56 protein-coding genes, 1 tRNA gene and 1 other RNA gene (2 of these 58 cut by a window edge) are annotated in these 55,096 nt (G+C 60.7%); 21 read left to right on the top strand and 37 right to left on the bottom strand.

What is annotated here, in order from left to right:
• A protein-coding gene (locus tag LQ231_RS16940; RefSeq protein WP_230172373.1) for an MFS transporter crosses the window boundary here: on the bottom strand, positions 1 to 1,188 show its 5' portion. It extends 105 nt beyond the left edge of the window; only the first 1,188 of its 1,293 coding nucleotides appear in the window; it begins with the start codon at positions 1,186 to 1,188; its stop codon lies off the left edge, out of view.
• 104 nt (positions 1,189 to 1,292) lie between these two features.
• Here LQ231_RS16940 and LQ231_RS16935 point away from each other — a divergent pair, with 104 nt between their 5' ends.
• Positions 1,293 to 1,526, top strand: coding sequence for a hypothetical protein (locus tag LQ231_RS16935; protein ID WP_230173440.1), 234 nt, complete (start codon positions 1,293 to 1,295; stop codon positions 1,524 to 1,526).
• Here the strand turns inward: LQ231_RS16935 and LQ231_RS16930 are convergent, their stop codons facing one another.
• The 9 genes from LQ231_RS16930 to tkt all read right to left on the bottom strand — a co-directional run bounded on the left by LQ231_RS16930 (position 1,527) and on the right by tkt (position 12,863).
• The gene (locus tag LQ231_RS16930) at positions 1,527 to 2,438 is read right to left on the bottom strand and encodes a PhzF family phenazine biosynthesis protein (RefSeq protein ID WP_230172371.1); all 912 of its coding nucleotides are present in this window, start codon (positions 2,436 to 2,438) and stop codon (positions 1,527 to 1,529) included.
• 32 nt (positions 2,439 to 2,470) lie between these two features.
• Positions 2,471 to 2,896: a PACE efflux transporter gene (locus LQ231_RS16925; RefSeq protein ID WP_230172370.1), complete on the bottom strand. Its 426-nt coding sequence runs from the start codon at positions 2,894 to 2,896 to the stop codon at positions 2,471 to 2,473.
• A gap of 270 nt (positions 2,897 to 3,166) precedes the next feature.
• Complete coding sequence (locus tag LQ231_RS16920) at positions 3,167 to 4,063, bottom strand: fructose bisphosphate aldolase (RefSeq protein WP_230172351.1); 897 nt, start codon at positions 4,061 to 4,063, stop codon at positions 3,167 to 3,169.
• Between the two features lie 295 nt (positions 4,064 to 4,358).
• Entirely contained in the window at positions 4,359 to 5,561 is a 1,203-nt protein-coding gene (locus LQ231_RS16915; protein WP_230172349.1) for a phosphoglycerate kinase, read from the bottom strand.
• A 108-nt stretch (positions 5,562 to 5,669) separates the two neighbouring features.
• The gene (locus LQ231_RS16910; protein WP_230172347.1) at positions 5,670 to 7,499 is read right to left on the bottom strand and encodes a potassium/proton antiporter; all 1,830 of its coding nucleotides are present in this window, start codon (positions 7,497 to 7,499) and stop codon (positions 5,670 to 5,672) included.
• Positions 7,500 to 7,769: 270 nt separating this feature from the next.
• On the bottom strand, positions 7,770 to 8,147 hold the full coding sequence (locus LQ231_RS16905) for a response regulator (protein ID WP_230172345.1): 378 nt from the start codon (positions 8,145 to 8,147) through the stop codon (positions 7,770 to 7,772).
• A gap of 2 nt (positions 8,148 to 8,149) precedes the next feature.
• Positions 8,150 to 9,472, bottom strand: a complete 1,323-nt coding sequence (locus LQ231_RS16900; RefSeq protein WP_230172343.1) for a PAS domain-containing protein — start codon at positions 9,470 to 9,472, stop codon at positions 8,150 to 8,152.
• A gap of 320 nt (positions 9,473 to 9,792) precedes the next feature.
• Positions 9,793 to 10,803: a type I glyceraldehyde-3-phosphate dehydrogenase gene (gene gap / locus LQ231_RS16895; protein ID WP_113142109.1), complete on the bottom strand. Its 1,011-nt coding sequence runs from the start codon at positions 10,801 to 10,803 to the stop codon at positions 9,793 to 9,795.
• 77 nt (positions 10,804 to 10,880) lie between these two features.
• A complete protein-coding gene (gene tkt / locus LQ231_RS16890; RefSeq protein ID WP_230172341.1) occupies positions 10,881 to 12,863 on the bottom strand; it encodes a transketolase in 1,983 nt (660 codons plus the stop codon).
• Between the two features lie 41 nt (positions 12,864 to 12,904).
• On the opposite strand from tkt, the gene LQ231_RS16885 reads away from it, so the two are divergent.
• From LQ231_RS16885 to LQ231_RS16865, 5 genes are all read left to right on the top strand, one after another.
• A complete protein-coding gene (locus LQ231_RS16885) occupies positions 12,905 to 13,105 on the top strand; it encodes a hypothetical protein (protein WP_162742661.1) in 201 nt (66 codons plus the stop codon).
• 100 nt (positions 13,106 to 13,205) lie between these two features.
• Positions 13,206 to 13,478 carry a DUF4164 domain-containing protein gene (locus LQ231_RS16880; protein ID WP_007608697.1) on the top strand — a complete coding sequence of 91 codons (273 nt, stop codon included), beginning with the start codon at positions 13,206 to 13,208 and terminating at the stop codon, positions 13,476 to 13,478.
• A 78-nt stretch (positions 13,479 to 13,556) separates the two neighbouring features.
• Positions 13,557 to 13,943, top strand: coding sequence for a cell division protein ZapA (locus LQ231_RS16875; protein ID WP_230172340.1), 387 nt, complete (start codon positions 13,557 to 13,559; stop codon positions 13,941 to 13,943).
• Positions 13,944 to 14,024: 81 nt separating this feature from the next.
• Positions 14,025 to 14,183: non-coding RNA, 6S RNA (ssrS, locus tag LQ231_RS16870), on the top strand.
• A gap of 26 nt (positions 14,184 to 14,209) precedes the next feature.
• Positions 14,210 to 14,851, top strand: a complete 642-nt coding sequence (locus tag LQ231_RS16865; protein WP_230172339.1) for an FMN-binding negative transcriptional regulator — start codon at positions 14,210 to 14,212, stop codon at positions 14,849 to 14,851.
• A 32-nt stretch (positions 14,852 to 14,883) separates the two neighbouring features.
• On the opposite strand, the gene LQ231_RS16860 is transcribed toward LQ231_RS16865, so the two are convergent.
• Complete coding sequence (locus tag LQ231_RS16860; RefSeq protein ID WP_230172338.1) at positions 14,884 to 16,128, bottom strand: cyclopropane-fatty-acyl-phospholipid synthase family protein; 1,245 nt, start codon at positions 16,126 to 16,128, stop codon at positions 14,884 to 14,886.
• Between the two features lie 165 nt (positions 16,129 to 16,293).
• On the bottom strand, positions 16,294 to 18,339 hold the full coding sequence (locus LQ231_RS16855) for a methyl-accepting chemotaxis protein (RefSeq protein ID WP_230172336.1): 2,046 nt from the start codon (positions 18,337 to 18,339) through the stop codon (positions 16,294 to 16,296).
• Positions 18,340 to 18,492: 153 nt separating this feature from the next.
• Between LQ231_RS16855 and LQ231_RS16850 the strand changes: the two genes are divergently transcribed.
• The 3 genes from LQ231_RS16850 to LQ231_RS16840 all read left to right on the top strand — a co-directional run bounded on the left by LQ231_RS16850 (position 18,493) and on the right by LQ231_RS16840 (position 20,872).
• Positions 18,493 to 19,074: a 5-formyltetrahydrofolate cyclo-ligase gene (locus LQ231_RS16850; RefSeq protein WP_113142103.1), complete on the top strand. Its 582-nt coding sequence runs from the start codon at positions 18,493 to 18,495 to the stop codon at positions 19,072 to 19,074.
• A gap of 9 nt (positions 19,075 to 19,083) precedes the next feature.
• Positions 19,084 to 19,908: a TIGR00282 family metallophosphoesterase gene (locus LQ231_RS16845; protein ID WP_230172335.1), complete on the top strand. Its 825-nt coding sequence runs from the start codon at positions 19,084 to 19,086 to the stop codon at positions 19,906 to 19,908.
• 112 nt (positions 19,909 to 20,020) lie between these two features.
• Positions 20,021 to 20,872: an MBL fold metallo-hydrolase gene (locus LQ231_RS16840; protein WP_230172334.1), complete on the top strand. Its 852-nt coding sequence runs from the start codon at positions 20,021 to 20,023 to the stop codon at positions 20,870 to 20,872.
• A 2-nt stretch (positions 20,873 to 20,874) separates the two neighbouring features.
• Here the strand turns inward: LQ231_RS16840 and LQ231_RS16835 are convergent, their stop codons facing one another.
• Positions 20,875 to 21,378, bottom strand: coding sequence for a pyridoxamine 5'-phosphate oxidase family protein (locus LQ231_RS16835; protein ID WP_230172332.1), 504 nt, complete (start codon positions 21,376 to 21,378; stop codon positions 20,875 to 20,877).
• Between the two features lie 157 nt (positions 21,379 to 21,535).
• Between LQ231_RS16835 and LQ231_RS16830 the strand changes: the two genes are divergently transcribed.
• The gene (locus tag LQ231_RS16830; RefSeq protein ID WP_113142099.1) at positions 21,536 to 22,282 is read left to right on the top strand and encodes a YebC/PmpR family DNA-binding transcriptional regulator; all 747 of its coding nucleotides are present in this window, start codon (positions 21,536 to 21,538) and stop codon (positions 22,280 to 22,282) included.
• Between the two features lie 67 nt (positions 22,283 to 22,349).
• Here the strand turns inward: LQ231_RS16830 and LQ231_RS16825 are convergent, their stop codons facing one another.
• The 11 genes from LQ231_RS16825 to ybgC all read right to left on the bottom strand — a co-directional run bounded on the left by LQ231_RS16825 (position 22,350) and on the right by ybgC (position 33,750).
• Positions 22,350 to 22,655 (bottom strand): hypothetical protein, encoded by a 306-nt coding sequence (locus LQ231_RS16825; protein WP_230172330.1) that lies wholly within the window; start codon positions 22,653 to 22,655, stop codon positions 22,350 to 22,352.
• Between the two features lie 86 nt (positions 22,656 to 22,741).
• Positions 22,742 to 24,097, bottom strand: a complete 1,356-nt coding sequence (glmM, locus tag LQ231_RS16820) for a phosphoglucosamine mutase (protein ID WP_230172329.1) — start codon at positions 24,095 to 24,097, stop codon at positions 22,742 to 22,744.
• Between the two features lie 210 nt (positions 24,098 to 24,307).
• Complete coding sequence (ftsH, locus tag LQ231_RS16815) at positions 24,308 to 26,239, bottom strand: ATP-dependent zinc metalloprotease FtsH (protein ID WP_113142096.1); 1,932 nt, start codon at positions 26,237 to 26,239, stop codon at positions 24,308 to 24,310.
• A 120-nt stretch (positions 26,240 to 26,359) separates the two neighbouring features.
• Positions 26,360 to 27,643, bottom strand: a complete 1,284-nt coding sequence (gene tilS / locus LQ231_RS16810) for a tRNA lysidine(34) synthetase TilS (protein ID WP_230172328.1) — start codon at positions 27,641 to 27,643, stop codon at positions 26,360 to 26,362.
• Between the two features lie 25 nt (positions 27,644 to 27,668).
• Positions 27,669 to 28,655, bottom strand: a complete 987-nt coding sequence (gene ybgF, locus LQ231_RS16805) for a tol-pal system protein YbgF (RefSeq protein ID WP_230172327.1) — start codon at positions 28,653 to 28,655, stop codon at positions 27,669 to 27,671.
• A gap of 158 nt (positions 28,656 to 28,813) precedes the next feature.
• Positions 28,814 to 29,353, bottom strand: coding sequence for a peptidoglycan-associated lipoprotein Pal (gene pal, locus LQ231_RS16800; RefSeq protein ID WP_159950858.1), 540 nt, complete (start codon positions 29,351 to 29,353; stop codon positions 28,814 to 28,816).
• Between the two features lie 153 nt (positions 29,354 to 29,506).
• Entirely contained in the window at positions 29,507 to 30,814 is a 1,308-nt protein-coding gene (gene tolB / locus LQ231_RS16795; protein ID WP_113142092.1) for a Tol-Pal system beta propeller repeat protein TolB, read from the bottom strand.
• Between the two features lie 21 nt (positions 30,815 to 30,835).
• On the bottom strand, positions 30,836 to 31,870 hold the full coding sequence (locus LQ231_RS16790; RefSeq protein WP_230172326.1) for a hypothetical protein: 1,035 nt from the start codon (positions 31,868 to 31,870) through the stop codon (positions 30,836 to 30,838).
• Between the two features lie 9 nt (positions 31,871 to 31,879).
• Entirely contained in the window at positions 31,880 to 32,332 is a 453-nt protein-coding gene (gene tolR, locus LQ231_RS16785; protein WP_230172325.1) for a protein TolR, read from the bottom strand.
• 24 nt (positions 32,333 to 32,356) lie between these two features.
• Positions 32,357 to 33,076, bottom strand: coding sequence for a protein TolQ (gene tolQ, locus LQ231_RS16780; RefSeq protein ID WP_113142089.1), 720 nt, complete (start codon positions 33,074 to 33,076; stop codon positions 32,357 to 32,359).
• A 209-nt stretch (positions 33,077 to 33,285) separates the two neighbouring features.
• A complete protein-coding gene (gene ybgC, locus LQ231_RS16775) occupies positions 33,286 to 33,750 on the bottom strand; it encodes a tol-pal system-associated acyl-CoA thioesterase (RefSeq protein WP_230172323.1) in 465 nt (154 codons plus the stop codon).
• 122 nt (positions 33,751 to 33,872) lie between these two features.
• On the opposite strand from ybgC, the gene LQ231_RS16770 reads away from it, so the two are divergent.
• Genes LQ231_RS16770 through LQ231_RS16760 form a run of 3 tightly spaced genes read left to right on the top strand, consistent with a single transcriptional unit; the run spans position 33,873 to position 36,836 of the window.
• Positions 33,873 to 35,093: an NAD-dependent epimerase/dehydratase family protein gene (locus tag LQ231_RS16770; protein ID WP_230172319.1), complete on the top strand. Its 1,221-nt coding sequence runs from the start codon at positions 33,873 to 33,875 to the stop codon at positions 35,091 to 35,093.
• 13 nt (positions 35,094 to 35,106) lie between these two features.
• Complete coding sequence (locus LQ231_RS16765; RefSeq protein WP_290371368.1) at positions 35,107 to 35,949, top strand: glycosyltransferase; 843 nt, start codon at positions 35,107 to 35,109, stop codon at positions 35,947 to 35,949.
• Entirely contained in the window at positions 35,946 to 36,836 is an 891-nt protein-coding gene (locus tag LQ231_RS16760; RefSeq protein WP_230172318.1) for an NAD(P)-dependent oxidoreductase, read from the top strand. Before LQ231_RS16765 ends, LQ231_RS16760 begins: the two co-directional genes overlap by 4 nt.
• A gap of 45 nt (positions 36,837 to 36,881) precedes the next feature.
• Here LQ231_RS16760 and LQ231_RS16755 read toward each other — a convergent pair whose 3' ends face one another.
• The 10 genes from LQ231_RS16755 to ruvC all read right to left on the bottom strand — a co-directional run bounded on the left by LQ231_RS16755 (position 36,882) and on the right by ruvC (position 42,096).
• The gene (locus tag LQ231_RS16755; protein ID WP_113142084.1) at positions 36,882 to 37,220 is read right to left on the bottom strand and encodes an RcnB family protein; all 339 of its coding nucleotides are present in this window, start codon (positions 37,218 to 37,220) and stop codon (positions 36,882 to 36,884) included.
• Positions 37,221 to 37,348: 128 nt separating this feature from the next.
• Positions 37,349 to 37,906 (bottom strand): DinB family protein, encoded by a 558-nt coding sequence (locus LQ231_RS16750; protein WP_230172317.1) that lies wholly within the window; start codon positions 37,904 to 37,906, stop codon positions 37,349 to 37,351.
• Positions 37,903 to 38,409: an NUDIX hydrolase gene (locus LQ231_RS16745; RefSeq protein WP_230173397.1), complete on the bottom strand. Its 507-nt coding sequence runs from the start codon at positions 38,407 to 38,409 to the stop codon at positions 37,903 to 37,905. Before LQ231_RS16745 ends, LQ231_RS16750 begins: the two co-directional genes overlap by 4 nt.
• A 28-nt stretch (positions 38,410 to 38,437) precedes the next feature.
• Positions 38,438 to 39,478, bottom strand: coding sequence for a Holliday junction branch migration DNA helicase RuvB (gene ruvB, locus LQ231_RS16740; RefSeq protein ID WP_230172316.1), 1,041 nt, complete (start codon positions 39,476 to 39,478; stop codon positions 38,438 to 38,440).
• Positions 39,475 to 39,882 carry a type II toxin-antitoxin system VapC family toxin gene (locus LQ231_RS16735; protein WP_230172314.1) on the bottom strand — a complete coding sequence of 136 codons (408 nt, stop codon included), beginning with the start codon at positions 39,880 to 39,882 and terminating at the stop codon, positions 39,475 to 39,477. The genes ruvB and LQ231_RS16735 overlap by 4 nt, the downstream gene beginning before the upstream one ends.
• Positions 39,879 to 40,157: an AbrB/MazE/SpoVT family DNA-binding domain-containing protein gene (locus LQ231_RS16730; RefSeq protein WP_230172312.1), complete on the bottom strand. Its 279-nt coding sequence runs from the start codon at positions 40,155 to 40,157 to the stop codon at positions 39,879 to 39,881. The genes LQ231_RS16735 and LQ231_RS16730 overlap by 4 nt, the downstream gene beginning before the upstream one ends.
• A gap of 61 nt (positions 40,158 to 40,218) precedes the next feature.
• The gene (gene ruvA, locus LQ231_RS16725) at positions 40,219 to 40,836 is read right to left on the bottom strand and encodes a Holliday junction branch migration protein RuvA (protein WP_230172310.1); all 618 of its coding nucleotides are present in this window, start codon (positions 40,834 to 40,836) and stop codon (positions 40,219 to 40,221) included.
• A 23-nt stretch (positions 40,837 to 40,859) separates the two neighbouring features.
• Positions 40,860 to 41,276 carry a type II toxin-antitoxin system VapC family toxin gene (locus LQ231_RS16720; protein ID WP_113142077.1) on the bottom strand — a complete coding sequence of 139 codons (417 nt, stop codon included), beginning with the start codon at positions 41,274 to 41,276 and terminating at the stop codon, positions 40,860 to 40,862.
• 3 nt (positions 41,277 to 41,279) lie between these two features.
• On the bottom strand, positions 41,280 to 41,528 hold the full coding sequence (locus LQ231_RS16715; protein ID WP_113142076.1) for an AbrB/MazE/SpoVT family DNA-binding domain-containing protein: 249 nt from the start codon (positions 41,526 to 41,528) through the stop codon (positions 41,280 to 41,282).
• A 55-nt stretch (positions 41,529 to 41,583) separates the two neighbouring features.
• A complete protein-coding gene (ruvC, locus tag LQ231_RS16710) occupies positions 41,584 to 42,096 on the bottom strand; it encodes a crossover junction endodeoxyribonuclease RuvC (RefSeq protein ID WP_230172309.1) in 513 nt (170 codons plus the stop codon).
• Positions 42,097 to 42,249: 153 nt separating this feature from the next.
• Between ruvC and LQ231_RS16705 the strand changes: the two genes are divergently transcribed.
• The 8 genes from LQ231_RS16705 (at position 42,250) to LQ231_RS16670 (ending at position 53,796) form a co-directional block, all read left to right on the top strand.
• Positions 42,250 to 43,248: an LLM class flavin-dependent oxidoreductase gene (locus LQ231_RS16705; protein WP_230172308.1), complete on the top strand. Its 999-nt coding sequence runs from the start codon at positions 42,250 to 42,252 to the stop codon at positions 43,246 to 43,248.
• A gap of 178 nt (positions 43,249 to 43,426) precedes the next feature.
• Positions 43,427 to 45,724, top strand: a complete 2,298-nt coding sequence (locus tag LQ231_RS16700) for a methyl-accepting chemotaxis protein (protein ID WP_230172303.1) — start codon at positions 43,427 to 43,429, stop codon at positions 45,722 to 45,724.
• Positions 45,725 to 45,980: 256 nt separating this feature from the next.
• Positions 45,981 to 46,823, top strand: a complete 843-nt coding sequence (locus LQ231_RS16695; RefSeq protein WP_113142072.1) for an outer membrane protein — start codon at positions 45,981 to 45,983, stop codon at positions 46,821 to 46,823.
• Positions 46,824 to 47,045: 222 nt separating this feature from the next.
• Positions 47,046 to 48,224 carry a phosphoserine transaminase gene (locus tag LQ231_RS16690; RefSeq protein ID WP_230172301.1) on the top strand — a complete coding sequence of 393 codons (1,179 nt, stop codon included), beginning with the start codon at positions 47,046 to 47,048 and terminating at the stop codon, positions 48,222 to 48,224.
• A gap of 83 nt (positions 48,225 to 48,307) precedes the next feature.
• Positions 48,308 to 49,903 (top strand): phosphoglycerate dehydrogenase, encoded by a 1,596-nt coding sequence (gene serA, locus LQ231_RS16685; protein ID WP_230172299.1) that lies wholly within the window; start codon positions 48,308 to 48,310, stop codon positions 49,901 to 49,903.
• A gap of 217 nt (positions 49,904 to 50,120) precedes the next feature.
• On the top strand, positions 50,121 to 51,533 hold the full coding sequence (locus LQ231_RS16680) for a cytochrome ubiquinol oxidase subunit I (protein WP_230173396.1): 1,413 nt from the start codon (positions 50,121 to 50,123) through the stop codon (positions 51,531 to 51,533).
• Entirely contained in the window at positions 51,523 to 52,527 is a 1,005-nt protein-coding gene (cydB, locus tag LQ231_RS16675) for a cytochrome d ubiquinol oxidase subunit II (protein WP_230172297.1), read from the top strand. Before LQ231_RS16680 ends, cydB begins: the two co-directional genes overlap by 11 nt.
• A 237-nt stretch (positions 52,528 to 52,764) precedes the next feature.
• A complete protein-coding gene (locus tag LQ231_RS16670; protein WP_113142068.1) occupies positions 52,765 to 53,796 on the top strand; it encodes a Tim44 domain-containing protein in 1,032 nt (343 codons plus the stop codon).
• A gap of 189 nt (positions 53,797 to 53,985) precedes the next feature.
• Here the strand turns inward: LQ231_RS16670 and LQ231_RS16665 are convergent, their stop codons facing one another.
• From LQ231_RS16665 to mnmA, 3 genes are all read right to left on the bottom strand, one after another.
• Positions 53,986 to 54,570 carry a transglycosylase SLT domain-containing protein gene (locus LQ231_RS16665; RefSeq protein WP_007606308.1) on the bottom strand — a complete coding sequence of 195 codons (585 nt, stop codon included), beginning with the start codon at positions 54,568 to 54,570 and terminating at the stop codon, positions 53,986 to 53,988.
• Between the two features lie 257 nt (positions 54,571 to 54,827).
• Positions 54,828 to 54,904 (bottom strand) — tRNA-Met (locus LQ231_RS16660).
• 134 nt (positions 54,905 to 55,038) lie between these two features.
• Positions 55,039 to 55,096: the end of a tRNA 2-thiouridine(34) synthase MnmA gene (gene mnmA / locus LQ231_RS16655; protein ID WP_230172295.1), read on the bottom strand. Its footprint extends 1,139 nt past the window's final position; 58 of the gene's 1,197 nt are visible here — the last part of the coding sequence; its start codon lies beyond the right edge, outside the window; it ends in the stop codon at positions 55,039 to 55,041.

The raw sequence follows: 55,096 nt of genomic DNA, 5'->3' as shown, positions 1-55,096 counted from the left end.
GGCGCTGATCGGCAGGTTCGGCATGTTCTCACGGTCGGCGGCCGGGATTGCTGCCCGCAGGCGACTGCGGTAGATCGCGTAGGCGGATAGCGTCAGATGTGCGAATGCGGTGACGGCAAACAGCGCATAGGGACCGAGCCAGGTCATTACCGGACCACCGAGGGTTGGCCCGATGATGGTGCCAATACCAAACAGCAGCAACAGGCCGCCGGACACTTTGACGAATTCGTCGGCGCCGGCGAAGTCGTTCGCATGGGCGACGGCAATCGGATAGAGCGCGTTGGCGGCTGCCCCATAGATCGCGACAAACAGGATCATCATGCCGGGATCGGTCGGACGGAAGATCAGCAGGATCAGGGCGGCCAGCGCGGCCAGCAGCGAAAGGGCCGCCAGCACGTAGCGGCGATCGATACGGTCGGAGAGCTTGCCGGCCGGAAACTGCATCAAGGCGCCGAGGAAGATGGTCACGGACAGCATGATGGCGATGGTGCCGGCATCAAGCCCCGCACGGGTGCCGAAGACCGCGCCGAGCGTGCCATAGGCGCCATTGGCAATGCCGATGAGCAGGATGCCGATGAAGGAGACGGGTGAATTGCGGTAGAGGTTCGGTAGGTCGATCTTGACCGATTTCAGCGGCTGCGGGCTTGCCGCCGTCGACATGGTCGTCGGCATGATGGCGAAGCAATAGACAATGCCGCAGATCATGAACAGGATGGTGGTCTCGGGGTCGAAGACGCCGACCAGCATCTGGCCCCCGACCACGCCGAGCAGCGTGATCGAGATGTAGAGCGAGAAGATCATGCCCCGGCTCTCGTTCGTGGCGCGCTCGTTCAGCCAGCTTTCGACGATCATCGAGGTGCCGGCGGTGCAAAAGCCGGTGATGGCGCGCAGCAGAACCCACCAATGTGCATCGACTATGATGCCGGTCAACAGCGCGATGACGGCAATCAGCGACACGAAAGTGGAGAAGGCGCGGACATGGCCAACGCGCATGACGAGTTTCGGGGCGGCGAAACAGCCGATGACAAAACCGGTTGCCCAAGACGTGCCGAGCAGGCCGAGCACTTCGTTGGAATAGCCCTCGACGGCGCCGCGGACGGGCAGAAGCAGACCGTGCAATCCGTTTCCAAGGAAGAGGAAGAGCGTGCCCAGAAGGAGGGCCGCAACCGGCAAAAGATTTCGTCTCATGGCAATGTCTTGTCGATTGGGGTTGGCAGGGCTTCCGAGCGGAGCGCGAACTACAACGTCACAGTAAATGCATGTTCCTACCGTTGTCTGAATGGAACCGCAGCTTGCAGAATTTCTTTCTGGAAGGCAAAAGTGACGGCGTTGTGGCCGCATGTGTCGGCCGCCTGGGAAGAATGATGACCAAAGCCATCTCCGCCTTTTTGATCCTTGCGATGCTCATCCAGGTGATCAAACCGCTCGGCCTGCCGGGTTTGCGCCGGCGTGGCGATTTCTGGAAGCTTGCGGTGGTCGCCTTCGTGATCTGGTCGATCACGCTTCTGGCGCGGGACCTGACCTGATCAGAGACGGATCGTGCCGCGCATCACTTCGACAGAGGCGCCCGAGACGGTGACGTCTAAAAAGCGACCGTGCGTGACATTGACCTGAAGCTGGATCAGGCTACGGCGCCCCATCTCGACACCCTGTTCGACGAGAAGCGGCCGGCTTTGCGGATCGGGCACGAGCGTCGTCAGGAACGCACCGAGTGCTGCCGACGCGCTGCCGGTCGCCGGATCTTCGGCGACGTTGTCCAGCGGGGCAAACATGCGGGCACGAACGTGGTTTTCGCCGACCCAGGTATAGAGGAAGGTGGCGCAGTCGCAGTGTTCGTCGGCATAGGTTTGGCACAGAGCCTTGATCGGCTCTATGCGCGAGGCGGCGCGGGCGAGGGCGGCGAGGTTTGCCACTTCGACCAGGATGAATTTCAGGCCGACCGAAGCGAATGCCGGCAGATGTCGGGTTGTTTCGATGTCGGCTGGTGCAAGCCCAATGCAGAGTGCCACGTCATCGGCCGGGATGCTGGCGCCGACCGTCAGCGGGCCGGGCGCGCGGATGGTCGTCGAAGCGACCGAGCCGTCGCCTGTGCGTTGAACGGAGACCGCGACGAGGCCGGCCTTTTCCTCGAAGATCAGCTGGTCGGACAGGGCCTGTCCGAAGACTTCACTCATGCCGGCCAGGACGAAAGCCGTTCCGACGTTAGGGTGGCCGGCAAAGGGAACTTCCGTCACCGGTGTGAAGATTCGGATTTCCGCGCTGTTGGCCGGGTCTTTCGGCGGCAGGACGAAGGTCGTTTCGGAATAGCCGAACTCAGTGGCGATCTTCTGCATGTCCGCGTCGCTCAATCCCCTTGCATCGGTGATGACGGCCAGCGGATTGCCGGAGAAGCGCTCGCTGGTGAAGACATCGACGGTGACGAAGGGGATTTCGCGCATGGGTTTTCCGGCCTTGGCTGGATCTTCGGGTTTCAGTTCGTCTGCCAGGCCGCGACCGGGAAGACACGGTCATAGGTCCAGTTGAAGACGAAGGCATAGACCATGTAGAACAGGGCAAAGGCGACGTCCATCACCAGTGCCTGCCAAAGGCTGATGCCGAGATACCAGGCGATGAAGGGCATCAGCACCAGCAGAAGCCCTGCCTCGAAGGCAACGGCATGCAGAACCCGGACGACAAGCGTTTTCTGCGTCGTGCCGACAAAGCGCTGCATCAGGTGATCGAAGCCGATATTATAGAGATAGTTCCAGAGCGTCGCGATGGTGGCGCTGCCAATGCCGACGACGCCGATATCGGAAACCGGCATCGCGAAGGCGAGCGCGCCGAGCGGGATGATGAGAGCAAGGCCGATCAGTTCGAAGCTGATGGCGTGGCGGATACGGTCTCTAGTGGTACGCATGGGAAACTCCCGGAGATGATAGCCGGGTCGTCCCGCAGTCGTGCCCATGGTGGGGAGGTCGTCCTCGATATCTTATATAGGGCGAGGGGGCGGCGGCGGCAAGGGTGCGTGGGTCACCGCGCCGATGCTTCTCCGCATCTGGTGTCGCCGTTACCACACCGGGGCGCGCCAGGTGCCATGCGCACGATACAGGCGAGCATGCTGTTTTCGGTTCTTGCACGATGGAAAAAGGCCCGGCGCGAAGCCGGGCCCTGAGCCGGACAGTTGATGTCAGATCTTGCTCGTGCTCGCGGCGTAGATCTGATCGATCGTATCGGCAATGCTGGCGTTGAATTCGGCATCGCTCATCGAGACGCGCAGCTTTTCCGTCAATGCGCGCGAGAAGCTCGCGATCATGTCGTGGTTGTGGCTGAGCTTTTCACAGGCGTCCGCCGTGCTGTAGCCGCCGGACAGGGCGACGACGCGGGCGACAGACTTATGAGCGGCCAGCGGTGCGTAGAAATCGGCAACCGTGGGGATCGTCACCTTCAGCATGACGGTTTCTCCGGCCGGGAGCTTGTCGAGGTGGTTGGCGATCTCGTCACGCAAAATGGCTTCGGCTTCCGCCTTGGTCGGGCTCTTGATCGACACCTCCGGCTCGACGATCGGGATGAGGCCCTGGCCGATGATCTGGCGGGCCACTTCGAACTGCTGCTTCACGACGGCCGCGATGCCCGCCTTGTCGGCATTGGCGATCACCGAGCGCATCTTGGTGCCGAAGATCCCCTTTTCGCGACCGCGGATCAGAAGTGTGTCGAGATCCGGCATCGCCTTCATGAGCTGGACGCCGTTTTCCTCGTCAAGCAGACCTTTGTCGATCTTGAGGAATGGCACCACGCCTCGCATTTCCCAGAGATAGGTCGGAACAGAATGACTCTCAGCTTCGCCGTCCATGGTCCGCTCGAACAGGATGGCGCCGATGATCTTGTCACCGGTGAAGGCAGGCGCGCGCATGATGCGGACGCGCATCGCGTGCATCAGGCGAAACATCTCCTCGTCGCCGTGGTAGTCGGTTTCGGAGATGCCGTAGAGGCTCAACGCTTTGGGTGTCGAACCGCCGCTCTGGTCAAGCGCCGCAATGAAACCCGGCGCCGAGCGGATCTTGTTCAACATCTTTGCGTCCACCATATCTTACTCCTATCCCTGGACATGGCGCCTAGCGCGCTCACGTATGTTCACTGTTTTACGATCAAGCAGCAATGGCTGCCGATCAGATTCCGGATCGGTTTCTTTGAAACCTTCAGGTGTTTCCAGTCTTGGAAAACCAAGCTGGTACCGGCGATAACAGAACTTCCATGGTGGGAAAATGGCGGCCTAAACTATTGAAACGATTGAAATCATTTCAATCGGTTTAAAATTCAAAGTTTTTTAAAAGATCGGTCGGCGCGCCATTTGTTCCGTGGCGCGCCGGCGATTTTTGCGTTTATTTCGAAGCCGTCAGAACGGCAACGCCCGGCAGTTCCTTGCCTTCCATCCACTCAAGGAAGGCGCCTCCGGCGGTGGAGACATAGGAAAAGTCATCGGCGACGCCAGCATGGTTCAACGCCGAGACGGTGTCGCCACCGCCGGCCACGGAAACGAGCTTGCCGGCTTTAGTCCGTTCAGCAGCATGTCTGGCTGCCGAAACAGTCGCGGTGTCGAAGGGGGCGATCTCAAAGGCACCGAGCGGGCCGTTCCAGACCAGGGTTGCAGCCTTGGAGATCCAAGCATTGATCGCCTCGACCGATTTCGGGCCGACATCCAGCATCATCGCGTCAGCGGGGATGGCGGCGATGTCGACGGTCTCGTTTGCGGCATTGGCCTTGAATTCGCGGGCAACAACGCCGTCGACCGGCAGGACGATGGCGCAGCCGGCCGCCTTGGCGGTTTCCATGATCGCGCGGGCGGTTTCGGCAAGATCATGCTCGCAGAGCGACTTGCCGACGTCGATGCCCTGGGCGGCGATAAAGGTATTGGCCATGCCGCCGCCGATGACCAGCGCATCGACCTTGGTCACAAGGTTGGAGAGCAGGTCGATCTTGGTCGAGACCTTGGCGCCGCCGACAATGGCGACTACAGGCCGGGTCGGCTGGCCGAGACCCTTTTCCAGTGCTTCAAGTTCCGCCTGCATGGTGCGGCCGGCATAGGCTGGCAAATGATGCGCGAGACCTTCGGTCGAAGCATGGGCGCGGTGGGCGGCGGAAAAGGCGTCGTTCACGTAGATGTCGCCGTTCTTGGCGAGTTCGGCGGTGAAGCCTGCCTCGTTTTTCTCTTCACCCTTGTGGAAGCGGGTGTTTTCCAGAAGCAGGATGTCGCCGTTGGCCATCTTGGCGATGGCAGCGGTTGCTGCTTCACCAATGCAGTCGGCAGCAAAAGCAACGTGCTGGTCGAGAACCTGCTCGACGGAGGGAGCGATCAGCGACAGCGACTGGTCGGCGACCGGTTCACCCTTCGGCCGGCCGAAATGGGCCAGCAGGATGACCTTGGCGCCCTTTTCCGACAGTTCCTTGATGGTGGGAGCAACGCGCTCGATGCGCGTCGTGTCCGAGACCTTGCCGTTCGTGACGGGCACATTGAGGTCGACGCGGACAAGCACGCGCTTGCCTGCGATATCGGTGAGGTCGTCGAGTGTCTTGAAAGCCGGCATGGAAAATACCCGTCGTTTTTACGGTTGAACTGGGTCCATACCAATCATCATCGGTATGTCGGGCCGGACCTTACACCGCCGGGAGAGTGACGCAAGGCGATCAAAAGACTATTTTTCCACCGGGCTTGCGGCTGCGCGAGCGGCGCGCTTGCGCCGCAGATAGTCGCGCAGTGCATGGGCCAGTTCCCGGATATTCAGGAAGATCGGCAGCGTCGTGGCCGGGGCAACGGGCTCCATCGACACGCCGACGGATGCAATATGGCCCAGTTCGTCGATGTCACGCACGATCAGCACGATGGTACCGAGGCGGACCCGATCGGCATATTCGCCGCGCCCGCCCAGCCGTTGGATGATCAGTTCGGCCACGGTCTTGCCGCGCTCCGCATCGCTGACGGAGAGGGGGCCATAGGCCTCGTCGAGGTTCTGCACAAGCGTCGCCGGTGCTATCGCGAAAGTGCCGAAGAATTCGCCATCGTCTTCTGCCACGGGGGCAGCGGAGGCAAAAAGGCGGTCAAGCAGCTTGGCATAGGCCGGCACGACGAAGAGATAGACATTGTCGTTCTCCTTCAGGCGCCCGGCATACTGGTAGCGCATCGACTTGCCGTCACGGATCACCAGCGACGGCATGGCCCAGCGTGGAATGCGTTCGCCGCGCAGGATCGGGCTGCCGGGAACGACGCGATAGGCGAGAAGTTCGTGATTGGCAGAACCGGGCAGGTCGAGTTCGACCTTGTCGATGGCGCCGATACGCGGCGGGATGATCAGGCCAAGCTTCTTGGCGACCGGCTTGATCGTCCAGCCCTGCACCACCAGCGAGATCATCACGACGATGAAGGCGGTGTTGAAATAGGTATGGCTGTTTTCGAGATTGCCGATCACGGGCACGATGCCAAGCAGTATCGATACCGCACCGCGCAGGCCGATCCAGGCGATGAAGCCGGTTTCGCGCTGGGTGAAGTCGTAGGGAAGCAGACATAGCCAGACGGCGAGCGGTCTGGCGATGAAGACCAGAAACAGGCCGAGCACGACGGCCGGCAGCAGGATGTCGAGGAATTGCGAGGGTGTGGCAAGCAGGCCCAGCACGAGGAACATGATGATCTGGGCGAGCCAGGTCATGCCATCCTGAAAGCGGCTGATCGAACTCGTCGCCGGCAGTTTGCGCGAACCGGCGTAGATGCCAGCGACATAGACGGCAAGAAAACCACTGCCGCCAACGGTCCCGGTAAACGCGAAGATCATCAGGGCGAGCGCCAGAAGGAAGATAGGCGCCAGGCCGCGTTCGACCTGCATGCGCTTGAGCACGAAGACGATCACCGCGCCGCCGACAAGGCCGATGAAGAGGCCGAGCCCCATCTGTTCGAGAAAATGCAGCAGCAGTTCCAGGTCGAGCCCGGCATAACCGGCGCCACTGGCGATCAGTTCGACCAGCGCGATGGTCAGAAAAATTGCCATGGGATCGTTGGTGCCGGATTCGACCTCCAGCGTGGAGCGGACCTTGTCGCGGATATTGATGCCGCCGATGCGCAGCAGAAAGAAAACGGCGGCGGCATCTGTCGAGGCGAGAATGGCGCCGAGCAACAGGCCTTCGAGATAGGTGAGATCGAGAAGCAGATGGGCGGCCAGTCCGAACAGGACCGTGGTGACAAGCACGCCGATCGTCGCGAGCATCAATGCCGGCGACGCCGACAGCCTGAAGGATTGCAGCGATGTGCCATAGCCGGAATCGAAGAGGATGATGGCGAGAGCGACCGAGCCGATGACATAGGCGAGCGGAAAATTGGAAAACTGGATGCCGAGCCCATCGGTGCCGGCACCGAGGCCGATCAACAGGAAGAGAAGGAGCAGCGGTGCGCCGAAGCGAAAGGCGATCAGGCTCGAAAACGCAGCCAGAAGAACAAGCGCTGTCGCCACCAAGATGACCGCATAAAATTCGTCCAAACTCTTGCCCTCTTGCCGACCATCTCGCCATCAGCCGCCAAGTGTCCTGCGCCATGCCACGGCTGTCAAACCGGAGCAGGCTGGCATCGCTCCGTCCGGGACGGAATGAGATGTTTTTCAAGAACAACAGACGTGCCGAACGGCAAGAAGACGGTAGTCAGGAAATCATGATGAGAGTAGGGCGATCTTCAAAAAAGACATGGAAAATAACGCCTTATTTCGGCGCATGGAGTGGACAATCAACACGGTGGCCTCGCACCCGTCCCAAAGTCACAATGGTCGAATGTCCAGGTCGATGAACGTGCGGCGCACGGCGGCCTCGGACAGGGGTTTGGTGAGGAATCTGGAGCCGGGTGCAAGCAAATCGGTGTCCGGATGATAACGTCCCGATATCACGACGATCCGGCATCCCGGCCATTGCCCGTGCACATGCTTTGCCAGCGCCAGTCCGTTCATCGAGCCAGGCATATCGATATCGGTCAGCAGTGCTGCAATGCCATCGGTGTTGTGAAGGACGGACAGCGCCTCGTCGGCATTGGCCGCCTCCACGACGTCGAAACCAGCATCGACAAGCATGTCGACCAGATCCAGTCGGATCAGGCCGTCATCCTCGACCACCAGTAAGCGTGTCTTCTGTGCCTGTGCCACGATCAATGCTCTTGCTGGAAACCGGCCAGCTCGGCCGATAGAATCAGGTTGAAGCCCTCGGGGGCGTAGATCAGTTGTACGTTGCAATCGGCGGTGCCGGCGAGGCCTGCCTTGATCAGGCGTGTCCCGCTGCTTTCGGTCTCCGGCGGCTTCACCCGAGGGCCACCGCTCTCCTTCCAGGTCAGTTCGAAACGATCCTTGTGCGGACCCGCTATACCCCAGACCAGTTCGACCCTGCCTTGGGGAACCGACAAAGCGCCATGTTTCAGGGCATTGGTGGCGAGTTCGTGCAGAATGAGGGAGAGCGAAAGAGAGGAGCGCGAGCCGATCTTGAGATTGGGGCCGGCTGTCGAGATGTGCGGTTCGTTCGGATCGCTATGCAGGGAGATCATCTGGTCAACGAGGTCTCTCACCTTTGACGAGCCGCTGCCGCCCTTGATGATCGCGTCATGCGCGTAACTCAGGACGCCGATGCGGTCTGCCAGCGTCCGTCGCGCCGTCGGCATGTCCGGTGCGGTGCGCAGTGTCTGCGATGCGATCGCCTGGACCATTGCAAGCTGGTTCTTCAGGCGATGACCCAGTTCATGGGAGAGCAGTTCGCGATGCTTTTCCTCGGCGCGCATTTGCGTGACGTCGCGTGCCTGGACAAGAATGCCGCCGATGCGGCCATCCGGATCGCGCATCGGCTGATAGGCGAGGTCGATGATGCGGTTCTGCTTTTCGCCATCCGGTCCCCTGTTCAGTTCGATCGGCACGTCTCTTGCCACATAGGGTGTTCCTGTGCGGTAAACGCCGTCCAGAATGTCGATATAACCTTGCCGCACGACCTCCGATACGGCATCCGCTACGGTCTTGCCGATGATGTCACGGTCGCCGATCATGGCGTAATATTGTTCGTTGGCATAGTCGAAGACATGGTTCTCGCCCGACAGCATCGCAATGCCGCCCTGGCTGAGCTCGAAGACCTGCATGAAGCGTTCGCGCATCGTCTGCTGTTCGCGACGCATGAAGACTTCGGCGGTGATTTCCGAACAGGCGCAAAACATGCCCAGTACCGTTCCCCATGGATCGCGTACGGGCGTGTAGGAAAACGAGAAATGCGTCTCCTCGGGATAACCCTTGCGGTGCATGGTGAACTGGATGTCGTCCATCGACGTGCCCTGTCCGGCATAGGCGGCGGAAATGATCGGGTTTACCTGGTCCCAGATGTCGAACCAGAGTTCCTTGAACGGATGGCCAAACGCAGCGGGATGACGATTGCCGCACATCTGCGCATAGCCGTCATTGTAGAGCGTTGTCTGATCCGGGCCCCAGACGATCAGCATGGGCTGCAAGGATCCGAGCATCACGCTTGTCAAAGTGCGCAGTTCCGAAGGCCACTGTTCATATGGACCGAGTGACGTCTTGTCCCAATCGAAGCTGCGGAACAGATGCCCGCATTCCCCACCGCCCAAAATCATTCACAACCTATCAAGAGAGATCGGAGCTGTCGGCTCCCGAGCATCGATTGCAAGAAACGCGAATCGGCGGAAAAGGTTCCACGGATGTGGGATTTATTTGCGGCCCGGTTTCATCCTCTGCCAAGACGGAAAAGGCGGACTGTTTCCAGCCCGCCTTTGTCATTCCGGTTCAGATCTTTTCGGGATCAGATGGTCTTGGCGAATGCCACTGCCGTGTCCGACATGCGGTTCGAGAAGCCCCATTCGTTGTCGTACCAGGTGAGGATGCGGACGAAGTTGCCTTCGAGCACCTTGGTCTGGTCGAGGGCGAAGATCGACGAATGGCTGTCGTGGTTGAAATCGCGCGACACCAGCGGCTCATCGGTGTAGCCGAGGATGCCCTTCAGCGCGCCGTTCGAGGCGGCGATGATGGCGTCGTTGACTTCCTGAACCGAGGTCGTCTTCTTGGCGACGAACTTGAAATCGACGACCGAGACATTCGGGGTCGGCACGCGGATCGAGGTGCCGTCGAGCTTGCCCTTCAGTTCCGGCAGCACAAGGCCGACGGCCTTGGCAGCACCGGTCGAGGTCGGGATCATCGAGAGCGCGGCCGCGCGGGCGCGGTAGAGATCCTTGTGCATCGTGTCGAGCGTCGGCTGATCGCCCGTGTAGGAGTGGATCGTGGTCATGAAGCCATGATCGATGCCGATCGCTTCATTGAGGACCTTGACCACCGGCACCAGGCAGTTGGTGGTGCAGGATGCGTTGGAGATGACCAGGTGATCCTTGGTCAGCTTGTCGTGATTGACGCCGAAGACGACGGTCAGGTCAGCACCATCGGCCGGTGCCGAAACGATGACGCGCTTTGCGCCAGCCTGGAGATGAAGAGCGGCCTTGTCACGCGTGGCGAAGATGCCTGTGCATTCCATGGCGATATCGACGCCCATTTCGCCATGCGGCAGGGTTGCCGGATCCTTGATTGCAGTCACCTTGATCGGCTTGCCGCCGCCGACGATGATGGTGTCGCCGACAACCTTGACCTCGGCCGGGAACTTGCCGTGGATCGAGTCGTAGCGCAGCAGGTGCGCATTGGTCTCGACCGGGCCGAGATCGTTGATGGCCACGACTTCGATGTCGGTGCGGCCCGATTCGACGATGGCGCGGAGAACGTTACGTCCGATACGGCCGAAGCCGTTGATGGCAACTTTCACAGTCATTGGTGGACTCCCGATTGGATAACAAAAATCAGATTGGGCAGGAAAGGGCGCCTCTCGGCGCCCTTGCGCAAAATGCGTCAGGCGAGCTTGGCTTCCGCTGCGGAAACGACTGCTTCTGCGGTGATGCCGAAATGCTTGTAGAGATCCTTGGCCGGGCCGGAGGCGCCGAATGACTTCATGCCGACAAAGGCGCCGTCATTGCCGATGAACGCGTCCCAGCCCTGGCGGATGCCGGCTTCGACCGCGATCTTGACCGGAGCCTTGCCGATGATCGCCTTCTGGTAGTCGGCCGACTGTTCGAAAAACAGCTCGAAGCAGGGAACCGAGACGACGCGGGCGGAGATGCCCTTGGCGGCCAGCTGCTGCTGCGCCTTGATGGCGATTTCGACTTCCGAACCCGAAGCGAAGATCGACACCTTGGCGTCGCTGGCCGAGATCAGCTCATAGGCGCCGTAGGCCGAGAGGTTCTTTTCTTCGTATTCGGTACGGGCCGGGATCAGGTTCTGGCGGGTAAGCGCCAGGCCCGATGGACGGTGCTTTTCCTTCAGCGCGATCTGCCAGCATTCTGCCGTTTCGGTCTCGTCGGCCGGACGGAAGAGCAGCAGGTTCGGAATGGCGCGCAAGGCTGCGAAATGCTCGACCGGCTGGTGGGTCGGGCCGTCTTCGCCGACGCCGATGGAATCATGTGTCCAGACATGCACGACGCGGATGCCCATGAGGGCGGCGAGACGCACCGACGGACGGCAATAGTCCGAGAAGATCAGGAAGCCGCCGGAATAGGGGATCAGGCCGCCATGCAGCGCAATCCCGTTCATGGCGGCGGCTGTCGCATGTTCGCGAATGCCCCAGTGCATGTAACGGCCGGAGAAGTCGGTCGGGGTGATCGACGTCATTTGGCTGGTCTTGGTGTTGTTCGACGGCGTCAGGTCGGCAGACCCCCCCAGCGTTTCCGGCAACAGGCCGTTGATCACTTCCAGCGCGTCTTCCGATGCCTTGCGGGTGGCAACGGTCGGGTTGTTGGCGGCGATCTTCTTCTTGAAGGTGTCGATCGTGGTGTCGAAGCTGCCTGGCAGCTCGCCGGCGAAGCGGCGGTTGAACTCGGCGCGCGTTTCGGCGTCCGAACCGGCGAGGCGCTCTTCCCATTCCTTGCGGGCCTTGGTCGAACGCAGGCCGGCGAGACGCCAGGTGTCGAGCACGTCGGCCGGAACGACGAAGGCTTCGGATTCCCAGTTCAGCGACTTGCGGGCAGCAGCGATTTCCTCGGCACCGAGCGGCGAGCCGTGGACCTTGTGGGTGCCCTGCTTGTTCGGTGCGCCGAAGCCGATGATCGTCCGGCAGGCGATGAAGGTCGGACGGTCCGACTTGTGTGCTGCTTCGATTGCGGTTGCGATGGCGTCCTGGTCGTGACCGTCGATCTCGATCGTGTTCCAGTGCGCCGACTTCAGGCGGGCGATCTGGTCGGTCGAGTCCGACAGCGAGACGGCGCCGTCGATGGTGATCTTGTTGTCGTCCCAGAAGACGACGAGCTTGTTGAGCTTCAGATGGCCGGCCAGCGCGATGGCTTCCTGGCTGATGCCTTCCATCAGGCAGCCGTCACCGACCAGCGCATAGGTAAAGTGGCTCTGCAACTCGGAGCCGAATTCTTCAGCGAGCTTGCGCTCGGCAATCGCCATGCCGACAGCATTGGCAATGCCCTGGCCGAGCGGACCCGTGGTCGTCTCGATGCCGGAGGCGTGACCGTATTCCGGGTGGCCGGCGGTCTTGGAGCCGAGCTGGCGGAACTGCTTGATGTCCTCGATCGTCATGTCCTCGTATCCGGTTAGATAGAGGAGCGAATAGAGCAACATCGAGCCATGGCCGGCAGACAGAACGAAGCGATCGCGATCCGGCCAGAGCGGGTTCTTCGGATCGAACTTCAGAAAGCGGCTGAAGAGGACGGTGGCGATATCGGCGGCGCCCATCGGCAGGCCGGGATGGCCGGAGTTGGCCTTTTCCACTGCATCCATGGCAAGGAAACGGATCGCATTCGCCATCCGCTGATGTTTTTCGGGAGAAATCATGGCTGTTCCGCTTGTTCCGGGGCTGCAAGAAACGGGCGCTAATGGCGGTCCGTCTGAACGGGGCTGATCCTTATCAGGTGCACCGCGCAAGTCAACAAATGCACCGGCTTCTGGCCTTTTATCAGGCAAGAAAACATGGTTTTGCCTGTTTCGTGTGCGCTGCACTGTCTTGCGTGGTGGACGGGCACAAGAATGCGATCGTCCACAGAATTGGCGGCTTACAGGCGGTGCGGCTTTATTGACGCGTGGCAATCGCGAGGCTTAGTGTTCGCCAGCAAACAACCGGGTTTTCTCGGCCGATTCGGGCCGCCGGGGATAAGAAACGAAGGCAGGGGCGAAGGAATGCCGACGGGAAATTCGGTCGATGCTGCGCTCGGGGCGCTTCGTCAGGCAATCGCCGGACTGGAGAGCGCTGTCGATGGTCGCATCGAGGCGCAGCGCGAAAACAGTGAAGTCGAGGGCGAGGTGCGTCGCGTGCATGCCGATCGTTCGCGACTGGCGCAGGAACTCGATCAGTCGGAGTTTCGGGCGAACCGCCTGGAGGAAGTCAATCGCGAGGTGTCGCGGCGGCTGGTAACGGCCATGGAAACGATCCGTGCCGTGCTGGACAATTGACCGGTTGTCGCATCTTTGAAATTTTGAGCTTTTGCTTGTGAGCGCTTTGCGCAGTGCGTTGAGAGAGTTGGACGGCCAATGGCCCAGGTGACAGTAACGATCGACGGTAAAGCCTATCGCATGGCTTGCGAAGAAGGCCAGGAAGGCCATCTGACCGAGCTTGCTGACCAGTTCGATCGCTATGTCAGCCACTTGAAGGGTCAATTCGGCGAAATCGGCGACCTGCGGATCACGGTCATGGCCGGGATCATGGTGATGGACGAGTTGGCCGAGCTCAAGCGCCGAATGTTTGCGATGGAGGGTGAGCTTGCCAGCCTGCGCGAAGGCCGCGACAGCGCCGTCACGGGCGCGAGTCACCGCGAGGAGCAGGTCGTGTCTGCGCTTGGCGAACTGACCGACCGGCTGAATGGCATTACCCGCAAGCTGAACGGTCGTCCGGCCGTTGCGGCACGCCAGGGTAGCTGAAAAAGCCACGGATCGGCGAAAAACGCGATTGTGTCCCGTTTCGCCTCTGGCGCACAGCGGTCATTGCGCCTATATCTCTGTTGCGGTCTGCGCCTCTCGACAGGACACACAATCCCTGGGGCCATACTCGATCCAAAGGGAGCTGTCCCTGGCCGGGCCCGTGGGCTCGGACATATGGCGCCCACCTACGTTTGTAGGCACCCAGGATCGTAAACATCCAACGGTTGCCGCGGATCGCACTTTTCTTTTCCCCGGAAATCTCAACCATGTATCAGCCGCCGCATTTCCGTGAGGATCGTCTCGATGTGATGCAGGATCTGATCCGCGCACAGCCGCTCGGACTGCTGATTTCAGCCGGTGCCGATGGTATCCTCGCCAATCCCATTCCCTTTCAGATCGATGCGACGCGGGGTGAAAAGGGCGTGCTTCAGGCGCATCTTTCCCGGGGCAATCCGCAATGGCGCACTCTGGCTGAGGGCGCAGAGGCACTTGTCGTGTTTCAGGGCGCGCAGAGCTATGTGACGCCGTCCTGGTACGAGACCAAGCGACAGACCGGCAAGGTGGTGCCGACCTGGAACTATGCGATTGTCCAGGTGCGTGGACCTGTCACCGTGCTTGACGATGAGGCATGGCTGCACCGCCAGATCCGCGCATTGACCGAAAAACACGAAAGTGATCGTGCCGCACCCTGGGCTGTCGAGGATGCGCCGGACGATTTTCTGAAGGCACAGATCAGAGGCATTGTCGGGCTGGAAATCGAAATCACTACGATGGACGGCAAATGGAAGGTCAGCCAAAACCGGCCTGAAGCCGACCGTACCGGCGTGGCTCAGGGGCTTGCTGCCGAGGCTACTTCATCGGCCGATGACATGGCGGCTCTGGTGCGAAGCTACGGCGGCCTTGAATAGAGCACCGTCATCTGCCGCGTTAACTCGCCGCTTCAGATATCGAGTTCCAGTTCCTTTTCGCGCTCCAGGTAAAGGCGTTGCTGGTCGGTGACGTAGTCGCGCACGATCGGGGCCGCGTCGCGCTTGCGTGAGAGCTGCAGATGGAAGACCATCTGGCTGCCGGCGCGGAACATCATCTCGCAGCTGATCAGATAGAATTCCCACATGCGGGCAAAGCGCTCGTCATACATCGCCACCACTTCGGCGCGGTTGGCCTCGAACCGCTGGACCCAGTGGGCAAGCGTCGTCGCGTAATGGACCCGCAACACCTCGATATCGGTGACCCAAAGGCTATTCTGCTCCACGACCTCCAGGACTTCCGACAGCGCCGGCGAATAGCCGCCTGGAAAGATGTACTTGCGCAGCCAGGGGCTGGTGGTGCCGGGCGGGCTCATATGGCCGATCGAATGGATGACGGCGACGCCGTCATCGGGCATCAGCGCATTCAGCTTCTTGAAAAACTCGTCATAGTGCTGGACGCCGACATGCTCGAACATGCCGACCGAGACGATGCGGTCGAATTTTTCCGTGACGTCGCGGTAATCCTTCAGCTCGAAACGGACGCGGCCCGACAACCCTGCGTCGGCAGCGCGTTTCGTGGCCAGAGCATGCTGCTCCTTCGACAGGGTCACACCGACCACTTCGACCTCTTCAAGCCGTGCCAGATAGAGCGCCAGGTCGCCCCAGCCGCAGCCGATGTCGAGGATCTTCATGCCAGGCTTGAGGTTGAGCTTTGCAGCCAGCAGCCGCAGCTTGTTGCGCTGGGCCTGTTCTAGTGTCTCGTCCGGCTCGCGGAAATAGGCGCAGGAATAGAGCATGTTGTCGTCGAGGAAGAGTTTATAGAAGTCATTGCCGAGATCGTAGTGATGCGCGACATTCTGCTGTGCCTCGCCCTTGCGGTTGGATTGCAGGCGCTTGCGGAAGCGCATGCGCACGGCGCGGATGACTTTCTGGATCGGATATTTGCCGAGTGACAGACGGTTTATCGAAAACAGCGTGAGGAAATCGCGCAACGTCGATCCGTCCTCGAAGCGCATGGTGCCATCCATATAGGCTTCTCCGGCAACCAGCTCGGCCTTGAACACCAGACTGCGGTAGAGCGCCGGGTCGGTCAGCCGCATGGTGACCTCAGGACCGGGTTCGCCGCCGCCGAAGACGTGGCGTTTTCCTTCTGCATCGATGACGGTGAGTTGGCCCTTGCGGATGAACGATTTCAGCATATGCGACAGCAGAAACATATACACCTCATAGCGGCTTTGCCGGTTGAGTGATCATGGTAACGCAATTGCGCGCGGCTGCACCTGAAATTGTGAGGGTGAGGTTCGGTCAAAAATAGAATGCCAGCGCAATGAAGGTTGCGCTGGCATCGAATGTCAGAAATCTTGCTCGACCTACGGCTTTGCTCAGAATTCTTCCCAGTTGTCGCTGCTGCTGGAAGCTGGCGTGCTCGATCCGCCGCCGAACGCCTTGGCAAGATTGCCGACCATTTTGCGGGCCGGCGAGGCGACCGGGCGGGCTGATGTTTCGACCGGACGCGGCGCCGTCACCCGGGCAATCGGCGCGGCAGGTCGGATCGGCGATGTGTTGTAGACCGGAGCAACCGGGCGAGGTGCGGCAGCAAACCGGCCGCCTTCGGCCATGCGGAACTGGCCGATGAGGCCTGCAAGGTTCTGGGCACTGTCGGCGAGACGATGCGTGACGGCCGTCGTCTCTTCGGCCATGGCCGCATTCTTCTGGGTGAACTGGTCCATCTGGTTGACCGAGCTGTTGATCTCGCCGAGTGCCGTGGACTGCTCGCGGGCGGCCAGTGCGATTGCCGCGATGTGGCTGTTGATATGGGTGACCTGCTGGGAGATTTCGCCCAGCGCCTTGCCGGTCTCGCGCACCAGCGACACACCGCCAGCAACTGCGACGCCGGACTTGGTGATCAGCGCCTTGATGTCCTTGGCCGCATTGGCAGACCGCTGGGCCAATTCACGGACTTCCTGGGCAACGACGGCAAAACCCTTGCCGGCTTCACCGGCACGTGCGGCTTCAACACCGGCATTCAGTGCGAGCAGGTTGGTCTGGAAGGCGATCTCGTCGATGACGTTGATGATCTTCGAAATTTCGCTCGACGCCTGTTCGATATGGCCCATGGCATCGATGGCATCGGAAACGACCTTGCTGGAGGTTTCCGTGCTCGCCTGCGCACGGCGGGCAATGTCGGCGGCTTCGTCTGCCTTGGCCGAGGAACCGCGCACGGTGGTGGTGATTTCCTCGAGCGCTGCCGAAGTCTCTTCCAGGGAGGCTGCCTGCTGCTCGGTACGCTTCGACAGGTCGTCCGTCGCCGAGCGCATCTCTGCCGAGCTTGCCTCGATCCCGGATGTTTCGTCACGCAACTGGCCGAGTGTCGAGGACAGCTTCTCGATCGAAGCGTTGAAGTCGAGGCGAACCTTGTCGAGATCGCCCGGGAACGCCTGGTTGATGCGCACCGTCAGGTCGCCGTCGCTGAGCTTGTTCAGACAGCCGGCCAGAACATCGACGGCCTGCTGGACGGCGCGTGTGTCTTCGGCCTTGGCCACTTCCCGTTCGATGCGCTCACGTTCGCCGGCGGCGGCTGCCTCTGCGGCCTGACGCTCGATCTCGATCTTCTGGATGGCGCTTTCGCGGAACACGTCCAATGAGTTGGCGAGCGCGCCAATCTCGTTGTTGAGTTCCTTGTGGGGTACGTCCGTGTCGAGATGACCGCTGGCCAGCTTATTGGCAACAGCGGTCAGGCGCGGCAAGGCGCCGACGATCTGGCGGACAAAAAGGGCGATGAGGGCGGCGGCAACGATCAGGACGATCAGTGCTGTCGTGCCGATGGCATACGCCATGTCGCTCGCCATGCTGTTGATGTCAGCGGAACGAACGCCTGCATAGAGAATGCCGACTACATCGCCAGCCGGGGAGAAGAGAGGCTGGTAGATCGTGTAGTAGGGGACTTCGAGAATAACGGCTTCGCCGCGATACACTTCGCCCTTGGTCAGGAAGGGATAGACAGCGCCGGCCTGGCCGAGCGCCGTGCCGACGGCGCGCGTACCGTCCGGCTTGATGATATTGGTCGTGCGGCGCCAAAAGTCCTTGCTTTCGGCATCCCAGGCAAAGATCGTCGCGGTCTGGCCGGTCATGCGGCCGATCGAGTCGATCATGCCGTGGTCGGCGAATTCCTTGGGAATGCTCTCGATGACGATGCGCTCGACATTGCCGTCCTTGCCCCAGGTGACTTTGGTGCCGGGCAGATCGCGTTCGACGATCGTTGCCGCCGTCCGCAGGCTGGTATCCTGGCTGGAAATAGCCTGCTGCTGGATGCGTCCCGCGATCCCGTTGGAGATGACCCATGAGACGGCGCCAAGTGCCGCGACCAGGATCATTACTGTCGTCAAGGTGATTGTTTTCGTAATGCCGAAGCGCGAGAAGATGGTCATAAGAACTTTGCCCCTTAGGTAACTCCCAGGCGGCATTCTATTCGCTACGGGTTAAGCGTTGGTTTGTTTGGGGAATTTTGTGCGATATTGATCAATTATAATTTAGCACATTCGACACCCCAAATTTAGTGAGGCAGATGGGCAGGGGGCGGAATGAACAAACGTGATTTGAAAGCAAAGCTGCGGGCCGAACGACTGGGCGCGCGGGACCTTATCCCAGCCGAACTCCGTCTTGAACATAGTCTGACAATGGTCGACCACGCTGCCGACCGCATAGAATTCGAACCCGGCACGATCGTTTCCGGATTTTTTCCGATCCGCTCCGAAGTCGACATCCGGCCGCTGATGGCGCGGCTGAAAGAGCGGGGTGCGCGGCTCTGTGTTCCCGTCGTGCTGGATCGCCAGACGATTGCCTTTCGCGAGCTGATTGCCGGTGCCGAACTGGTGGATACCGGTTTCGGCACACGCGGTCCCGGGCCCGATGCTACCGTGCTCGACCCGGAAATTCTGCTCGTGCCGCTGTCGGCATTCGACCGTCAAGGCCATCGGATCGGCTACGGCGCCGGGCATTACGACCGCGCAATTGCACGATTACATCAAAAAGGACTCGATCCACGGCTGATCGGCATTGCATTCGACTGTCAGGAGGTGGCAGAAGTGCCGGCTGAAGCGCATGACGTCCGGCTGGAAGCCATTTTGACCGAAAGCGGCCTCAGAACCTTTTCGGCGCCATAGGACGACACGATGCGACTGCTTTTTCTGGGTGACATGGTTGGCAAGACGGGACGCACCGCAGTTTGGGAGCGTCTGCCCGGTCTGATCTCCGACCTGAAACTCGATTTTGTCATTGTCAACGGCGAGAATGCCGCGGGTGGTTTCGGCATTACCGAAGATATCTATCTCGAGACGATCAATGCCGGGGCCGATGTGGTCACCACGGGCAACCATGTCTGGGACCAGAAGGAAGCCGTGAGCTTTTGCACACGGCACGACCAGTTCCTGCGCCCAGCGAACTATCCGGCCGGCACGCCGGGCAAGGGCTCCGGGCTGTTTTATGCCCGCAACGGTGCACGGGTGCTTGTGGCCAACATCATGGGCCGAGTGTTCATGCATCCGGAACTCGACGATCCTTTCAAGTCGGCGGAAACGATCCTTGCTGCATGCCCGTTGAAGGAACAGGCCGACGTCATCGTTTTCGACTTCCATGCGGAGGCGACCAGCGAGAAGCAGTGCTTCGGCCATTTCGTCGACGGAAGGGCCAGCTTCGTCGTCGGTACCCATACGCATGTGCCGACTGCCGACCACCAGATCCTCAACGGCGGAACGGCTTATATGTCGGATGCCGGCATGTGCGGCGATTACGACTCGTCGCTCGGCATGGAGAAGGAAGAGCCACTCAACCGCTTCATCTCGAAAATGCCGAAAGGTCGTTTCGAGGCGGCCAGTGGACCGGCAACCATCTGCGGTGTCGGAGTCGAGATTTCGGATGCGACGGGTCTTGCCGAAAAGATTGCGCCGCTCCGGCTCGGGCCACGCCTTGCCGAGACCATTCCGCATTTCTGGGCCTGACAGTCTTCCAACCCCGATAACGCCATTGTGACGCCCGTGCGGGCGCGTTGCGCTTTACCTGCCAGCGCGCCTGAACCATTCTCGCGTGCGGTGAAGACGGCGCGGGAGCGGCATGATGCTGAGACTGGTCTTATCGGCTTTGGCTTTCACGATGATGGCGGCGGGCGGCTTCGCCCAGGATGCGCGGCCGCAGGTCAGCCAGTGCCAACTGATTGCCGAAAATCTCCCGGATGTGACATTCGCCAGCTACAAGCCACCGGCCGCCCAGAGGGGGCAGGCGGTGTCGGGGCTGCAGCGCGCACAGTTTCAGGAAGATGTAACGATCACCTATCTCGGACATTCAACGTTTCAGGTCGATACGCCGGGTGGCATCTCCATCGCGACCGACTTTAACGGCTGGCTGCGCAGCGCGCGTCTGCCGGATGTCGTGACGATGAACAAGGCGCATTCGAGCCACTACACCCGGTCGCCCGATCCCGGCATCGCCACCGTATTGCATGGATGGAACGATGCGGCCCCTGGCGAGAAAGCCGATCACAAGCTGGTTGTCGGTGATGCCTATATTCGCAATGTTCCAACCGACATTCGTAGTTGGGGTGGCGCGTTCGAGCCAAACGGCAATTCGATCTTCATCTTCGAAGTGGCGGGACTCTGCATCGGCCACCTGGGCCATCTGCATCACGAACTGACCGATGCACATTATGCAGAGATCGGCCGGCTCGATATCGTCATGGTGCCCGTCGATGGCGGATTGACCATGGGTGCCGACAGCATGAGCCGGACGATCAAAAGGCTGCGGTCGGCGCTGATCCTGCCGATGCATCGGCGCGGGCCACCGATCGAAACCTTCCTGTCGATGTTCGACGCAAGTTTCGACAGCGAAATTTCCCAGAACCGCGGCGTGACGGTGTCGATGCGGACACTGCCGAAGAAGCCGCTGATCCTGGTCCTGCAGGGCGTTTGAGATCAGGCGAAGCGGATCTGCCGGTGGACGCCGACATCCGGGGTCTTTTCCGGGTTGAGATTGGCCTTGGCGATCTCCCATCCGAACTTGAGGGTGCTGCCGGTCGAGGCCCAGATCTCGCCATCGTCCAAGGAGAACGACAGCATGGTGAGCGTCGGGTCGGATTTTCCGCTCTCATACCAGGCTTCGACGACCGCGTTCCAGTATTCACTGATCTTTTCCGGGTCGTGCACCTGAGTGAGACGACCGGAAAGGCAGGCATGATAGTCGTGGTTCTTGCCGACAACGCAGAAGTGGCCGCGGCTGCCGGGACGCAGCGCCTTGACCAGTTCGGAATCAGTCTTGGTGTAGAACCAGATGGTATGGGTCTGGCGATCGACGAACGGAGCCATCGGCTGCATATGCATTTCGGAACCGACTAGGCCCAGCATGCCAGCGTGAATATCGTTGATCTCATCCCAGAGCTGTTCGACCGGGGTTTCGCGGGCTTCTGTGAAGCTGGCCATGTAATATCTCCTCGTTGGACGGTTCGAGGAAGGCAACGAATGGATGACGGTGTTGTTCCCCGAGAAGAGCCGGCCTTAGACTTCATTTTTCTTGAACCAGACGGGGTTCGCCCTTATAAGGCGGCCATTCCCAACATTAGACCTGATCAGGGGTGCCATGGCTGGCCATTCACAGTTTAAAAACATCATGCACCGCAAGGGCAAGCAGGACGGCATTCGTTCGAAGATGTTCTCCAAGCTCGCGCGCGAAATCACCGTTGCGGCCAAGGTTGGCCTTCCCGACCCGACGATGAACGCTGCGCTTCGCCTGGCCGTCCAGAACGCCAAGGCGCAGTCGATGCCGAAAGACAATATCGACCGCGCCATCAAGAAGGCATCGGGCGCCGATGCCGAGACCTATGATGCGATCCGGTACGAAGGGTATGGCCCGGGCGGCACGGCGATCATCGTCGAAGCACTGACCGACAACCGCAACCGTACCGCCTCCAGCGTGCGTTCGACCTTTACCAAGGCGGGTGGCGCGCTCGGCGAAACCGGCTCGGTCTCCTTCTCCTTCGATCACGTCGGCGAAATCACCTATAAGGCTTCTGCCGGCGATGCCGACAAGGTCATGGAAGCGGCGATCGAGGCCGGCGCGGAAGACGTCGTGTCCGATGAAGATGGCCACACCATCTACTGCGCCTTCGAAGACATGAACGAAGTCTCCAAGGCACTGGAAGCGGTTCTCGGCGAAGCCGAAACCGTCAAGGCGATCTGGAAGGCACAGAACACGATCGAGGTTGACGAAGAAAAGGCAATGTCGCTGATGAAGCTGATCGGCACGCTGGAAGACGATGACGACGTGCAGAACGTCTATTCGAACTTCGAAGTGTCGGACGAAGTCATGGCCAAGCTGTCGGCCTGATCGTTATGCGCCATCAAAGGAAAAGCCCGGTTGCAGTTCGCAATCGGGCTTTTTTTTGGTCGAGCACTCAGGACTTTTCTTTCCGCGCACTGAGCCGCTGAGAGAGTTCGTCGAGTTTGTCTTCAATCCTGCGCAGGCCGCTTTTCAGCCCCGTCTGCAGATGGGCGATACCGCCGCCGAGTTCCATTTTGATGGTGATTTCAAGATCGTCGCGCAGTTCGCCGCTGCGACGTTCCACCCGCTTCATATAGTCATAGCTTTGCAGGTACAGCGAGCGGATTTCTCCGACGTCTTTTTTGAGCATCTTCAGCTCATCATTGGTTTTCTGGCCAAGCCTGGCCAGAAAGCTCAGATCGACAGTATCTTGGGCCATCCGTTGCAACCTCTTTGCAAGAGAATAACGCCAAGTTGTGTTGAACGCAAACGGGTGACTAAACGCAGCTTTGGCCCGCTCTCCTGTCAGGCGGCCGCGCTTTTGACACCCGCGATGACGTCCACCAAGCCGTTGACGATGCGCTCGACCTGTTCGCGATCGTCGCCCTCGGCCATGACGCGGATCAGCGGCTCGGTGCCGGAGGGGCGGATGACCAGACGGCCGGACTTGGCCAGTTCGCTCTCGGCGTCGGCGATCGCCTGCTTGACGGTCGTGTCCTCGAGCGGCTTGCCGCCGGAGAAGCGGACGTTGCGCAGCAGCTGCGGCACCGGCTCGAAGCGATGGCAGATCTCGCTGACGGTCTTGCCGGTGCGCTTGACGCAGGAGAGGATCTGCAGGGCCGCAACCAGGCCGTCGCCGGTGGTGCCGAAGTCCGACATGACGAGGTGGCCCGATTGCTCGCCACCGACGTTGAAGCCGTGCTGGCGCATGTGCTCAACGACATAGCGGTCGCCGACTTTCGTGCGGGCGAGCGTCAGGCCCTTGTCGCCGAGGAAGCGCTCGAGGCCGAGATTGGACATGACGGTCGCGACGATGCCGCCGCCGGTCAGCGTCTGGTCCTCGGCCCAGCTTTCGGCGATCACGGCCATCAATTGGTCGCCATCGATCACGGTGCCGTTTTCATCGACGATGATGACACGGTCTGCGTCGCCGTCCAGTGCGATGCCGATATCGGCGCGTACTTCATGGACCTTCTTCTGCAGGGCTTCCGGATGGGTCGAGCCGCAGTTGAGGTTGATGTTGGTGCCGGTCGGTTCGTTGCCGATGGTGATGACCTCGGCGCCCAGTTCCCAGAGCGCCGAAGGGGCGACCTTGTAGGCGGCGCCGTTGGCGCAGTCGATGGCGACGCGAAGTCCCTGCAGCGTGACGTCACGCGGCATGGTGCGCTTGGCAAATTCGATATAGCGGTCATGGGCGCCATCAATGCGCTTGGCGCGGCCGATGTCGCTGGCTGAGGCGAGCTGGCTGTAGAGATCCTTCTCCAGCAGTTCCTCGATCTGCGCCTCGATCTCGTCGGACAGCTTGTAGCCGTCCGGGCCGAAGAGCTTGATGCCATTGTCGGCGAAAGGATTGTGCGAAGCCGAGATCATCACGCCGAGATCGCAACGCAGCGAACGGGTCAGCATGGCGACGGCGGGCGTCGGGATCGGGCCGAGAACGAAGGCGTCCAGGCCGGCGGCGGTGAAGCCTGCGACCATGGCGTTTTCCAGCATATAACCGGAAAGGCGCGTATCCTTGCCGATCACCACACGGTGACGATGGCCGCCGCGGCGGAAAATCGTGCCGGCTGCAATGCCGACGCGCATGGCAAGGTCAGGTGTCATCGGGAAGCGGTTCGACTGTCCGCGAATGCCGTCCGTGCCGAAATAACGACGTGTCATATGTCTATCCCTAGATCCAGGTTGGCTGCTCGCCGTTCTGCGGTCTCGACGCGATGGGAGATTCGTCAAGACTGCGAGTGGCCTGCTCATGCCATAGTTCGTGCCGAAGAACACATAAATTAGCGCAAAAATTGATTACATCCCGTTACCAGACAGCAGAAAGGCCATCTCGCGGAGATGGCCTTTCCAATGCATTCAACGGGTCGGGACTTAGTGCGGCTGAGGTTCCAGGCCACTTTCAGGTTCGCCGCCCTTGGGCAGGTCCTTCTTGCCGGTCGAGGGAACAGCCGAGCCGCGGGCCGGGCCATCCTCGCCGCTGTCGCGGGTTGGTTTCTGGCCCTTGATCAGACCCTTGATCTCTTCGCCCGAGAGGGTTTCATACTCAAGCAGACCCTCGGCGATGGCGACGAATTCGTCGTGCTTTTCGGTCAGGATCGTGCGGGCCTGGGTATAGGCCTCGTCGATCAGGCGGCGCACTTCGGTGTCGATCTTCTGCGCGGTCGATTCCGAGACGTTCTTCGATTGCGAAACCGAATGGCCGAGGAAGACTTCCTGCTGGTTTTCACCGTAAGCGACCTGGCCGAGCACGTCGGAGAAGCCCCACTGGGTGACCATGGCGCGAGCAAGCTTGGTGGCCTGCTCGATGTCCGAAGACGCGCCGGAGGTGATGTTCTCCTTGCCGAAGGTGAGTTCTTCCGCCACGCGGCCGCCCATCATGATGCAGAGGCGCGAGACCATCCACTTGTAGCTCATCGAGTAGCGGTCGCCCTCGGGAAGCTGCATGACCATGCCGAGTGCACGGCCACGCGGAATGATGGTCGCCTTGTGCAACGGATCGGCAACCGCGACATGAAGTGCGGTGATCGCATGACCGGCTTCGTGGTAGGCGGTCAGCTTCTTTTCGGCTTCGGTCATGGCGGACGAGCGGCGCTCGGCGCCCATCATGATCTTGTCCTTGGCATCTTCGAACTCGGCCATGGTGACGACGCGCTTGTTGCGGCGGGCGGCCATCAGGGCTGCTTCGTTGACGAGGTTCATCAGGTCGGCACCGGAGAAGCCGGGCGTGCCGCGGGCGAGAACCTTGAGATCGACATTCGGCGCGAGCGGAACGTTGCGGGCATGCACCTTGAGGATGCGTTCGCGACCGACGATATCCGGGTTCGGCACCACAACCTGACGGTCGAAACGGCCCGGACGCAGAAGAGCGGGGTCGAGAACGTCGGGACGGTTGGTGGCCGCAATCAGTATGACGCCTTCATTGGCCTCAAAGCCATCCATCTCGACCAGCAACTGGTTCAACGTCTGCTCGCGCTCATCGTTGCCACCGCCAAGGCCTGCACCACGATGGCGGCCGACGGCGTCGATTTCGTCGATGAAGATGATGCAGGGTGCGTTCTTCTTCGCCTGTTCGAACATGTCGCGGACACGGCTTGCGCCGACGCCGACGAACATTTCGACGAAGTCGGAACCGGAGATGGTGAAGAAGGGTACATTGGCTTCGCCGGCGACCGAGCGGGCGAGCAGCGTTTTTCCCGTGCCCGGAGGGCCGACAAGCAGCACGCCGCGCGGGATCTTGCCGCCGAGACGCTGGAACTTCTGCGGATCGCGCAGGAATTCGACGATCTCCTCGAGATCCTGCTTGGCTTCGTCAACGCCTGCAACGTCGTCAAACGTCACACGGCCATGTGCCTCGGTCAGAAGCTTGGCCTTGGACTTGCCAAAACCCATGGCGCCACCGCGGCCACCGCCCTGCATCTGGCGCATGAAGAACAGCCAAACGCCGAGGATCAGCAGCATGGGGAGCAGCGTGCCGATATAGCTGAGGAAACCTGACGAGCCATCCGTTTCCGGACGGGCCACGATCATCACATTCTTCGACTGCAGCTTTTCGAGCAGGTTGTCGTCGATGACCGGCGCATAGGTCTGGAAGGCGGTGCCGTTCTCGGCATAAGTGCCCATCACGCGATTGCCGGTGACTGTCACGTCACGCACGCGGCCAGAATCCACTTCGCTCAGGAACTGCGAATAGGGTATCTCGCGCGAGCTGGATTGAGACGGCGACGTCTGGAACATGCTGAACAGTGCGATCAGCAAGAGGGCGATGATCGCCCACAGCGCGAAATTCCGAAAATTTGGGTTCATTGAACTCCCCGAACATGTCTTGCGGGAAGGAACCCCGCGATCTTACCCGCTAACATAGGATTGCGCCGGGCCGTTGCCAAGGCAAAGTGGCACCTGTGCATCGTTTTCCGTCAATAACTCTTAAATGGGGCAGGACAAGGTTGGGTCGCGGCCGAGGATCGCGGCGATGCGATCGGCAAGCGCGACGTCGAAGCTTGGCAGGAAGCGATCGAAAAGCGGCAGGTAGGGATGCGATTCGATATCGATGCCGGGTTTGGCAATTTGCCCGCTTTCCTCGCGGGTTTGCGGGAAAATTCCCGCCATGGCGGTCCTTGCCAGGCCGGGAAGGTCGGGCAAAACCGGTGATGTGGCCGCCGGCTCGACACGCAAGAGGCGCGCCGTGTGGTTGCGGATCTCGAAGCGTCCGTCCCAGACAATGGTCGCACCAGGGGGGAGGGGGAGCGGCAAAAGACCGCGGTTCTCGCGCAGCATGTAGATGCCATCCCGGCGCTTGATCACGAGACATCCCGATAGGGTCAGGGATCCGCCGGCTTGCATGGCAAGCAGTTGCATCAGTCTGTCCGTCGCCTTTGCCGCCGGACGGTGCGGTTTTCCGCCGAGGACTGCGGCAAGTGTTGCGATGCCGTGGCGGAGAATGTCTGTTGGCCCGGTGAGGGCGGCGGGCTCGAGCCTGATGACGGCGCCGGCAACCAGCGTTGCATGCCGGTCAAGCCAGCAGGCTGTATCCTGCGACAATGCCTTTCGCCGCAGTCCTGCCTCGGGACTAAATTCGATGGCGGGGATGTCCTGGCGAACGCGCACGCGTTCATAGCTCCGGTCGTCATTGCTCGGATCATCGATCCAAGGCTGGTCGCCGTGACGCAGGCTGTCGCGGATCTGTGCCCGCGATGTTTCAAGGAAGGGACGCAGGATCCAAATGCGCCGGTTGAAAAGGGTGGCGGGCGCCATGCCGGCGGCCCCGAGGTTTTCGTCGCCGGCGCGTGTTGCGCGCATCGCAACCGTCTCGATCTGGTCGTCGCGCGTGTGACCGGTGACGATGGCGTCGGCGCGCAGATCCCGCGCGATGTCGGCAAGCAATGCGTAACGTGCCTCGCGGGCTGCGGCGGGAATCCCGGTCTTGGGCTTTTCGCCGGTCCAGAGTCGGGTCTGATGGACGATGCCCAGCCTGGCACAGAGGTCGGCAGCCCATGCTGCTTCTCGGACCGAGGCCTGGCGTAGAGCATGGTCGATGGTGGCGGCGGACAGCGTATGGGCAAAACCGTGCAGGGCGATCGCGCGCTTGAGGGCGATCAGCAGTCCGGTCGAATCGCTGCCGCCGGAAAGCGCGATCAACAGGTGTGAAGGTTTGGAAAGGGAGGCGAGGAAGCGCTTGGCGGCCTCATCGGGAGAGTGGTCGGTCAGCACGGCGGTCGTCCGGGCTGGGCAGACATCAGCAGCTCAGGCGCTTCTGCTCGCTTGCGACCTTGGAGACGACGGCGCGCGACGCCTTCGGATAACGCTTGGGCACTTCGCGCAAGGTTGCGCAGGCCGTTTCGGTATTGTCGAGCGCTGCCAGCGACATGCCGAGCTTCAGCAGCATTTCAGGCGCCTTGGGCGAACTGCTGTAGGTCTGATGGGCGTTCAGAAATGTCTTGGCGGCTTCGTTGAAGTTGCCCTGGGAGTAAAGGGCTTCACCCAGCCAGAAATTGGCGTCGGCGATCTTCTTGCTGTTCGGGTAGCTGGAAATGAAGTCGCGGAACTCGTTTTCCGCCAAGCCATAGTCACCCGATAGCACATGGGCATAGGCAACCTGGTAGATGTCGTTCTCGGAACCCGATGCGGCAGTCTCGCTGACGGCCGGTGCCTGCTGGGTGGCTGGCGCCGTCGCGGTATCGACACCCGGCAGGGACGCGGAATTGTCGACGGCATCCGGATTGATCGTCGTATCGACCGGCAAGCCGTTGGTGTCGAGGTCGATCGAGCCGAGCTGCTGTTCCGGCTGGGCCGAGCCGGAAGTGTCGGCGGCAGCGCCGACATCCGGGGTCTGGGTGATGATTTCGGCGACGGAATCGCTTCCATTGCCGCCATCGACAGGGCGCTCAAGCGAGCCGCTTTTCTTGGTGCCGCCGTTTTCGAGATCCTGGAAGCGGAACTCGTTGTCTTCCTGGGCCTTGCGGATGGTTTCCTGCATCTGCAGAAGCTGGAAGCTCATCTCCTCGATGCGACCGTTGAGCGAGCGGATTTCTTCCTCAAGCTGCTGGACGCGAACCGACGGATCGCTGGACTGCGCAAGATGAACGCGTGCCTCGGGTTCGGCAGTCTTGGCCATCTTGGGCTGGACGAGCGAAAAGCCCGGCAGCTGGAAGGCGCTTGCGCTTCCTTGGGTCCCGGTCAGCGTGGCCGTCGCAAGCAATGCGGCCATCACAAGTTTGTTCATGTTCCTTATCCTGTTTTCGCGATGAGTTGCGCCGAACAGGCGCGCACAGGAGATTTTTCCAATTGCCTGCAAAAAGCAACCAAGTTCGGCCAAAGTAAGGAGAAAAGTAAAGGCGGCCGAGGCCGCCTTCACAAAGTCGTTGGAGCACCCTGGCTCGATTACATGCCAGCGCCGCCGAGAACGGTAACGGCGCGGCGGTTCTGCGACCAGCAGGAGATGTCGTCGCAAACGGCGACCGGACGTTCCTTGCCGTAGGAGATGGTCTTCATGCGCTGCGCCGGGATGCCGCGCGACGCGAGATAGTCGCGGGTCGAGGCGGCACGGCGTGCGCCGAGAGCCAGGTTATATTCGCGGGTGCCGCGTTCGTCGGCATGGCCTTCGATGGTGATGGCGTATTGCGGATACTTGGCCAGCCACTGGGCCTGACGGTCCAGCGTCTGCTGGGCATCGGCGCGGACCGAGGTCGAGTCGGTGTCGAAGAAGATACGATCGCCGACATTGACGGTGAAGTCCTGGGTCGAGCCCGGGGTCGAGGCACCGGCGCCGTTGGCACCGAGGCCGAGATCGCCGGCGCTGTTGGGCAGGTTCTTCTTATTGGCGCAGCCTGCAAGAGCGAGGGTCATCGCCAGAGCGACGATGGCCGGGTTGGTTGCAAGTTGCTGCAGGCGGCTCTTGGCCGGGGAATGAATGCGGCTCATCGCCGGTCTCCTTGAATTCTCTGTTAGGGTTGCCGGACGATAACCAATCTAGGTTAACCGGCTTCCAATAATCATGGTTAACGAACCGTTTAATCTGGCCCGCAAAGCGCCGGATTACAGCGCTTTATGGCAGGAAGGAGGCGCAAATGCGCCCTATTCGAGGAGCGGCGACCAGGCCGGGTCGGAGCCGAAAGCCGGGGTCTTGACCTGCTGTTCGTTATAGCCCGACAGGTCGATCGAATAGAGGGCCGGGCCGCCGGCACCCGAGTTCTGGCGGAAGAACATCAGGACGCGGCCGTTCGGAGCCCAGGTCGGGCCTTCGTTGTGGAAGCCGGTGGTGAGGATGCGCTCGCCGGAACCGTCCGTCTTCATCACGCCGATCGAGAACTTGCCGCCCGACTGCTTTGTGAAGGCGATCAGATCTCCGCGCGGCGACCAGACCGGGGTCGAATAGGAGCCATCGCCAAACGAGATGCGCTGCTGGCCGGAGCCGTCGGCATTCATCACATAGAGCTGCTGGCGGCCACCACGGTCGCTTTCAAAGGCGATGCGGGCGCCATCGGGCGAATAGGACGGCGATGTGTCGATAGCGGCCGTCGAGGTCAGGCGGGTCGTGGTGCGCGAGCGCAGGTCCATCGTGTAGATATTGGCATTGCCGTCCTGCTGCAGGCTCATGATGACACGCTGGCCATCCGGCGAGAAACGCGGTGAAAACGTCATGCCGGGGAAGTTGCCGACCACTTCGCGCTGGCCTGTCTCCAACTGGAGCAGGTAGACGCGCGGCTGGTCGCCCTCGAACGACATGTAGGTCACTTCCTGGCGGCTCGGCGAGAAGCGCGGCGTCAGGACGATATCCTTGGAGCCGGTCAGCATGCGGACGTTTTCGCCGTCCTGGTCCATGATCGCCAGCTGGCGTTTGCGGTCGGTCTTCGGGCCGCTTTCGGAGACGAACACGACGCGGGTATCGAAGTAGCCCTTTTCACCGGTGATGCGCTCATAGATCGCATCGGCGATGATATGGGCAACGCGACGCCAGTTTTCCGGCTGGGTGAAAAACTGCTGACCGGTCATCTGCTGGCCGGCAAACGTGTCCCACAGGCGGAATTCGGCGCGCAGGCGGCCATCGGCCTCCTTGCTGATCCGGCCGACGACGAGCGCCTCGGCATTGACGACCTTCCAATCCTCGAAGCGTGGCGGCTGGTCGGGATTGGAGATCTTCTCGATGAAGGCGGCGCGGCTGACCGGGGCGAACAGACCGGAGCGCTTCAGGTCGGCTTCGACCACCGCTGCAATCTTGGCGCCGATGCCATCGGTGGAGACGAAATCGGTGATCGCGATCGGCAGCGGCGAGACATTGCCGCGATTGATGTTGATTTCGACGGCGGCGTTTGCCGGGGCGGCGATGGTGCCTGCCATGCTGGCGACAACCATCAGAAGACGGAGGAGGTGGAATTTTTTCATTCTATCCAAGCCTTTCAGCTCTTACATCAGTTCGCTGGGGTCGAAATTGACGATGACTTCGGACCAGGCGTCAAATTTGTCCCTGGGCAGATTGGTGAAGGGGGCGGACTTGCGCACGGCGCGAACGGCGCCGCTCATCAGAACGCGTTGGGCTGTTTCGGAACCGCCGGTCGCCGTGGCTTCCGGATTGCCGACCAGGTTGCCGTCCTGGTCCAGCTGGAATCTTACCTGGATACGGACATCCTGGGCGTCGGCCATGCCGGGCGTGATCAGCCAGTTGTTCTGGATTGCGCCACGCAGGGCATCCATCTCGCTCTGGCTGAGCGTCGAGCCGCCGGTATTGGTCTTGCCGCCGAGCGCTGCCTGTTCGGTCGAGCGCTTGGCGCCGCCGCCTGCGGCATCCGTCTTGTTGAGAAGTGCTGCCACTTCGTCGGCATTGAAGTCGCTTTCCATCTGCGGCTTCGATTTGGCCGTTTCCTGGGACTTGGTGTCCTTCTTGGCCTCGGTCTTCGGCGGCGGCTTCTTTTCGACCGGCTTGGCCGTCTCGATCTTCGGACGCGCTGCCGGGACCGGCGCCTGTTCGGGCAGCGGGATCTCTTCGGCCTTGGCTTCTTCCGGCGGCGCTTCCTCGGCCGGCTTTTCTTCCGGCTGTGGCGGCGGGGCGGTTTCTTCCTTGACGACTTCCTTGACCTCGTTGGGTTTGGTGTCCTCAACGGGGGCAGGGGTCTCGACCTTTTCAGGGGCGGCCGCGACTTCCTGTTCGACCGGGCGCTGCGACGGTGTCGGCGGCGACTTCAGGTCGACCTGATTGTCGCCGAGATTTTCAGCTGGTTCGGCGATCGGCGGCTTCTTGGTCGGCACCGGTGCCGATTTCTCGGCGAGCGGCGCTTTCTTGTCGCCCTGCTGGATCTGGGTGAACTCCTCGATCGGCACGATGTCGACCGGGAGCGACTCCATGTTCATCACCTCGAGTTTTTCGGGCGAGCCAAGGGTCACCAGCGCTGCGGCGAGCGCCAGTCCGTGCAGAAACGTGGATGTGAAGAGGCTGCCCTTCATGACGTCCGATCAGTTCTGCTGTTCCTGCAAGGTCACAAGACCGATATTGGTGAAGCCGGCGGTCGAAATGCGCGCCATGACCTGCATGACGGTTCCGTAGGCGGCAGTCGTGTCTGCGCGCACGAAAATACGTTCCTTGTAGCCGGTCTTGGCAATCGCCTCGAGCTTCGGCACGACTTCCTCGATCGGGATCACCGTTTCCTGCAGGTAGATTTCGCCCTTGCCATTGACCGAAACGGTGATCGGCTGGGTGTCGGTGTTCATGGCCTGCGCCTGGGTTTGCGGCAGGTCGATCGGCACGCCGACGGTCATCATCGGGGCGGCAACCATGAAGATGATCAACAGCACGAGCATGACGTCGACCATCGGCGTCACGTTGATCTCGCTGACCAGTGCGCGCTTGCTGCCGCGGCGTCCGCGACGGCCACCGCCGCCACCTCCTGATCCGACTGACATACCCATGATGCGTCTCCGTTCGTCGATATCTTACTGTGCGGCCTGGCGAGGCTGCAGCTTTTCGTCGATCTGGCGCGAAAGGATGGCGGAGAACTCGTCGGCAAAACCTTCCATGCGGGCGGTCAGCTTGCCGGATTCTCCGGAGAATTTGTTGTAGGCGATGACCGCCGGGATAGCGGCGACAAGGCCGATGGCGGTGGCCAGCAGCGCCTCGGCGATACCGGGTGCCACCACGGCAAGGCTGGTGTTCTTTGAGCCGGCGATTGCCTGGAACGACGTCATGATGCCGATGACGGTGCCGAAAAGACCGATGAAGGGCGCGGCGGAACCAATGGTGGCGAGCGAAGAGAGACGGCCTTCGAGCGTTTCGCTCTCGCGGGCCATGGTCACGTCCATAGCGCGGTCGATACGCATCTGCAGGCCGATCGGCGAACGGGCGCCGCGCTCGAAACTCTTCTTCCACTCGCGCATGGCGGCTACGAACATGGCCGCAAGGCCGGTGTTGTTGCGTTCGGCAAGCGTGCGGTAGAGTTCTTCCAGCGACTGGCCGGACCAGAAAACCTGTTCGAACTGGTCGAACTGGCGACGGGCGCGGGCATAGCTCAGATATTTGTCAATGACGATTGCCCAGGTCCAGACCGAAGCCGCGATCAGGCCGAGCATGACCAGCTTGACGATAAGACCCGCCTGCATGAACAGAGCCCAGATGCTCACGTCATGGGCTGCCGCTGCCATTCCAACTTGTTCCATCGCCTTCAAATCCCCGAAATCCAAACGCCCGGCGGTTGACCGGGCGGTGAAAAAGCCGTGCTAGTGGAAGTTTGCGGTCGCCATCGCTGAACGCCTTACCCGCTTCAAGCTCCCAGATTGCCTTCTGGGCGCGAAATTTGGTCAAAGGAAGGCGTGCGTTGCACAAATTTCCTGTGCCAGAGTAAGACATCATTATGGTTAAGAAGGCGTTACTTTCCGGGGTGACCCGGGGGTGCGCCCACGAACTGGCGAGCCAGATCGTCCGGCAATCGACGCGGCCTTCCGCTGCGGTTGACGACGGCAATCACAACCTTGGCCGCAATCAGGAGTTTTTCCTCCCGATGAATTTCCTGCTCGAGTATCATCTTCGCGCCGCCGGCCTTGATGGTGCGTGTGGTGATCGTCAAGATATCGTCCATCCGGGCGGGCGCCTTGAAATCGATCTCCATGCGGTGAACGACGAAGACGAGGCCTTCCTCATCCATGCCGATCAAGGCGCTCTGCTCGACACCGAGACAACGCAGGTAATCGGTGCGGCCGCGCTCGAGGAAGTGAAGATAGCGACCATGATAGACGAGACCTGAAAAATCGGTGTCTTCGTAATACACGCGCTGGGTCAGTCGATGACTGTCGTCGCTCAGTTCTCCGCTGAGTGAAATTGCTTGTACCGCCATGGGCTTACTCCTCAACTCAAAAATTCCCGGCTGGATGGAACAGGGATAGCTTCCGCTCATTGTAGTGCTGTCACAATGGAGCCCTATCAAGGAGCGGGGCTATACCTTGAAGGAGATCCATCATGAAAATCGCAGTCATGGGCGGAGACGGGTTCGTCGGTTGGCCCACAGCGCTTCATTTGTCCGATGCTGGGCACGATGTCCATATCCTCGACAACCTGTCGCGCCGCTGGATCGATACCGAACTCGGCGTCCAGTCGCTGACGCCGATGGACAGTATTCAGGAGCGCACCCGCATCTGGCACGCCGAAACAGGTCGCCGCATCCATTTCAACCTGATCGATCTGGCCCGCGACTACGATCTCCTGAAAGCCTGGCTTGCCGAGCACCGTCCGGATGCGATCATCCATTTCGCCGAGCAGCGCGCCGCGCCCTATTCGATGAAGAGCGACCGGCACAAGAACTACACCGTCAACAACAATGTGTCGGCGACGCATAATCTATTGAACGCGCTGGTGGAGATCGGGCTGGATGCCCATCTGGTGCATCTCGGCACCATGGGCGTCTATGGCTATTCGACGGTGGGCGCTGCCATTCCCGAAGGCTATCTGCCGGTCGGCATCGAGACGGTCGATGGCAATACCGCCAGCCAGGAAATTCTTTATCCAGCCAATCCAGGCTCGATCTATCACATGACCAAGTGCCTCGACCAGCTGTTGTTCCAGTTCTATGCGAAGAACGACGGACTGCGCGTTACCGACCTGCACCAGGGCATCGTCTGGGGTACGCATACGGTGCAGACGAGGCTGCATCCGCAGCTGGTCAACCGGTTCGACTATGACGGAGACTACGGCACAGTGCTCAACCGCTTCCTGATCCAGGCGGCGATCGACTATCCGCTGACGGTGCATGGCACGGGTGGGCAGACGCGCGCCTTTATCCATATCCAGGATTCGGTCCGCTGTATCGAGATCGCGCTCAACAATCCGCCATCGCGCGGGTCGCGGGTCGAGATCTTCAACCAGATGACGGAAACCCATCGTGTCCGTGATCTGGCGGCGATGATTTCGCGCATGACCGGCGCTGAGATCGCTTGGCTGCCCAACCCGCGCAAAGAAGCGCCGGAAAACGATCTGATCGTGCGCAACGAGAAGTTTCTCGGCCTTGGACTTTCACCGACGACACTTGAAAACGGTCTGTTGTCGGAGATTGTCGACGTGGCGAAGAAGTTCGCCTATCGTGTCGATCGGTCAAGGGTTCCGGCCGTCTCTGCCTGGACCAAGGACATTGCCAGGACGCTCAATCGCGATCCGGAAGGCAAGATGCTGAAATCGGTCTCGTAAAACAGGACATGCGGTGGACGAAGCGCTGCTACCCGCGCTGACGCGGCAGGCTTTTGTGACGCTGGTGACCAATGGCGACTACGCCATGGGCGCGCTGGCGCTCGCCCGCTCGATCCAGTGCACGAAATCATCGGCCGAAATCATCGTGCTGCATACCGAGCGGGTCGAGGACGAGGATCTGGCGCCACTCGCCGATCTGGGTTGCTGGCTGGTCGGCGTCGATCCGCTGCCCCTGTCCGATGCGTTCAATGCCCGGCATGAGCGGGGTGCGGTGCATCAGGCCGCTCCGTTCACCAAGGGGCGAAAGCCGACCTTTCATTCGCCGCTCGACAATTTCTGCAAGCTGCGGCTCTGGGAACTGACGGAGTACGAGACCTGCGTCTTCATCGATGCTGACGCGCTGGTCTTGCGCAATATCGACAAGCTGTTCGACTATCCCGAGTTTTCGGCAGCCCCCAATGTCTATGAGAGCCTCGCCGATTTTCACCGGCTGAATTCCGGCGTCTTCGTTGCGAAGCCGTCGCGCGAGACCTTTGCCAGGATGCTGGCGCGGCTCGACAAACTGGATGCTTTCTGGCCGCGCACCGACCAGACGTTCCTACAGACATTCTTCCCCGACTGGCACGGCCTGCCGGTGACGATGAACATGCTGCAGTATGTCTGGTTCAACATGCCGGAGCTGTGGAACTGGCAACAGATCGGGGTGTTGCATTACCAATATGAAAAGCCCTGGGAGCGAGATCATCCGAAGGCCGCGCAACTGAAGCCCTTGATCGATCTCTGGCAGGCGTTCTATCGCGGAGGCGATATTCCCGACATCGATAGTTTGCCGGGGCCGCCGGGAGGCAGTCCATGACAGTGCTTGTGACGGGCGGGCGCGGTTTCGTCGGGCGGCCGATCGTCAACGGTCTGATCGAGGCGGGGTACGATGTGATTGTTGCCGGCCGCAGCGAACCGCCGCCGGACTGGTTCTGCGGTCCTGTTGTCTTCCGCCCGATGATGCTGGACCCCCACCGCTGCGAGCAAGGCCTTTTCGATGGCGTCAGCCATGTCGTTCATGCCGCCTTCGACCATGTGCCCGGACATTACAGGGGCGGAGAGGGCGAGGATCCGGACGGCTTCTGGCGGCGCAATGTCGAGGGAAGCCGGCGACTGTTCGAGCAGGCGCGGGCGGCCGGTGTAGCGCGTGTTGTGTTCCTGTCGAGCCGCGCCGTCTATGACGGGCTGCCGGTCGAGGCGCCACTACGCGAAACGCAGGTGGAAATACCTGCCTCTCTGTACGGACGAATGAAACTGGCCGTGGAACAGGCGCTTGCCGATCTGTCTGCAGATGGTTGCGCCGGTGCCAGCCTGCGGTTGACGGGCGTCTATGACGGGATGATGCCGAACAAGTGGCAGGTCTTGATCGAGGACTATCTGGCAGGCAGGCTGATAAAGCCGAGGGCAGGCACAGAGGTGCACTCACGGGATGTTTCGCAAGCCATCAAGCTAATGCTCGAGACGCCGGACCATCTGGTCTCGCGGCAGGTCTTCAACGTGTCGGATCTGGTGGTCGATCGGGCAGATCTGCTGGGGATCGTCGGTCAGGCGCTTGCTCTGTCTCATGAGTTGCCGGAAAGGGCCGCTCCTGGAAGGACCGGCATCATGGCGACCGCCAAGATCAGTGCGCTGGGTTGGCGTCCCGGCGGGCGGGCTTTGCTGGAAGAGACCGTGCAGCGGCTTGCTGCTTATTATTGGACGTGAAAGGTCAGTCCCTCCTGCCGTAACGACAGGAGGGGCGTTCGAGCGTTATCGACCGACGATGATGCCGGCAATCAGACCGGATGCCACGCTGATCAAAACGTAGTCGTTGTCGACTTTGACCCAGCGCTGGTCGCGACCCGGCTGGCGCAGGCCATAGCGCTTGTAATCGCGGATCGCTGCGCGTCTCTGCCAGTCGTTCATGCGCTCACCCTTTTTCCAGCGCTTCTTGATGACGACCTTCTTGTGGATTTCTTTCTTGTGGATCTCCTTGGTGATCCGGTGCTGACCGGGCGCGCGATCGTCGTGGCGGTACGACTGCTGGGCCTGAGCCATTGGCGCCGCAAACATTACCGCGGCGATCGTGATCAGAATTGCTTTTTTCATAATTCGTGTCCTCGTTGTTGGTGCAACGAGGTTTAATGCTTGTGAAATGAATGAAAAATGAATAAAAACAAATAGTTGATTACAGTTTTGTAATGTTGGCCCGGATCGTCTGGTGAAAGCCTTGTGGCTCAGAGCATGACGTCGTCTTCGCTGAGGCCCAATGCCTTCAATGCATCCAGACGGTTGTCGGCATCGTCGCCGACGATAAATTCATCAAGCTGCGGTGGCTTGACGCTCGTGCCCGCGAGCATGGCATGGACCTGTCCGCGATGATGGGTCTGGTGCTGGAAAAGATGGCTCAACACATCGTCCCTGCGATCATGCTGGACGCGGCTACCACGATCGACAGCGATCACCTGCGCCAGCCCCACCGGGCCGAGCGTGTTGCAGAGGTCGATCAGTCGCCGGTCGATATCACGTTGCGCGCCGTAGAGGGTTGCCGGATCGTCGAAGGGTACCTCGTTCTCCCAGGCTTTCGGACCGAGCGTACCGCCCTCCAGCGCATCGACATAAAACCAGTCGATGACCAGGATGTGGTTAAGCGTTGCCTTGAGCGATGGGAAAAACCCGGTGCGTGGCGCTTCGAATTCGCCGGGCTGGAGTTTTGCCATGGCGGCGTGAAGTCGCCAATTGGCCATGGCGTTGTTCAAGGCAAGCTTGCGAAAGACGCGGCCAGAATCGCTCATTTTGTATCAAGATCTCCATCATGCCAGACGATATGCTGTGGGGTCTCCGGTAGTGTTTCAATGTGTTCCGCGATGAAATAGGGCGGAATGTCCAGTGCGGTCAGTCCCGCTTTCGTCGCCCTTGTCCATTTGAACTCCAGATCGCTTGCGCCGTCACGAACCCGGTGGATGATGTCCGCGTCGTGAAATGGGAAACTGTCGGGCAGTTCCATGCGGTAGTACATGCCGAACTCGTGGCACTGTCGGCCTTCGTAGAAAAAGAAGTTTTCGACCGTCCAAAGCAAGGGGCCGACAGTGGCGGCGACGCCCAGTTCCTCCATCATCTCGCGTACCAGCGTTTGCTGCGAGGTCTCTCCGATCTCGGCGCGGCCACCGGGAAAGGTCCAGAAGGCCTCATGGGTGGCGCGGTGTACGAGGACGTGACCGTTGCGGAATGCGAGCCCCGCGATGCGCATCTGGAACAGTCGCCCGTCCTTCTTCTTGATGCGAATCCGGTTGTCCATCAGCATTCTCCGCGTTTGCGACGTTGACCTACTCATCTTCGAGGGTGAGGCGGAACTGCGCGGCTTCCAGATCCTTCGGCGGCTGCATGCCGAGATGTTTCCAGGCATTGGCGGTCAGAACGCGGCCACGCGGCGTGCGCTGGATGAAACCCTGCTGGATCATGTAGGGCTCGATGATGTCCTCGATCGCATCGCGTGGCTCGGACAGGCCGGCGGCGATCGTCTCGATGCCGACGGGACCGCCGGCGAAATTCACCGCGATCATGTTGAGATATCGCTTGTCGAGCTGGTCGAGGCCCATGTTGTCGACGAGCAGGCGGGTCAGGGCCTCGTCGGCGATCTCGCGGGTGACGGCTTCGGCGCGGGCAACCTCGGCAAAGTCGCGCACGCGGCGCAAAAGACGGCCGGCGATGCGGGGCGTGCCTCGGGCGCGCCGGGCGATTTCGCGGGCGCCGTCATCGGTCATGCCGAGGCACATCAGCCGCGCACCACGGCGGACGATCAGTTCCAGTTCCTCGACGGTGTAGAAGGCGAGACGGACGGGAATGCCGAAACGGTCGCGCAACGGCGTGGTCAGCAGGCCGAGGCGGGTGGTGGCGGCGACAAGCGTGAATTTCGACAGGTCGATCTTCACCGAGCGGGCCGCCGGGCCTTCGCCGATGATCAGGTCGAGCTGGAAGTCCTCCATCGCCGGATAGAGGATTTCCTCGACCGCCGGGCTCAGGCGATGGATCTCGTCGATGAACAGAACGTCGCGCTCTTCGAGATTGGTCAGAAGCGCGGCCAGATCGCCGGCCTTTGCGATCACCGGACCGGAGGTCGAGCGGAAGTTGACGCCGAGTTCCTTGGCCATGATCTGGGCCAGTGTCGTCTTGCCGAGACCGGGCGGGCCGACAAACAGCACATGATCGAGCGCCTCGCCACGGTTCTTCGCCGCCTCGATGAAGATCTTCAGGTTGGCCCGCGCTTCCGCCTGGCCGGTGAATTCATCGAGCGACTGCGGGCGCAGCGCCGTATCGATGTCTTCGCCGCGTTTTTCCGGGGCCAGGATGGGGTTCGATATGCTCATGCGAGAAGTTCCATTCCGGGCACGCGGGCAGCGGCCTTTTTGTCGAAGGTCATTGTTCTGCTGCAACCGTCAAGCCGGTTCAATTCGCTCAGCAGGGCGTCGGCGAAATCCACGTTGAACATCCTGCAGAAATGCACGGCATTGCCGACCGCTTCATAGGCTGCAATTTCAAATTCACGGCGCTCCAGCACGGATTGAAGGAAATCGAGAATCCGTTCCTTCGGATAGCGATACTTGCGCTTCAGGACCCAATTCACCTCCAGAATAACTGAAAGATTAACGAACAGGGTATCGTCAGGCTCCAGTCGATCCAGTAGTCTTGTGACCGCGTCAACCTGCTCGGCATCGTCCGGGATGGCAAGCCGCAGCAGGACGTTGGTATCGATGCCAAGGCGCTGGTTCATCCGCGTTTGCTTCGCGTGGTCGCTTTTTCAAAGCGCTCGACGGCGGCGTCCATGACCGCGTCGTCTAATTCTTCGTCGGACAACAATGCCCCGGTCGGAGGCTTACCAAGTATGGCGGCGAGATCGCGAACCGACTTGTTGCGCGGTATGATCACCAATTCGCCATTGCGCACCCAAGCATAGCACTTGTCTCCGGGCTGCACATTCAGCTGCTCGCGGAGGTCCTTCGGGATCGTCAACTGGCCCTTAGACGTGATCGTTATGTTCGAACCCATTTCACGCTCCTCTACGCCTTACAAAAATAGAATAGTAAGGCGGCTCAATCTATGCAATCGGCTACCGCGACAATTCCTTCAGCCCCAGGCGGATCAGCTTGGCACTGTCGGCATCCTCGCCGCCGTTTTTCAGCGCCGCGGCAACCGCATTCGCGGCCTGGTCACGTGAATAACCGAGATTGGTCAGCGCCGAGACTGCGTCTGCCACCGGGGCCGATGCGACGCCTTCGCCGAGTTCCTGCTTGAGGCCGATATTGGCGGCGGCTTCACCGGCAAAGGCCGGTGCCTTGTTCTTCAGTTCGGTGACAATGCGGACCGCAACCTTCGGGCCGACGCCCGGCGCGCGCGATACCGAGGTCTTGTCCTGAAGGGCAATGGCATTGGCCAGTTCGCCTGGTGTCAGGGTCGAAAGAACAGCCAGCGCCACCTTGGCGCCGACGCCCTGGACGGATTGCAGCAGGTTGAACCATTCGCGTTCCAGCGCATTCATGAAGCCGAACAGTTTCAACTGGTCCTCGCGGACATAGGTCTCGATGAACAGCACCACCGCTTCACCGGGCGAGCCGAGTCGCCCCAAGGTGCGCGACGAACAATGGGCGACGTAGCAGACGCCGTGCACGTCGACGAGCACATGGTCGTCGCCAATTTCATCGATGGTGCCTTTGAGTTTGCCGATCATGAAGAGTGTCCGCGCGCTTGCGATTAAAGGGGGTGGGTTTCGGGCGAGATGAGAGGGAGCAATGGAAAATAGCTGCGATATCTGGCGGCATCGCGGCTTAGCAGTCGGTAGCCTTTCACCATCGCATGGGCACCGATGTAAAAATCAGGGAGCGGCGATCGTTTTTCGCCACCAGATCGGCGATACTGCAGGAAGGCGTGACCGGCCGCGAAAGCAGCCTCCCATGGCAGGTCCTCGCGGACGAACAGAGCAGGCGCAAGCGCACTTTCCAGATCGCTATGTGTTGCGTAGCCCGCAGCCATTTCGGCATAAATCAATGGATTGATCAGCAAATGGCCCTGTGCTCTGGCGACGACCAATTGCGCAGTCGACCAGTCGGTAAACGTACTCGGCGTATGAAAGACGTCGATGAGGACATTGGTGTCGACAAGGGTTCGCATCGATCAGTCTCGCAGCAGTCGGTAGAACTCGTCGCCGCTGAGTTCGCCGAGGGACATGGATCCCTGATGGCGCCGCAAATGCTGCAAGAGTTCCTGCGCTTCGCGCTGGCTGGCATCGATCGGAGGCTCGATGAGGCGCAACACTGCTAAATCGCCGCGAAGCTCGAATTCGACTTCGCTGCCCGCCTGAATGCCGAGATTGGCCCGGACATTTTTCGGGATCGTGACCTGGCCTTTTTCAGTAACTCGCATGGTAATACCTCTTGAGTATTACCTATCGTGGTATTGAGAACAAGTCAAGAACAAATCAGGCGTTTGCCAGGATCTTGCGCATACGTTCGCCGCCGCGATTGTGGGCGTGGCAGATGGCAATCGCCAGCGCATCGGCGGCGTCATTGCCCTTGAATTCGGCCTTGGGCATCAGGATCTTCAGCATCATGTGGATCTGCTTCTTGTCGCCGTGGCCCACGCCGATGACCGCCTTCTTGACCGCATTTGGCGCGTATTCGGCAACCGGCAGGCCGGCGCGCGCGGGAACCAGCATGGCGATGCCGCGTGCCTGGCCGAGCTTCAACGTCGCGACCGCATCCTTGTTGACGAAGGTCTGTTCGACGGCTGCCTCGTGTGGCTGATAGGCATGCACCACTTCGGCCAGTCCGTCATGCAACTGGCACAGACGCGAGGCAAGATCCATGTCGCCATCCGAGGTTACTGTGCCGGAGGCGACGAAGCGCAGCGAATTTCCCAGTGTCTCGATGACGCCCCAGCCACAGCGGCGGAGGCCCGGGTCTATGCCGATGATGCGAATCGTGGTGGTCATGAAAAACTCTAGTTCGGATACCGGCATCTGTGCCAGCGAAATGTGAACAAAACAAAAACATCGCGGTTTGTTGTGTTTTATTACGATCCAGCCTTGGGGCGTGGATCGATCGTGCCTACATGAGCAGGACAACCTTAATGCAGGATATGCGGCATGATACCTTTCTCCATCCTCGACCTCTCGCCTATTGCTGAAGGCCATTCGGTTTCCGAGGCGCTGGATGCGTCGCGCCAGATGGCTCAGGCGGCCGAGGCCAATGGATATCTGCGTTTCTGGCTCGCCGAGCATCATGGCATGCCGGGCATTGCCAGCGCTGCGACCTCGATCGTCATCGCCCATGTCGGTGCGGCGACCAAGACGATCCGCATCGGCTCCGGCGGCATCATGCTGCCGAACCATTCGCCCTTGGTTATCGCCGAGCAGTTCGGTACGCTGGAAGCGCTTTTCCCCGGCCGCGTCGATCTCGGCCTTGGTCGCGCGCCGGGCACCGACATGCGCACGGCACGGGCCTTGCGCCGCAACCTTGAGGCGGGCACCGAAAGTTTCCCGCATGATATCATCGAGTTGCAGCGCTTGCTCGGGGAACCCGCGGAAGAACATGACTTGCTCGCCGTTCCGGGCATGCGCAGCCACGTGCCCTTGTGGATCCTGGGCTCAAGCCTCTACAGCGCGCATCTTGCCGCCGCCCTGGGCCTTCCTTACGCCTTTGCCTCGCATTTTGCGCCCGACCAATTGATCGATGCGGTCCAGATCTACCGCGAGCGGTTCCAGCCCTCGGCGTCGTTGCAGAAGCCCTATGTGATTGCCGGCGTCATGGGTGTCGTTGCTGATGACGACGCAGAGGCCCAGCATCTGTTCACCTCGGCGCAGCAGCAGTTCGTGAACCTGCGGCGCAACATCCGTCGACCGTTCCCGCGTCCGATGGCGATGGAGGGATACTGGAGCGACATGGAGCAGATCACGGTCGAGCATACCTTGCGCTATGCCATCGTCGGATCGCCGCAGACGGCGCGTGCGAAGCTTGACGATTTCCTGTCAGATGTCGGCCCGGACGAGTTGATCATCTCGATGCCTGTTCACGACCTCGCGGCACGGCTGCGCTCGGTCGAACTGTTTGCCGGGGTGCGCAACAGCATATTTCAGGCGGCCTGACCGCGATATCGTCAAAAACCCCGGTTCCTGCTCCGGCTTTTTAACGGCGGGTTAAAAATTCGAAGTGAATGCTGCGACCAACAGAGAGAGGTCCTTCGCCGTCGGCGAGGTGATCGTTTTGCTCTAGAGGGATGCTGCGGCCACTTTGCGGTCTGCGGCATGTCCAGTGGGATAAACCATGGCTGCTCGTTTCAATTCGCTGTCGTTCAAAGTCATTGCCATCTTTCTCGTCCTGACATTTGTCACCATCGCCCTGTTGAATGTCTTTGCCTATCGGACGTCGAACAGCGTCTTTCAGGCGCAGACCGAAAGCGCGATGGCGAGCACATTGACATTCCGCGGCGACATGCTGGTGCAGCAACTGAACGAGTTGCAGAACCAGGCGGCGTCGATCGCCAAGATCGAGACGCTGCAACAGTCGCTGACCGGGTTGAAGAGCGGCTGGAATACGATCACCAAGAATTCCGGCGATGCCAGGGCTGAACTGCAGCGCGTGTTCGTGACGGAAAACCCCAACCCCGCCGGCGAGCGCGAAAAGCTGCTGAAGCCGGAAGGGCCGAGCGGTTTCTACTATTCGACACATGAGACGACACAGGCGCAGGTCGGCGGCTATCTCTCGCAGACCAGCTTCGATGACATGCTGATCGCCGATCAGAACGGCAATATCGTCTATAGCTACCAGAAGGGTCCGGCCTTTGCCGAAAACGCGACCAAGTCTCCGATTGCCGAAAGCGGCCTCGGCAAGGCCTATGCGCGCAGCGTCGAGGCAGCCGCCAAGGCTGTCGACGATGTCGCCGCGGTCAGCTTTTCCGGCTTGAGCGTCGGTGCGGACGCCGCTTCGCCGGACATCTATTTCGCTGTTCCGATCGTCAAGCTGGGTGCCTACAAGGGATCGATCCTGTTTGCCGTGAAGGCCGATGCGCTGGTCAATCTGCTGACCAAGGGCATTGCGGCCGGCAGCAGCCAGCAGGCCTCGATCCTGTCTTCGGATGGCACCGGCATCGGCCTGTCGCCGTCTGGCCAGTTGACCGACATCAAGGCCGATTTTAGCACCGCATCCGACGGTATCACCGTTCAGGCTATCGATCGTGCTGATGGCGCGGCGCAGGCCTATGGCCGCAAGGTATCGTTCGGCGGGCAGGATTTCATCGTGACGGAAAGCGTGACCCTGGCTGAAATCGATGCCGGATCGCTAAAAATTGCAACGATCCTCACGATCACTGGCATGGCGGCACTGGTGCTTCTGGCCGCAGCCACCGGCGTCCTGACCAATCGGTTGTTTGCCCCGCTCAAGCGGCTTGCCGCCTTCACCGGCGCTGTCGCCGACGGCAAGATCGACGAGCCGGTCGCCAACCAGGATCGCGGCGACGAAATCGGCAGCATGGCGCGGGCGCTGGAGCGGTTCCGCCAGGGCCTGATCGAGCAACAGCGGCAGTCTGCGGAGCGTCGCGAGGAGCGTGAACGTGTCGATCAGGAACGTCGCCAGCGCATGGCGGAACGTGACAGCGAGGCGCAATCGCTGCAGGCCGTCGTTCAGACGCTGGACGAGAGCCTCGACCGGCTTGCCGGCGGCGATCTTGCCTTCCAGATCGAACAACGGTTCCCGGCCGAACTTGAAAGCCTGAGAAGCAATTTCAACAAGGCAATCCTGACGCTGAGCAATACACTGAGCGGCATCGGCGGCAATTCGGTGGCCGTGCGCGAGGGGTCTCAGGAAATGCGCGCCGGCGCCGATCAGTTGGCCGAGCGCACCGAACGCCAGGCGGTGGCGATTTCGCAGGCAGCGACCGCCATCAAGGAAATTACGGGCGCCGTGAAGGTGCAGATCTCGCGTGCCGAGGATGCCAACAAGATCGCCCGTGCCGCGAAGGACGACACCGAGACGTCGGGCACGATCATGCGCGACACGATCGCTGCCATGGAAGCGATCCAGGGCTCATCGCAGGAGATCAACAAGATCATCTCCGTCATCGACGAGATCGCCTTCCAGACCAATCTTCTGGCCCTGAATGCCGGTGTCGAGGCAGCACGTGCCGGTGAAAGCGGCAAGGGCTTTGCTGTCGTGGCCCAGGAAGTCCGCGAACTGGCGCAACGCTCGTCGAATGCCGCCAAGCAGATCGCCAGCCTGCTGGCCAAGTCGACAACGGAAGTCGATCAGGGCGTGAAACTGGTCGAGCGGGCAGGGGCGGCACTGGATGGCATCGGATCGCATGTTCTGGCGATCAACGGCCGGATCAGCGAGATCATGGAATCGACGCGTGAAGAAGCGCAGACGCTTGGCGATATCAACGGTTCGGTGAACCAGCTCGACGTCATGACCCAGCAGAACGCGGCGATGGTCGAGGAAACGACGGCCGCCATCCACAAGCTCGCCAGCGAAGCCACCGAAATGGATCAGCGCCTCGGCCAGTTCACCCTCGGCCACGCGGCCCACCAGGGCGTTGCCGAAATGCAGGCCTATCGTCGCGCCAGCTGACACGGTCCCGAATAAAGCAACCGCACAAGAACGCGGGCGAGACATTCTCGCCCGCGTTCTTTTTGGTCTTGCAGCGGCAAGCAAAGCAGCCTTTGGCGGACGTATCGGGTCATCATGGTAAGCAAATTGCAAAGGTTCACGGTTAACAACCGTAGTTAAGCCGAACTTAACTTTTCCAATCCATTATCCATCCGAGATCAGGTTGTCGGCGCGTGCTGGCCTGGTGCACAAAGCTGGATTTTTGGAGTATCCCGCCATGAAGATGACCCATTTCGCTGTCGCTGCGGCCGTATTGCTGGCAAGCTCGGCAGCCTATTCTGCAGACGTTTATCAGCCGGAACCGCAGCCGATCATGGATGCACCGGAAGTCGCTGTTGCCGAAGCCTCGGGCTGGTACCTGCGCGGCGACCTCGGCTACAGCTTCAACCGCCTGCGCGGCGCCGAGTTCTACCAGGGCTCGAACGCGCTGGTTTCGGAATTCGACGACATCGACCTGAAGGACAGTTTCACGATCGGTGCCGGTATCGGCTACCAGATCAACAACCACCTGCGCACAGATCTGACCTTTGACTATATGAACAAGTCGGACTTCCGTGGCTCGACCTCGGGCGGCGGCGCCGCGTTCGGTGCCTGCGTCACGGCATGTACCTCCGAGGACCTGTCGGCCCTGCGCGCCTATACGCTGATGGCCAACGCCTATATCGATCTCGGCAACTACGCCTATTTCACGCCTTATGTGGGTGCCGGTATCGGTGGATCCTATGTCCGTTGGGACAATCTCAACAACACGTCCTGCGCTGACGATGGCAGCGGCTGCGATACGACCGTTGAACATGGCGGCCGCGGCAGCTGGCGCTTTGCCTATCAGCTGATGGCCGGTGCCTCGATCGACGTCACCTGCAACGTCAAGGCCGATGTCGGCTATCGTTTCCGCCACACGCTCGGCGGCGCGATGTTCGGCTACGAGCAGAATGGCGGCCCGGGCTCGGACGACGGCTTCTACAGCCATGAAGTGCATGCCGGTGCCCGCTATATGTTCGGCGGTTGCGCCCAGCCGGTGGCATTCGAGCCGCCGCCGCAGGAAATCGTCTACAAGTAAGCTCTTGTCGCAATGAAATAGAAAGGCCGCCTCCGGGCGGCTTTTTTGCGTTCCGGCGATCGATGCGCACGCGGTGACGGTCTCTGGCGACGATCCGGTCGCGACGAAAAATTTATCGTCAGCGACATTGGCCGTCTTGACGACGCCGTCGCTTGAGGATAATTCCGACGGCGGGACACCTCTCCCCAACGAGAGGCCATATACCTGGAAGGGTAGTTTGACATGGTTGATATCGCCGCGCCGGCATTGCGCCCGGCTAATTCGCACTTTTCTTCTGGCCCCTGCTCGAAGCGCCCCGGTTGGTCGCTCGACGCACTGTCCGATGCCCCGCTCGGTCGTTCGCACCGCGCCAAGGTTGGCAAGGACAAGCTGAAGCTGGCCATCGACCTTACCCGTGAAATTCTGAACGTGCCGGCGGACTACCGCATCGGCATTGTGCCGGCTTCCGATACGGGCGCCGTTGAAATGGCCATGTGGTCGCTGCTCGGCGCGCGCGGCGTCGACATGGTCTCCTGGGAGAGCTTTGGTGCCGGCTGGGTCACCGATGTGGTCAAGCAGCTGAAGCTCGCCGATGTGCGCAAGTTCAACGCCGACTACGGCCTGCTGCCCAATCTCGCAGACGTCGATTTCGACCGCGACGTCGTCTTCACCTGGAACGGCACGACATCTGGCGTCCGCGTCGCCAATGCCGATTTCATCCCGGCAGACCGCAAGGGCCTGACGATCTGCGACGCGACCTCGGCCGCCTTCGCCCAGGATCTGGACTTCTCCAAGCTCGACGTCACCACCTTCTCCTGGCAGAAGGTTCTGGGCGGTGAGGGCGGTCACGGCATGATCATCCTGTCGCCACGTGCTGTCGAGCGCTTGACCACCTATGTGCCGGCCTGGCCGCTGCCGAAGATCTTCCGCATGACCTCGGGCGGCAAGCTGATCGAAGGCATTTTCACCGGCGAAACGATCAACACGCCATCTATGCTGTGCGTCGAGGACTATATCGATGCCCTGAAGTGGTCGAAGTCGCTCGGCGGCCTCGATGCGCTGATTGCGCGCGCCGACGCCAATGCCAAGGTGATCTTCGACTTCGTCGCGGCCAATGACTGGATCGCCAACCTGGCTAAGGTCGATGTTACCCGCTCGAACACCTCGGTCTGCCTGACGATTGCCGATCCGGACGTGCTGGCACTCGACGCTGACGCCCAGGCTGCCTTTGCCAAGGGCATGGTGACGCTGCTCGACAAGCAGGGCATCGCATTTGACATCGGCGCCTATCGCGACGCTCCGGCTGGCCTGCGCATCTGGGCCGGTGCGACGATCGAAACCTCCGATATGGAGGCCCTGATGCCGTGGCTGACCTGGGCCTACCGGACCCAGAAGGCGACGCTTTCCAAGGCTGCGGCCTGAGCGAATTCCGGCTCCGCCGCGTCGGCGGAGCCACTGCATCCCATCATTTCCCTTGAAACGAACTCTTTGAAGGAGGCCTCGTCATGGCACCTCGCGTTCTCGTATCCGACGAACTGTCGGAAACCGCCGTCCAGATCTTCCGCGACCGCGGCGTCGAAGTCGATTTCCAGCCGCAACTCGGCAAGGACAAGGACAAGCTTGCCGAGATCATCGGCAATTACGACGGTCTTGCCATCCGCTCCGCCACCAAGGCGACGGAGAAGCTGATCGCCGCTGCCACCAATCTCAAGGTCATCGGCCGTGCCGGTATCGGCGTCGACAATGTCGATATTCCGGCTGCGTCGCGCCGCGGTATCATCGTGATGAACACGCCCTTCGGCAACTCGATCACCACGGCCGAACATGCCATCGCGCTGATGTTCGCCGTCGCCCGGCAATTGCCGCAGGCCGATGCCTCGACCCAGGCCGGCAAGTGGGAAAAGTCGAAGTTCATGGGTGTCGAAATCACCGGCAAGACGCTCGGCGTCATCGGCGCCGGCAATATCGGCGGTATCGTCTGCAAGAAGGCGATCGGCCTTGGCATGCATGTTCTGGCCTATGACCCCTTCCTGTCGAACGAACGCGCCCGCGAAATGGGTGTGACCAAGGTCGAACTCGACGAATTGCTGGCGAAGGCCGATTTCATCACCCTGCATGTTCCGATGACCGACAAGACCCGCGGCATCCTCGGCAAGGACAATCTTGCCAAGACCAAGCCCGGCGTGCGCATCATCAACTGCGCCCGCGGCGGTCTGGTCGATGAAGCGGCGCTTGCCGAAGCGATCAAGTCCGGCCATGTCGCCGGCGCAGGGTTTGACGTCTTCGAAGTCGAGCCTGCCAAGGAAAGCCCGCTGTTCGGCCTGACGAATGTCGTCTGCACGCCGCATCTCGGTGCATCGACCACGGAAGCGCAGGAAAATGTCGCTCTGCAGGTCGCCGAGCAGATGTCGGACTACCTGGTCAAGGGTGCTGTGTCGAACGCCATCAACATGCCGTCGATCACTGCCGAGGAAGCCCCGTTGCTGAAGCCGTTCATCCGGTTGGCCGACGTGCTCGGCTCGTTTGCCGGCCAGATGACCGAAAACCCGATCAAGGAAATCGAGATCCTCTATGACGGCGTGACCTCCGGCATGAACACCAAGGCGCTGACCTCGGCACTGCTCGCCGGTCTCATCCGCCCGCAGGTGGCCGACGTCAACATGGTTTCGGCTCCGATCATGATCAAGGAAAAGGGTGTCATCGTCTCGGAGGTGAAGCGTGACAAGACCGGCGTCTATGACGGCTATATCAAGCTGACGGTGACGACTGAAAAGCAGTCCCGCTCGATCGCCGGCACCGTCTTTTCCGACGGCAAGCCGCGCTTCATCCAGATCAAGGGTATCAACATGGATGCCGATGTCGGCGCCAACATGATCTACATCTCCAATACCGACGTGCCGGGCATGATCGGCTTCATGGGCACCACGCTCGGCAATGCCAAGGTCAACATCGCCAACTTCCAGCTCGGCCGCGACCAGGAAGGCGGCGATGCGATCGCGTTGCTTTATGTCGATGGCCCGGTGGAACAGGCCGTGCTCGACCAGTTGACCGCAAACCCTGCCATCAAGCAGGCGAAGCCGCTTGTGTTCAACATCGACTGACGTTTCGGCGTTCGGCCCACCAATCAACGGAAACAATATGCGGCGCGGGATCAACCCCGCGCCGCTGCCGTTTCTGGCAAGATATCAAGATAACTCTATGCGTTGAACTGCCGCATGGCGGGTTGTCGCATTGATTGTGTGGTGCGACGCTATACTTGATTTCTATCACCTCGGAAGCCGCAAGCGGGCGGGGTCGAGAATGAAGGGTGAAGTCATCATGTTCGACAATTTCGACGCACAGATCCTGGCGCGGATCCAGTTCGCGTTCACGGTCTCCTTCCACATCATCTTTCCCGCCTTTTCCATCGGTCTGGCGAGCTTTCTCGCCGTGCTCGAAGGCCTCTATCTGTGGAAGAAGGACAAGGTCTATCTGGAGCTGTTCGACTTCTGGAAAACCATCTTCGCGGTGGCCTTCGGCATGGGCGTCGTCTCCGGCATCGTGATGTCCTACCAGTTCGGCACCAACTGGTCGGTGTTCTCCGACAAGGCCGGGCCGGTCATCGGTCCCCTGATGGGCTATGAAGTCCTCACCGCCTTCTTCCTTGAAGCAGGCTTCCTCGGCGTCATGCTGTTTGGCCGCAACCGTGTCGGGCCGGGCCTGCATTTCTTTGCCACCCTGATGGTCGCCTTCGGCACGCTGATCTCGGCCACCTGGATCCTGTCGGTGAATTCCTGGATGCAGACGCCTGACGGTTTTGCCATCAATGATGTCGGCCAGTTCGTGCCGGTCGACTGGTGGAAGATCGTGTTCAATCCGTCCTTCCCCTATCGCCTGACCCATATGGTCATTGCCGCCTACCTGACCACGGCTTTCGTCGTCGGCGCAGTCGGTGCGTGGCACCTGTTGCGGCACACAGCGCCGCGGCGCGCCGGAACGATGTTTTCCATGGCGATGTGGATGGCGGCGATCGTGGCGCCGATCCAGATCATGGCCGGTGACGCGCATGGCCTCAACACGCTCGAGCACCAGCCGGTCAAGGTCATGGCGATGGAAGGCCATTTCGACAGTCATCCGGACGGCGCACCGCTGATCCTGTTCGGCATTCCGAACACGGAAGAAAAGCGGGTCGACTACGCGATCCAGATCCCCAAGTTGTCGAGCCTGATCCTCAAGCATGACCTCAACGCGCCGCTCGCCGGTCTCGACACGATCCCCGACGACAAGGAGCCACCGGTTGCGATCGTCTTCTGGTCGTTCCGGATCATGGTGGCGATTGGTTTCGCCATGCTCGGCGTGGGTGTGTTCAGCCTGTACTGTCGGTGGCGCGGAACGCTTCACGAGAACCGCTGGCTGCATCGCGCGGCCCTGATGATGGGCCCGTCCGGCTTCGTCGCAGTGCTCGCGGGCTGGATCACGACCGAAGTGGGGCGTCAGCCCTATACGATCTACGGACATTTGCTGACGGCGGATTCGATCTCGCCGATCGCAGCACCCGCCGTCGCCGCCTCGCTGATCGCCTTCATCGTGGTCTATTTCATCGTCTTCGGGGCCGGGACCTTCTACATACTGCGGCTGATGGCACGCCTGCCGCGCGATCCGATGCCGGATCTCGATGACGGTCCGATCCGCACATCCGGCATCACTCCGGCGGCGCAGACCGGACATCATGGAGGCCAGCATGGTCATTGATCTTCCCTTCATCTGGGCCGGCATCATCGCCTTTGCGGTGCTCGCCTATGTCATCCTCGACGGCTTCGACCTCGGGGTGGGCATCCTGTTTCCGTTCTTTCCCGAGAAGCACGACAAGGATCTGATGATGAATTCGGTGGCGCCCGTCTGGGACGGCAACGAGACCTGGCTGGTGCTGGGCGGCGGTGGGCTGCTCGCCGTCTTTCCGCTCGCCTATGCGACGATCCTGCCGGCGCTCTACGCGCCGCTGATCATCATGCTGCTCGGCCTGATCTTTCGCGGTGTCGCCTTCGAATATCGCTGGCGTACCAACCGGGCCGAATATCTGTGGAACTGGGCCTTTGCCGGCGGCTCGATCGTCGCAGCCTTTTCTCAAGGCGTGGCGCTCGGGGCGCTGGTGCAGGGTATTCCGGTGACAGACCGTGCCTATTCGGGTGGCTGGTGGGACTGGCTGACGCCGTTTTCGCTGGCGACCGGCGTCGCGCTGGTGATCGGATATGGCCTGCTCGGGGCGACGTGGCTGGTGATGAAAACCGAAGGCCACCTGGCAGAGCGAAGCCGGGGCCTTGCGTTCAAGCTGGCCTTTGCAACGGTTGGCGCCATGGGCATATTCAGTCTGTGGACGCCGTTTCTCGAGCCGCTCTATCTCGACCGATGGTTCGGATTTCCGACGATGATTTTCTCCGTCATCGTGCCGCTGCTTGTGCTGGGCTGCCTCTACCTGATCATCTCGGGTCTGAAAAAGGGGACTGACGTGCAGCCTTTTCTGGCCTCTCTCGGACTTTTCGTCCTTGGTTATGTCGGGATCGGTATCAGCTTCTATCCGTATATCGTGCCCACCTCGCTGACGATCTGGGAGGCTGCGGCGCCCGATGAAAGCCTTGCCTTCCTCTTGGTCGGGGCCGTGGTGCTGGTGCCGATGATTCTGTGCTACACCGCCTATGCCTACTGGGTTTTTCGCGGAAAGCTCAATCCGGATGAGGGCTATCACTGATGCAGAAAGGCACGATGACATCGCGACTTCTGTGGTTCGTCGGGCTGTGGGCGGCGGGCGTTTTGACCATCACGATCGTTGGCGGCATCATCAAGGTCTGGCTCGGCGCCTGAGCCGCTGACTTTGTTTTGATTGGAAATATGACCGCCCGGCCTTCAAAAGAGGCTGGGCGGTCTCCATATGTAAGCCCAAGGGCGTAAAAGCCTCCAGAAATAGAACAAAGGGGTAGGAAACGCGATGCGGCGTTATGGTAAGATTTTTGCATCTCTCGCGCTTGGTATGATGGTCACGCTGATGGCCGTCGATTTCGCTGAGGCGAGACGGGCAAGCGGCGGCTTCGGCAGTCGCGGTACGCGCACGTTCAGCGCGCCTTCGGCTACGCGCACGGCGCCGACAACGGCGGCTCCGATCGAGCGCACCATGACACCGCGGACCAATGCGACGCAGCCGGGTGCTAACCAGACGGCAGCGCAGAATGCCCAGCGACCGGGCGGCATGTTCGGCGGTCTGGCCGGCGGCCTGATGGGTGGTCTCTTGTTGGGCGGCCTGTTCGGCATGCTGATGGGCTCTGGTTTCGGCGGCGGCTTCGGCTTCCTGGGCCTTCTGCTGCAGGGTGTGTTGATCTTCTTCCTGATCCGCTTTGCCATGCGCATGTTTGCCAATCGCCAGCCATCGTTGTCGGGCGGCCCTAAGGCCGGGCCTGATACTGGTGCTGCCGGTGGCAACCCAACCGGCTTTGGCGGCTTGGCACGCAACAATCAGGGTCCCACTTCGGGTTCTTCGTTCCAGATCCCGCGCATCGGCGGTGGATCGGTTGCGCAGGCTTCGGCCGCTAAACCCGGTCAGACCGACGAAATCGGCATCGGACAGAAGGACCTCGAATATTTCGAGACGCTTTTGCAGCAGATGCAGGCCGGTTACGCACGCGAAGATTATAGTGCGCTTCGGCGGATCACCACGCCGGAAGCCATGTCCTATCTCGCCGAAGAACTCAGCGAGAATGCCACCAAGGGTGTCAAGAACGAGGTTCGGGACGTGCATCTGGTGCAGGGCGACGTGTCTGAATCCTGGCGCGAAGGCGATGTCGACTATGCGACGGTCGCCATGCGCTACGAGAGCATCGACTATGTCGTCGATCGCCAGAGCGGCAAGCTGATCAATGGCGACGACCAGAACCCGTCGGAATCGACCGAGATCTGGACCTTCGTCCGCCGTCCCGGTGCCGACTGGCAGATTTCCGCCATCCAGGCGGTCGCCCAATACGAATAAGCGACGACCGCTGATCGTGAAATGAGAAGAGGCAGGGCGCCAACGCCCTGCCTCTTTTGTTTTGCGCCGTTTTCGGATTGTCGGGCTTTGTCCGGTGGTGTGGTTCATGCCCCTCATCCCCCTGCCGGGACCTTCTCCCCGCAGGCGGGGAGAAGGTTAGGGTGAGGGCTTCCTATCGAAGAGGCTGCTTCAGCCCGGGCACTGCTTCAACTGCGACGCATAGGTATAGGTGATGCTGGTGAAGCGCTTGGCGCCTTTCAGGGCTTCCGGGCGGTTCTTGTAGGCGCCGCGCAGATAGCCGGCCTGGCCGGAATGATAGGCGAGATAGAGCTTGTAGGGGTCGTTCAGCGGGATGCCGGTCTTGGACGCGCTTTCGCGGTGGTACCAGCCGATGAACTGCATGGCATCGCCGAAATCGGTGCGGCGGGCGCCCCAGCGGCCGGTCTCGCGCTGGTAACGCTCCCAGGTGCCGTCGAGCGCCTGCGAATAACCATAGGCGCTCGATTGGCGTTTCCACGGGATGAAGCCGAGAAGCTTCTTGCGCGGCGGTCGCGCCGTCGCGCGGAAACTCGATTCGGTATAGATCGTCGCCATCAGGATCGGCACCGGAACGCCATATTCACGTTCGGCCTTTTGCGCTGCACTGCGCCAGTTGTTGAACAGCCCGTCGCGCTGCTCGAAGATCGCGCAGGCATTGCGGGTCTGGCTCGGGGGCTTGGCACAGGCCGACAGCATCAGCATGACGCCAATGGCGGAAACAACAGCGGTACGCATAACAAAACCTCGCTTCGTCCGGCTCAGTTTATTACCTAAAATTTAACGAAAGGTTTTCTTAACAGACCGGATCTTGCATCACCGGAAATGGTGATGGCGGGTACGAGGAGCACGCTATCCATTGGTGGACGCACATCCCGCGTGCTTGTCGTGACATGTCAGGTCCAGAGGCGGTGCATCAGAAAAGTGCATACACTTCATGGCTGGCCACAAACCGAATGGCACCATTGATCTCGTCAATTTGTTTTTGAGAGTTTTGGTAGCGGGAGGCGGACTTGAACCGCCGACCTTGGGGTTATGAATCCCACGCTCTAACCACCTGAGCTATCCCGCCACACATTCGGATCATTGGCTTTTGCGGCCCGCCGTCCGAAGCGTTGGGCGGCTTATAAGGCGTTGCTCCGACCAAAGTCAAGCGCAGTGAAAGCAAAAAGAACTCTGCTTTCACTGCCTTTTTCTTTCCCGACGTTAAGCTGCGACCGGGCTTGCCAAAAGTGCCTTGAGCGAGGCTTCGGCACTGTCCGAG

This window comes from Rhizobium sp. CECT 9324 (genome assembly GCF_918741265.1).
Lineage (GTDB): Bacteria > Pseudomonadota > Alphaproteobacteria > Rhizobiales > Rhizobiaceae > Allorhizobium.
Note: the sequence above shows the minus strand (reverse complement) of the source record. Positions and strands in the feature narration are given on the sequence as shown.

What these genes read in the sequence shown, in the direction of transcription:
- LQ231_RS16930 (WP_230172371.1), bottom strand. Translation starts at nt 2,438, where the DNA reads ATGCGCGAAATCCCCTTCGTCACCGTCGATGTCTTCACCAGCGAGCGC.
- LQ231_RS16925 (WP_230172370.1), bottom strand. Translation starts at nt 2,896, where the DNA reads ATGCGTACCACTAGAGACCGTATCCGCCACGCCATCAGCTTCGAACTG.
- LQ231_RS16920 (WP_230172351.1), bottom strand. Translation starts at nt 4,063, where the DNA reads ATGGTGGACGCAAAGATGTTGAACAAGATCCGCTCGGCGCCGGGTTTC.
- LQ231_RS16915 (WP_230172349.1), bottom strand. Translation starts at nt 5,561, where the DNA reads ATGCCGGCTTTCAAGACACTCGACGACCTCACCGATATCGCAGGCAAG.
- LQ231_RS16900 (WP_230172343.1), bottom strand. Translation starts at nt 9,472, where the DNA reads ATGCTGATCGTCTGGGGCCCGGATCAGACAACGCTCTACAATGACGGC.
- gap (WP_113142109.1), bottom strand. Translation starts at nt 10,803, where the DNA reads ATGACTGTGAAAGTTGCCATCAACGGCTTCGGCCGTATCGGACGTAAC.
- tkt (WP_230172341.1), bottom strand. Translation starts at nt 12,863, where the DNA reads ATGATTTCTCCCGAAAAACATCAGCGGATGGCGAATGCGATCCGTTTC.
- LQ231_RS16885 (WP_162742661.1), top strand. Translation starts at nt 12,905, where the DNA reads ATGGCGGTCCGTCTGAACGGGGCTGATCCTTATCAGGTGCACCGCGCA.
- LQ231_RS16880 (WP_007608697.1), top strand. Translation starts at nt 13,206, where the DNA reads ATGCCGACGGGAAATTCGGTCGATGCTGCGCTCGGGGCGCTTCGTCAG.
- LQ231_RS16875 (WP_230172340.1), top strand. Translation starts at nt 13,557, where the DNA reads ATGGCCCAGGTGACAGTAACGATCGACGGTAAAGCCTATCGCATGGCT.
- LQ231_RS16865 (WP_230172339.1), top strand. Translation starts at nt 14,210, where the DNA reads ATGTATCAGCCGCCGCATTTCCGTGAGGATCGTCTCGATGTGATGCAG.
- LQ231_RS16860 (WP_230172338.1), bottom strand. Translation starts at nt 16,128, where the DNA reads ATGTTTCTGCTGTCGCATATGCTGAAATCGTTCATCCGCAAGGGCCAA.
- LQ231_RS16855 (WP_230172336.1), bottom strand. Translation starts at nt 18,339, where the DNA reads ATGACCATCTTCTCGCGCTTCGGCATTACGAAAACAATCACCTTGACG.
- LQ231_RS16850 (WP_113142103.1), top strand. Translation starts at nt 18,493, where the DNA reads ATGAACAAACGTGATTTGAAAGCAAAGCTGCGGGCCGAACGACTGGGC.
- LQ231_RS16845 (WP_230172335.1), top strand. Translation starts at nt 19,084, where the DNA reads ATGCGACTGCTTTTTCTGGGTGACATGGTTGGCAAGACGGGACGCACC.
- LQ231_RS16840 (WP_230172334.1), top strand. Translation starts at nt 20,021, where the DNA reads ATGATGCTGAGACTGGTCTTATCGGCTTTGGCTTTCACGATGATGGCG.
- LQ231_RS16835 (WP_230172332.1), bottom strand. Translation starts at nt 21,378, where the DNA reads ATGGCCAGCTTCACAGAAGCCCGCGAAACCCCGGTCGAACAGCTCTGG.
- LQ231_RS16830 (WP_113142099.1), top strand. Translation starts at nt 21,536, where the DNA reads ATGGCTGGCCATTCACAGTTTAAAAACATCATGCACCGCAAGGGCAAG.
- LQ231_RS16825 (WP_230172330.1), bottom strand. Translation starts at nt 22,655, where the DNA reads ATGGCCCAAGATACTGTCGATCTGAGCTTTCTGGCCAGGCTTGGCCAG.
- glmM (WP_230172329.1), bottom strand. Translation starts at nt 24,097, where the DNA reads ATGACACGTCGTTATTTCGGCACGGACGGCATTCGCGGACAGTCGAAC.
- ftsH (WP_113142096.1), bottom strand. Translation starts at nt 26,239, where the DNA reads ATGAACCCAAATTTTCGGAATTTCGCGCTGTGGGCGATCATCGCCCTC.
- ybgF (WP_230172327.1), bottom strand. Translation starts at nt 28,655, where the DNA reads ATGAACAAACTTGTGATGGCCGCATTGCTTGCGACGGCCACGCTGACC.
- pal (WP_159950858.1), bottom strand. Translation starts at nt 29,353, where the DNA reads ATGAGCCGCATTCATTCCCCGGCCAAGAGCCGCCTGCAGCAACTTGCA.
- tolB (WP_113142092.1), bottom strand. Translation starts at nt 30,814, where the DNA reads ATGAAAAAATTCCACCTCCTCCGTCTTCTGATGGTTGTCGCCAGCATG.
- LQ231_RS16790 (WP_230172326.1), bottom strand. Translation starts at nt 31,870, where the DNA reads ATGAAGGGCAGCCTCTTCACATCCACGTTTCTGCACGGACTGGCGCTC.
- tolR (WP_230172325.1), bottom strand. Translation starts at nt 32,332, where the DNA reads ATGGGTATGTCAGTCGGATCAGGAGGTGGCGGCGGTGGCCGTCGCGGA.
- tolQ (WP_113142089.1), bottom strand. Translation starts at nt 33,076, where the DNA reads ATGGAACAAGTTGGAATGGCAGCGGCAGCCCATGACGTGAGCATCTGG.
- ybgC (WP_230172323.1), bottom strand. Translation starts at nt 33,750, where the DNA reads ATGGCGGTACAAGCAATTTCACTCAGCGGAGAACTGAGCGACGACAGT.
- LQ231_RS16770 (WP_230172319.1), top strand. Translation starts at nt 33,873, where the DNA reads ATGAAAATCGCAGTCATGGGCGGAGACGGGTTCGTCGGTTGGCCCACA.
- LQ231_RS16760 (WP_230172318.1), top strand. Translation starts at nt 35,946, where the DNA reads ATGACAGTGCTTGTGACGGGCGGGCGCGGTTTCGTCGGGCGGCCGATC.
- LQ231_RS16755 (WP_113142084.1), bottom strand. Translation starts at nt 37,220, where the DNA reads ATGAAAAAAGCAATTCTGATCACGATCGCCGCGGTAATGTTTGCGGCG.
- LQ231_RS16750 (WP_230172317.1), bottom strand. Translation starts at nt 37,906, where the DNA reads ATGAGCGATTCTGGCCGCGTCTTTCGCAAGCTTGCCTTGAACAACGCC.
- LQ231_RS16745 (WP_230173397.1), bottom strand. Translation starts at nt 38,409, where the DNA reads ATGGACAACCGGATTCGCATCAAGAAGAAGGACGGGCGACTGTTCCAG.
- ruvB (WP_230172316.1), bottom strand. Translation starts at nt 39,478, where the DNA reads ATGAGCATATCGAACCCCATCCTGGCCCCGGAAAAACGCGGCGAAGAC.
- LQ231_RS16735 (WP_230172314.1), bottom strand. Translation starts at nt 39,882, where the DNA reads ATGAACCAGCGCCTTGGCATCGATACCAACGTCCTGCTGCGGCTTGCC.
- LQ231_RS16730 (WP_230172312.1), bottom strand. Translation starts at nt 40,157, where the DNA reads ATGGGTTCGAACATAACGATCACGTCTAAGGGCCAGTTGACGATCCCG.
- ruvA (WP_230172310.1), bottom strand. Translation starts at nt 40,836, where the DNA reads ATGATCGGCAAACTCAAAGGCACCATCGATGAAATTGGCGACGACCAT.
- LQ231_RS16720 (WP_113142077.1), bottom strand. Translation starts at nt 41,276, where the DNA reads ATGCGAACCCTTGTCGACACCAATGTCCTCATCGACGTCTTTCATACG.
- LQ231_RS16715 (WP_113142076.1), bottom strand. Translation starts at nt 41,528, where the DNA reads ATGCGAGTTACTGAAAAAGGCCAGGTCACGATCCCGAAAAATGTCCGG.
- ruvC (WP_230172309.1), bottom strand. Translation starts at nt 42,096, where the DNA reads ATGACCACCACGATTCGCATCATCGGCATAGACCCGGGCCTCCGCCGC.
- LQ231_RS16705 (WP_230172308.1), top strand. Translation starts at nt 42,250, where the DNA reads ATGATACCTTTCTCCATCCTCGACCTCTCGCCTATTGCTGAAGGCCAT.
- LQ231_RS16700 (WP_230172303.1), top strand. Translation starts at nt 43,427, where the DNA reads ATGGCTGCTCGTTTCAATTCGCTGTCGTTCAAAGTCATTGCCATCTTT.
- LQ231_RS16695 (WP_113142072.1), top strand. Translation starts at nt 45,981, where the DNA reads ATGAAGATGACCCATTTCGCTGTCGCTGCGGCCGTATTGCTGGCAAGC.
- LQ231_RS16690 (WP_230172301.1), top strand. Translation starts at nt 47,046, where the DNA reads ATGGTTGATATCGCCGCGCCGGCATTGCGCCCGGCTAATTCGCACTTT.
- serA (WP_230172299.1), top strand. Translation starts at nt 48,308, where the DNA reads ATGGCACCTCGCGTTCTCGTATCCGACGAACTGTCGGAAACCGCCGTC.
- LQ231_RS16680 (WP_230173396.1), top strand. Translation starts at nt 50,121, where the DNA reads ATGTTCGACAATTTCGACGCACAGATCCTGGCGCGGATCCAGTTCGCG.
- cydB (WP_230172297.1), top strand. Translation starts at nt 51,523, where the DNA reads ATGGTCATTGATCTTCCCTTCATCTGGGCCGGCATCATCGCCTTTGCG.
- LQ231_RS16670 (WP_113142068.1), top strand. Translation starts at nt 52,765, where the DNA reads ATGCGGCGTTATGGTAAGATTTTTGCATCTCTCGCGCTTGGTATGATG.
- LQ231_RS16665 (WP_007606308.1), bottom strand. Translation starts at nt 54,570, where the DNA reads ATGCGTACCGCTGTTGTTTCCGCCATTGGCGTCATGCTGATGCTGTCG.